This is a genomic window from Pseudanabaena cinerea FACHB-1277, assembly GCF_014696345.1.
Taxonomy (GTDB): Bacteria; Cyanobacteriota; Cyanobacteriia; order Pseudanabaenales; family Pseudanabaenaceae; genus Pseudanabaena; species Pseudanabaena cinerea.
The window spans coordinates 57672-114727 of the sequence record NZ_JACJPY010000004.1 but is presented as its reverse complement, the minus strand read 5'-3'; the positions used below and the strand labels follow the sequence as shown (position 1 = coordinate 114727).

Here is a 57056-nt window from a genome sequence, read left to right as displayed (position 1 = left end):
CAAATCCTAACTATGGTCTTACATATAAGCCTGATGACATTAACCTACGCAAAGACTCTGGCGGATCAGGTCAGAGCAGATTTTGAAATTCTCAATCAAGAAATAAATGGTAAATCGCTCATTTACTTTGACAATGCCGCTAGTTCGCAGAAACCCAAGTCGGTAATTGCGGCTTGGAAATATTATTATGAACATGACAACGCCAATGTGCATCGGGGCGCACATACTCTCAGCGCCAGAGCGACAGATGCCTACGAAGGTGCAAGGGATAAGATTGCCAAGTTTGTGAATGCGAAGTCATCTCAGGAAATAATTTATACCCGCAATGCCAGTGAAGCAATCAATTTAGTCGCCTATACATGGGGTTGGGCAAATTTGAAAGCGGGAGATGAGGTGATTTTGTCGGTAATGGAACATCATAGTAATATTGTGCCTTGGCAACTGATCGCCCAGCGTACAGGTGCAGTTTTGAAGTTTTTGGAGCCAAATCGAGAAGGAGTGCTCACTGTTGAGCAGTTTAAATCTTTGCTGACTTCCCAAACCAAATTGGTTTCCCTTGTCCATGTTTCTAATACTCTTGGCTGCGTGAATCCAGTGGAAGAGATCACTGCCCATGCCCATGCCCAAGGCGCGAAGGTACTGATCGATGCTTGTCAAAGTGTGCCACATATGCCCATTGATGTGCAGAAGCTAGATTGTGATTGGCTGGTTGCATCAGGACATAAAATGTGTGCGCCAACGGGAATTGGCTTTCTCTATGGTAAGCGTGACATTTTGTTGGATATGCCTCCTTTTATGGGTGGTGGCGAAATGATTGCCGATGTGTTTCTCGATCGCTCCACCTATGCTGACCTACCCCATAAATTTGAGGCGGGAACTCCTGCCATTGGTGAGGCGATCGCCCTTGGTGCGGCAGTCGACTATTTGACGGCGATCGGCATGGACAAAATCCACGCCTATGAACAGGAATTAATTAATTACCTCATGGCAGCGTTGATGGAGATTCCTGATATCACGATCTATGGGCCCAAAGGCGATCGCGCTGGGTTGGCGGCTTTTACGATTGATCATGGTATCCATGCCAATGACATTGCCGCAATGCTTGATCAAGATGGTATTGCCATTCGTTCTGGTCATCACTGTACACAACCATTGCACCGTTATTTGGGCATAAATGGCACTGCAAGGGCAAGTGTCTATTTTTACAATACTAAAGCCGAAATTGATAACTTTATCATCGCGCTCAATGAGGCGATCGCTTTCTTTAAACGGGCGATCGCCTAACCATTGCGGTATGCTCTTGATGGCAAAGCAAGGCTGCGCCATCAAGAATATCGAGTTCTAAACTAAATTGTGGAACCTTAACGGGGAATCGCGCTGATTAGCTGTTTGGTGTAGGTTTGTTGAGGATTGGAATAGACTGCTTCGGCACTGTCTAGTTCGACAATATCGCCCTTATTCATCACCATGATGCGATCGCTCATAAATTTGACCACACCGAGATCATGGGAAATGAAAATGTAAGTTAGACCAAATTCTGCTTGTAGTTCTTTAAGTAGATTGAGAACTTGTGCCTGTACTGATACATCTAGGGCTGAGACTGGCTCATCGGCAATAATCAATTTAGGATTGAGCGCCAAGGCTCTGGCAATGCAAATGCGTTGACGCTGACCGCCCGAAAACTCATGGGGATAACGGCGCATTGCGCTCTTAGTTAAACCCACCCGCTCCAAGAGATAGGCAACCCGTTCATTTCTGGCAGCCTTTTGGCGATAGCGTTGAAATCGCTCTTGATGACTATGGATTAATAATGGCTCGGCGATCGCTTCACCAACGGATAAACGGGGATTGAGGGAACCATAGGGATCTTGGAAAATCACTTGCAAATCACTGCGTAATTTTTGCAATGCCGTTCCCTTCAGTTGGGTGACTTCCTGCCCTTCAAACTTCACCGAACCCATCGATGGCTGAATCAGCCCTAAAATAGCGCGACCAGTGCTGGTTTTACCACAGCCAGACTCGCCCACTAAGCCGAGGGTTTCACCAGGATAGACATCAAAACTAATATTATTCACCGCCACAAAATAGCGCTTTTTTAGTCCTAAAATATTGCGAATGGGGAACTCAATGCGGAGATTTTGTACCGATAGAATTGGCTCCTGTGTCTGTAATTCCGCTAAACGTACAGCAATTTCCGTAGGTGAAACCACTTCTAAATAGCGCGGATCACTGGGTTGTTTCGCCACCATGATTCCATTTTGGAGTTCCATGAAGTCGCTGACCGTTGGCAATAGACGCAATTGGCGATCGGGTTGGGGACGACAGGCGATCAGTCCTTTGGTGTAAGGATGTTGGGGATTTTGAAAAATTTCTGCGGTGGTTGCCGATTCCACGACTTCCCCCTGATTCATGACGATCGCCCGATCGGCAATTTGAGCAATTACGCCCAAATCATGGGTGATGAAAATCAGCGACATTCCTCGCGATCGCTGAATCTCCTTTAACAATGCCAAGATCGCCGCTTGTACGGTCACATCAAGGGCAGTGGTGGGTTCATCGGCAATGATTAATTGGGGGTTACAGGAAATAGCCATGGCAATCATGACCCTCTGTAACTGTCCGCCCGATAGCTCATGGGGATAGCGCTCAACCATTTGTTCAGGATTGGGCAACTGCACCTCTCGAAATAGCTGGACTGTGCGCTGTTTTGCCTCTGCAACATCCACGTTTTGATGCAGCTTAATTGCCTCAATCACTTGATAGCCGCAGGTAAATAATGGGTTGAGGGAGGTCATCGGCTCTTGAAAGATCATTGCTATGCGATCGCCGCGATAATGCAACATTTTTTGAGGCGCGACCCGCAAGAGATCCACGATTTCACCACCTTGTTCACGGTCTTGTTCGCGATCTTGTTCACGACGTGGGGGCTGAAACATAATTTCGCCCCTAGTCACCCCTGACTCACCCAACAGTCCCATAATCGCCAACGCTGTTGCCGATTTGCCTGAGCCAGATTCGCCAACAATGCCAAGGGTTTGCCCCTGAAACAAGTCAAAGGAAATGCCTTTCACGGCGCTCACCAAACCTGCATCACCACGAAAATCCACTTGCAGGTTACGCACTGACAGTAATGCGCGATCGTTGAGGCGATCAACAGGGCGATCGGATGATGATAAAGTCATGGGTTGATTGGTAGAGGTTTAAGCATTATTTGAGTTTTATTATAGTGTTGACAGTCTTGTTAAAACACCAAACCAAAAAGGCGGTGCTTCGCGCCGCCTTTTTGGTTTATACGCTAAGTTTTGGTTTGGGCAACTAGATAAATGCGATCGCTGAGTTGCCTTAATAATTGAGCAATGTCGCCATCGGTGGACTGCAACTGTGCCACCTTTTCGCAGCTATACATGACGGTGGTGTGATCCTTACCGCCTACGGCTTCGCCAATTTTGGGCAGACTCAAATTCGTATGCTGACGCATGAGGTACATCACATATTGGCGAGCTTGGCTAATTTCCCGCCGCCGTGAATTGCCCAATAGATCCGCTAGATCGATATTTAAAACTTCTGTAACTACTCGCAAAACCATCTCGGCGGAAACTTCTACAGGCTCCTTTGGCGGGTTAAGAACGGGCGCAACGTTTTCCACCGTCATCGGCAAGCCCGAAATCGAGATATAGGCAACAGTTCGCACCAATGCCCCCTCTAGCTCACGGATATTAGAGGTATAACTAGCAGCGATGTAATGCAGCACATCGGTAGGAATTTTGAGATGATCGTATTCAGCTTTCTTTTGCAAAATCGCCAAGCGCGTTTCCAGGTCTGGCACTTGAATATCGGCGATCAAACCCATCGAAAACCTTGAACATAGCCGTTCCTGCAATCTAGGAATCTGGGCAGGGGGGCGATCGCTTGCCAAGACGATTTGTTTACCCGCCTCATAGAGCGTATTAAAAGTATGGAAAAATTCCTCTTGGGTATATTCCTTACCCTCAATGAACTGAATATCATCCACAATGAGCATATCGATCTCGCGGTACTGCTCCCGAAAGCGCTGCATACTATCCTTGCGAATGGCGGCGATCAGGTCATTGGTAAACTGCTCTGTTGATACATAGGCAATCCGCGCCTTGGGTTCAATTTCTAGGCGATAATGGGCGATCGCCTGCATTAAATGCGTTTTGCCTAAGCCAACACCACCGCACAAAAACAAAGGATTAAACTCACGCCCAGGCGCTTCGGACACCGCCAACGCGGCCGCGTGCGCCATGCGATTGGTGGAGCCAACCACAAAGCGGTTGAAATTATACTTGGGATTGAGGTTGCTAGTACGGGGAGCATGGCTATGACTCTCTGTGCTATTGCCTTGACCATTTTGGGGGATCGCCGCCACCATTGCTTGCACGGCTTCAGCAGCGATCGCTGTTTCTAGCATCCCATCCTGACCCATGCCCGCACCATTACGGGAGCCATTCTTTTGATCGCTTTCGCCATGCTGAGGTATTGTTAGGGGCGTTTTCGGAGACATTTCCGCGTTAGATTCTTTGAGGCGATTAGCCGATGGGCGATCGCCCGCAGCCACAGCGCCATCAAAATCAAGATTTAGCTCAATTTGGGCGGCGGCTGCCTCAATCTGAATTTCTACGGCATAGCCAAGGATTTCGGTGACAGCATCGGTAATATTTTGGAAATAGTACTTATGTAGCCAATTTTTGGCAAAACCTGAAGGCGTGCGGATCGTCAAACGATCTTCGGTCAAATTGACCGCCACCACCGTCTTGATCCAACCTTCGTAGGTTGGACGGCTAAGCTGACTTTCTAGTAGCTCAAGGACTTGGTTCCAGAGGGTTTCTAAGGAAATATCAACTGACATCGTTGGTGGTGATCACGGGCTAAAGGCGGATTACGATCTTATCGCGGACAATAAATTTTTGGAGAATAATCTGTTAATTAATTAACAACCTAAAAAAATGAATAATTGGCACTATCACCCAGATCAATCCCTAGATCACTCTCTGGAGGCTAATTTAGAGGCGCAATCAAGACCGCGCATAGCCATCACTATAGGCGATCCCGCAGGCATTGGTATGGAAATCATTCTTAAATCCCTTGCCGATCGCCGCATCATGAGCCTAGACGCAGAGTTCACGGTTTTTGGCAGTTTCGATCATCTCCACAATGCTGCTCAAGATTTGGCGCAAAAGCTACCATCTCAATCTATTTCTGACCTTGAATCCTTAGCAATATGCGATATTTCTACTTCTAACGAGATTATGGTTGGGCTGGGCAATCAGGCAAGTGGGGCAGCTAGCTTTGCCTACCTAGAGGCAGCGATCGCGGCGACCCTTGCGGGAGAATTTGCGGCGATCGTCACCGCCCCCATCGCCAAGTCTGCTTGGAAACAAGCGGGACATGACTATGCAGGACAAACAGAATTACTCGCCGATCGCAGTCAGGTTGATGACTTCGGGATGCTCTTCGTGGGTAAATCTCCCCATAGCGATTGGGTATTGCGTACCCTGCTGGCAACGGTGCATATCCCCCTTAGTCAAGTTACGCAGACCCTTAGCCCTGCCCTAATTGAACAGAAATTAGAACTACTCAGGCGATCGCTATTACAGGACTTTGCGATCGCCAATCCGCGCATTGCCCTATCGGGGATCAATCCCCATAGCGGCGAACAGGGGCAACTCGGCAATGAAGAACAGGATTGGTTAATACCCCTAATTCAGCGCTATCGCCAACAGCACCCTGATGTCACCCTCAGCGATCCCATCCCTCCCGATACGATGTGGGTCAATCCTGCTAAGGCATGGCAAGATCGTGATCGTCTGTCATTGGGGCATGATGCTTATCTAGCGATGTACCATGATCAGGGCTTGATCCCCGTCAAATTGCTGGCTTTTGATCGCGCCGTCAATACCACCATCGGCTTACCCTTTGTCCGCACCTCCCCCGATCATGGCACTGCTTTTAACATTGCAGGACAGGCGATCGCCGATCCCTCCAGCATGATCGAGGCGATTGTCCTTGCGGTTGAGTTGGCACAAGCTAGAGCAACCAACAAAACGCGGTAAAATTGCCGAACTTATCAAAAACAGACTCAAGGCAAATGGTACAGAAAATCGCATTTCTAGGTTTAGGGGTAATGGGTAGCGCAATGGCGGCGAATTTAGTCAAACGCGGACATTCCGTAATTGGTTGGAATCGCACCAAAAATCGCCCCACGATCGTCCTATTTAGCAGTGCAGGGGGCGTACTTGCCGACTCCTTAGAAGCCGCAGTTAGTGAAGCCGATATCGTATTTTCCTGTTTGGGCGATGTGCCTGATGTCACTGAGGTCTTGATCGGCGAAAAGAGCGCTATGAGCTTTGCCAAGGCCAATACCCTATTTATTGATACCAGTACCATCGGCAGTGATGCCGCCAAATATATCGGTAAAGCCTTGATGAATGATGGCTTGCGGTTCCTAGATGCACCCATATCGGGGGGCGATGTTGGGGCAAGAAATGGCACGTTAACCTTTATGGTTGGTGGTGAATTGGCGGATATGCAGGAATGTTTGCCCTTATTTGAGGCGATGGGCAGTAACATCAAGCATTGTGGGGCGATCGGCAGTGGTCAAGCGGTGAAGCTCTGCAATCAATCCCTTGTTTCTATCTATATGCTTGCCCTCTGCGAAACCATGCAGATCGCCGCCAAAATGGGGATCGATCCGCAGCTAGTGGTTGATGTATGTGGCAGTGGTGCGGCTGGCTCTTGGGCGCTGACCAATTTGGGTATGAAGGTGGCAAAGGGTGATTATGCACCAGGCTTCGCGATTAAGCATATGCTCAAGGATCTGCGACTTGTGCAGGAAATCAGCCAAGAGCTTAATCAAGATCCCGATCAAGATTCTGGAGATTTACCAGCGATCGCCTTGGCAATACAGAATTTCTTCAAGGTAAGTCAATTAGATGACGGTTTGGGTGCAGAACAAGGCACACAGGCAATGATTCGTGCCTATCGGCATTAACACTGATCCCCCCTAGCCTCCCTTACGAAAGCTACGGTGTTACACACAAGTCTCTCTAGCTACGTTTGCAATAGCAAATAACTTGTGTGTACAGGGCGACTTACGAAAGGGGGGAAAGATTTCAAAGTCTCCCTTTGCAAGGGGGATTGAGGGGGATCAAAACTTTTCAAATAGACTCTAATTCCTAAAAATTGTTAAAAATCTAGCAAACACAAGCAAGTATGCTTTGATACAATGCACAACTAATCCCATAAAGCCGCCTCCGCTCCAGAAAAAATGCAACTGGCAAAAAGACTTAGTAATATTCTGCCTTCCTTAACCCTAGCGATCGACGCAAAGGCAAAAGCAATGAAGGCTAGTGGTATAGATATTTGTAGTTTTAGTGCTGGTGAGCCAGACTTTGACACCCCTGACCATATCAAAGCCGCCGCCAAAACTGCCCTCGACCAAGGTAAAACCCGTTATACCGCCGCCGCAGGTATTCCTGAACTCAAACAAGCGATCGCTGACAAGCTCCTGCGCGATAACCAACTCACCTACAAGCCCGAACAGATCATCGTCACCAATGGCGGTAAACATTCCCTGTATAACTTGATGATGGCGATCCTTGATCCTGGGGATGAAGTAATTATTCCTGTACCATTCTGGGTCAGCTATCCCGAAATGGCAAAACTAGCCGCAGCCACGCCCGTATTTGTCATCACCACCGAAGAAAGCGGCTACAAAATTACCCCCGAACAATTAGAAGCCACGATTACACCCCAAACCAAGCTATTTGTACTTAATTCCCCTTCTAATCCCACAGGCATGGTGTACAGCCCTACGGAAATCAAAGCTTTAGCCGATGTGCTGGAGCGTCACCCCCATGTCTATATCGTCTCCGATGAGATTTACGAAAAAATTCTGTACGATGGCGCAGATCATCTCAGCATTGCCGCCGTCAGCCCCGCCATGTACGATCGCACCCTAATCAGCAGTGGTTTTGCCAAAGCTTACTCGATGACAGGCTGGCGCGTGGGTTACTTAGCAGGTGATCCTACGATCATCAAAGCCGCCACCATGATCCAAGGTCATAGCACTTCCAATATCTGTACCTTTGCCCAGCATGGAGCCGTCACCGCCCTCAATGATTCTCAAGAATGTGTGGAGACAATGCGCTTAGCCTTTGCCGAACGCCGCGATGTCATGTATGACTTGCTCACAGCGATGGATGGCATCACCTGCCCCAAGCCCGATGGTGCATTTTATCTATTCCCCAGCATCAAATCCTTCAATATGTCTTCCCTAGAGTTTTGTGAAAAGCTTTTAGAAGAAATGCAGGTGGCAGTAATCCCTGGAATTGCCTTTGGCTTAGATAATTGCATTCGTCTATCCTATGCCACTGACCTCGATACCATCCGCAAAGGCTGCGATCGCATCCATAGGTTTGTCGATAAGCTGCATAACCGCTAATTTCAATTCACGGAAGTGTTGTCACGCTTTCGTGAATTAAAATGGTATTTCATAAGTAGGGGCTAGAACGAACTACAAGAGAAATTTTGAAAGCGTTGCTTTGCAACCTTTTCAAAATTTCTTTTGGTTTGGGTTTGAGCGCAAAGCGTTGTAAGCCGCGATCGCGAAATTTCTTAACTTTAGCTATTTGTTTCTCTCTTTGAGAATCTGGCTTTTCTAATGGAACTTGATTGGGTTTGGGTGATAGGCGATCACGAAAGGTGTAGCACTTAATGCTAATTGAATTGAAGTCGTGCTAAAATGTGAAAATAATGACAATGGTGGGTTATGTCAAATCTTGAATTACTGACTCAAGTTGAGCAATTGTCGCGTACCGAAAAGTTTCAGATGGTACAGTTTTTAATGTCAGAATTAGCCAAGGAAGAAGGGCTAAAGCCATTAGATAATGTTGCAGCTTATCGGCTGTGGTCGCCCTATGACTATGGTGATGCTGCTCAGAAATTGATGAGTTTGTTAGAGCCTGAAGAAGAAAGAAAAAGGGCGCAAACAAATGTCAATTCCTAAGCGATTTCCTTTTATTGAGCGAAGAAATTCAAAGGGTGAAACGAATGTCTTTCCTTGCGTGCCTATTGCTTTGAGTTATGGCGATCGCACTTTGGAAGTTTTTGGATTATTTAGATACGGGAGCGAGCCTAAATGTTATGCCCTATGCTCTTGGCTTAGAATTAGGGGCTGTCTGGGAAGATCAAAAGCTCTCTCAATTCCCCTATCAGGTAATCTTGCGCCAGTGGAAGCAAAGGGGTTAGCTGTGATAGCGCAAATTGATGACTTTCCACCAGTTATTTTGGCTTTTGCTTGGGCTAAATCTAACGATCCACCACTTATTTTAGGTCAGCTAAACTTTTTTATTGAGTTTGATGTGTGCTTTTACCGTTCGCAGTTGGCTTTTGATATATTTCCTAGGCGATCGCGCAATGTGTAACGCATGATGCTAATTGGTTTAAGAACTAAGCCGATTCTTCTAAATTTATAGCTGTAATTGACTCTAAAGGAATCTCTAAAAGTTCGGCAATTTCTTCATCATTTAAACCGCGATCGCGCAGTTTATTGATTTTCGCTATTTGCTTTTCTTGCAGAGTGTCAGTTTTTTCTAATGGAACTTGATTGGGTTTAGGTGATAGGCGATCGCTATTAAAATTCACGCAATTATTGATATGTCCAAAGTTTCCGACATTCCCATCCCCAACATTAACAGTTACATTACTTCTCTGTCTCTCTAAAACAGATTTAAGGTTCCCTTTCTTAACTGGTTCTTCAAAAATCTCTGAAAGTATTTGTAGAAGCTCATAACCAGTATCTTTAACATGACCTTCGCTTTTCTCAAAAGATTCCGCAATATCCACATATTTCCGATGATTCAGCGCTCCCTCAATCACCTGACGCTGCAAATCATTAAGTCTTTTCCCCGTCTTCGCAAACATACTCTCATCAACAAATTTCAACAATTCTTTAACATCCATACTTACAAAGCCATAAATCCACAAACCCGATTATAACCGTCTTTTCCTGTCTTTTTCCGTATTTAGCTAAATTTAATCTTGTAGTGATTGTAAAATGGTTAAGTTAGAAGCGATTGCTCACTCAAACAACTTAAAGCAAGCGGTAATTAAGTCATGACTGTAAAAGAGTTGCTCATTGATGAACTTAATCGGATGTCTGAATCTGAGCTAGAAAAGACCTTGAAGCTATTGCAAGTATTTGGCTTGACCCACCATACGCCATCTACAACTAAAAAATATCCCCTGCGCGGCTTACCAATCGAATACATCGATCCTATGGAACCTGTAGCAATGTCCGATTGGGAAGTCATAGTATGATTATTTTAGACACACATATCTGGATTTGGTGGGTACATGGCGATCCAAGACTTAGCCAAACTGCCAAAATAGCCATTGAAGACCACGAGTCTTTAACTATTGGCATTAGCGTCATTTCCTGTTGGGAAATTGCAAAATTAGTCGAATACAATCGCTTGACGCTTCCTTGTGAAATTTCAGAGTGGTTTGAAAAAGCTTTGTCCTACCCAGCCGTACAATTACTAGACCTAACCCCTCAAATTGCCATTGCATCCACTCAGTTGGTAAATTTCCATCGTGATCCTGCTGATCAAATTATCATAGCGACAGCTAAAGTTTACAACTGCCCTTTAGTAACTATGGATACAAAAATTTTAGGCTATGCAGATATAGCAACAATTCCATGATTCAGGTTTTATTCACTGATCAGCTCGCTGTCTAGCTAACTCATATCGCTCCGACTATAACCGTATTTTTTGCCTTTTTCCGACTTAAATTAAATTTTCGCTCATATGGGTAAGCAGGTGAAGCCAATTAAACGATCTGGCTTAAACCGTTGCGGCGACAAAGTGTGACTTTTTAATAAAGTAGGTCTTTCACCCAAATTCCTATATGAGCGTAAATTTTTAGCATTCCGTCTTTTTCCGCTTTTAAATCTCAATAAATTCATTTAATATACTTTATACAAACAAATAAAAAATACACAGACTTAAACAGTGAAAAAAATTATAGGCTACATCTTTTTACTCACTAACTTATCTTTTTCGTTGCCAATTGAGACCAATGCCCAAAACAATGTATGTCCTAAGATTGACTTTGTTACAGCTAAAGTTGATTCATTTCATCAAGAACGTAATATGTGTTACTACATAAACATTCTTGATGTACAAAAAATAAGCAATTTAGATAATCGAGAGTTCCGAGTACCTATTTATGGTGAATCTCTTGACAGAATTCGTGCTGAATACAATGTCTATCAAGTTAATTGTAATCAAAACGAGTACCGACTTATTAAGTCTACGATTTGGCAACGTGGGCAAGTAATACAAAATATAGAAAAAGTAAGTAGCAGTTTTACCCGACCATCTACATCACTTTTTCAAAATGCACTTTATTACACATGTACACTCATGAGATAACTTAACCTAAAGCGTTATGAACTTAGACGATATATATGAATATATTAACGGAGATTTCTCAGACCGTAATGATGATGAGAGAAAAAAGATTTGTTCTCAGATTAGGGTAGTAGCTGGTGCTGCTGGTGCAACCCTAGCATTAGCTCCTGTTCCATTTGCTGATATTGTTACAATTACGCCCGTTCAGTATCTTATGGTTAGAGCTATTGGAAATGTTTATGGCTACAAAATTAGCGAAAAATCTGTAGGTGAAATCGTAGCAGTAATAGGCGGTGGTATTATTGGACAGCAGACAATTCTAGCTTTATTCAAAATTGGTTTGCCAGGAGCAGGAGGATTAGTCGGCTCTAGTTTTGTTTATGGCTGGACATACGGTATGGGGAAAGCAGCAGAACTTTATTTTTCCAGTGGAATGACTGCAACAAAAGAAGACTTAAGAAAAGCTAGAGAAAGCGGAGTCAAGGAAGGAGAGAAGTCTTATCAAGAAAATGATTCTACAAGTACAGACCTAAAAAAGAAAATCAGATTCTTTGAAGCGAAGGGATTTAACGAAGAAGAAATTATTTTTTCTATTTGGAATATTACTCCTAGTCATACTGATTACATCTTTCGTAGGGATGAGTACAGAAAATTCAAAAAATAAACTCTTATATTTCAACATTATAAAAGCTCCAAAATCAAGAATTTGTTTGGTGTTAGGCACATTTAACATTTAAAATATATGAAAATACATAAAAAACTGTCTTTTTTTTCTTTGCTTTCTAGCTTTTTCTTGCTTGTAGATAATTCTTTTGCTGAATCACCTTTACTAATCTATGGTTCTTTAGAAAATGGAAGGCGAGGTATTGTTTTTCTTGGATGTATTAATTGCAACAAATTTGATGATAACTCTTTGTCTAATAGATTCGGTGACTTTGGAAGCCGATTTTCTGATACAAGTATATATAACAGATTTGGAAACTGGGGAAGTAAGTTTTCAGATGTTAGTGCCTGCAACCCTAGGGCAACAAATCCTCCAATTATTGTTGATGAAGAAGGTAACTTCCAAGGTTATCTTACTTTAAATAGGCGTATTAGTGGAATAGTTATTGATCCAAGAATTATAGGTGCTTGTCAGTAACCGCCGATCTTGTAGGGTGCGTTAATGAAATGTAACGCACCTTATTTTTCTGAATAAAATTGAATGAGTTACCGAATAGTAAATTTGATGATGAGGGGGCAATTTAGATTTAGATTGATAACTTAGCAACCCTCTTACTCGACAACCCCTATGCCCTTGATCGCATCCGCCAAAAGCGGACTAACCATTCGCCTAACTGAAGAAAGATGGCAACACATAACCGAAGGGCATCCCGAACTTCTGCACCTTCAGCCCGAAATCATCCAAACCATAGAAAATCCTGATAGAATTTTAGAAGGCAATGATGGTGAGCTTTTAGCGATCAAGTTGCTAAGTGATAATAAGCATTTGGTTACAATTTATAAAGAAGCACAAGAAGACGGGTTTGTCATCACCGCCTATATTACTAAACGTATCAATTCTCTCAACAAACGTAAAGAAGTATGGTCACAACCCCTTTAACTCCCCTCAAAATTCCTAGCTATCTTAACTTAGCTAATGCAATTAAAACTCTACCCAAGAAGAATACTTGGACATTTTATGATGTCGAAGCTGATGTGTTATACATCAATTTTCATCAACCCGCCCTTGCTGCCGATGATAGTGAACTCACCGATGAAAATATTTTAATCCGCTATCAAAATGATGAAATTATTGGTCTGACTATTTTAAATGTTAATAATCGACTTTAAAAAAGAATCTAACTAACTATAAATGCGATCGCCGATCTTGTAGGGTGCGTTAATGAAATGTAACGCACCTTATTTAATGCTAATTACTTGTGCGTTACGCTCTGCTAACTCACGCTACTAGATAAAATCTGTGCGACCTTCGCCAATCATGTACGGTGTATTAATGAAATAGAATGTACCCAATAGTTGACGATAACTAGTTGTTTTGGCGCATGGTAAACTTATTGATGATAGGGTGACTAGATATTGACGGTCAAATTGATATCAGCTAATGTTTAGCTATAAACCTATATCCTCAAATGCCAACATTATTAAGAGTCGGTGCTTACCGCTTTTTCTGCTATGCAGGCGATCGCGATGAACCACCGCACATACATATTGAGCGAGATCAAGACCAAGCTAAATTTTGGCTTACCCCAATCCGCCTACAGAAAAACAAAGGATTTAGCCGCACAGAAATTAATCATATTCAAAAACTAATTCAAGAACATCAAGAGCAACTGCTGGCAGGATGGAATGACTTCTTTAACGATTGAACTCCTTGAAATACCAACAATTCAAGACGTAACCATCACAGACGATACTTTATCAGTCGATCTATCAGATGGACGGACAATTTCTGTTCCACTGGCATGGTATCCAAGACTGCTTAATGCTTCCCAAGAAGAACGTAATGACTGGCGTACTATTAGTCAAGGTGAAGGAATTCACTGGGAGCAACTAGATGAAGATATCAGCACTAAAAATTTGATTTTAGGTCAACCTTCGGGAGAGAGTCAAAAGTCATTTCAAAAATGGCTAAATGCTCGCATTAATCCAGTCAGAAAGATATCTGTGATCAGCGCTTCTGTAGCTGACCTGATTGACCTTCAAAAGTCTAATAACATTACTGCTGAATGATTATAGTGCGATCGCCAATTCAGTAGGGTGCGTTAATACAATATAACGCACCTGACTTTTCTGAATAAAATTCGGTGCTTTGACAAAAAACACATAAAATATTCTCAGAGGTTTTAATATAGTAAATCAACCTATAGCCCCCGCTTTTACCCTTCTGAATATCGCTATTTTTGATGCGAACCTTAAATACTGTAAAGCCAGTACCTTGGATCTGATCGCCAACTAAGTCACCACTCTGAAGTTGATCTAAAACTGGTTGAATATCTAATTTAATCCTTTTATAGCGCTTTGCCAAACCTCGAACTTGACGCTTAAAAACATCTGTAAACTGAATCTTCAATTTATGATTATCGCTAGACATCAATCCCATCCCAAAGTTCAGAAATATCGTGAACTCTACCTGCTTTAGCATCTTCTAAGGAATGCCTCAGATCTTCTAAGATTTTCTCCTTGGAATCATCATAATCTTCTACTAATTCAACAACATCTGTATGTTTAGCTCTAATAAACAAAAGGAAGTCTAGAACTTCGCTTAAAAGAGCCTCTGAAGTCTGATCGATTTCTTGAATCAATGTCTGTTTAACATTTATCTTTGTAGAAGGTTCTGTAGCTAACATGGCTTAATCTTAGTTATAGTTGTAGGGTGTGTTAGCGTCAGCGTAACGCACGAATCTTGAACATTAGATAAGGTGCGTTACATTTCATTAACGCACCCTACAAGATCGGCGATCGCTCTGACAAGTCTGTAATTATTACCAATCCGCCCTCAATTGTATCTACTTGCAGTCGATACCCACGGAGCATACTCATCCCAATCAATGGATCTGTTTCTGCTGAATTTACTTCAATCTCTTTAGCTTTGCCATCCCAAATAGCTACTGCGTCATAGATATCAAACAAAACCTCACTACCGTCTCCTAATGTTCCGCGATCGCGATAACTCCATGGCAAACCCAGTTCAGTAATGATGTTGTTCGGGAGGCTTAGGAAACCAGTAAATCCTGTATCAATGACAGTGTTAATAGATTTTAGTTTGGCATTGTTACGAACGACTACAAGAATCGTGGCTTCACAATTCTTATTGACGTATCCTTGCATCATATCTTTTCTTTCAGGCTCCGCGCACCGAAACGATGAACTGCACGATAGCCGATTCGGATTACCCAAGTTTGGGAGTCGGGCAAACGTTCTCGAAGGCGGCGAGTGGCGGTCATTGTATCATTGGCTATCTCAAAATCTCCAGTCTCAATATCAATAGCAACTATTTTGCCGTGATTACCTGATTCGACCTGTGGACGTATCTGCGTTTGATAAATTAGATCGCCACGTTGGGCAAATTCTTCTTTGCTATAGCGGGGTTGACGCACTGCCATGATTATAAGTTTTCCTAGATCATTGCCTTGTCCAGTATTATAGCCGACTAGGAAATGTAGGGTGTGTTAGCGTCAGCGTAACGCACGCATTTTGACCATTAGATAAGGCGCGTTACATTTCATTAACGCACCCTATAAGATCGGCGATCGCATTTTTTAGACTAACTTTCGGTAGTCGGTTCCAACGCTGTGTTAGGCTGCGTTGTGAGGATGGGTGGCTGATTTTGCCGCGTCACTTTGATCAAAAATCTTAGGGCTTCATTAACTGCATCTGCACTAGAAAATATTTCTGCTACATCAGGATCTAGACGTACCATTGCAGTGCCAAAACTCTTTCGCCCTGAGCCTAGCCTTCTCACGCGCAATTTTTTTAGATCATATTCATCTAGAAGATCGTCTTCCATCTCTAACTCAACCTTCTTCATATGCTTCACGCTCCGATCTTGTGACTTCTCTTGTACTAATAATGCGAATTGAGTTTCTTCTCTCAGTATACGAAACAATCAGCAAACGTCCTTGACTAGATTCACCAACAATAAGGAATCGATCTTCTTTGTCCGAGTGGCGTGAATCGTAAAAGTCAACATAAAGGGGATCATCGAAGACGGTTTTTGCCTCATCGAAGGAAACTCCGTGCTTTGAAAAGTTACGATCCGCTTTGTTCTTATCCCACTCAAATTTCATGTAGCTATTGTATCAAATTTTGCTGTGATTCAGTTCCAATAAGTAGCCTTAAGAACTTATCCCGTTTAAGGTACAACAAATGTAGGGTGTGTTAGCGTCAGCGTAACGCACGAATTTTGACCATTAGATGAGGTGCGTTACATTTCATTAACGCACCCTACAAGATCGGCGTATATTAACTATGTCAGTTATCTTCAGACGCAAATGTCTAACTATCGAAGATCTCATGTATTGGGAGGTACTTTTTTCATTACTCAGGTTACTTATCAGCGTGAACCTTGGTTATGTTGTGATGTGGCTCGTAAAGCACTTAGGGAATCGATTGAAAAGGTGAGGGTGAAGTATCCTTTGACTATTGATGCTTTTGTTCTATTGCCCGATCATTTCCATTGTTTGTGGACTTTACCGCCTGATGATCGTGATTTATCAGTACGATTAAGATTAATCAAAACTTACGTCACAAAACATTATGGAAAGCTATTAGAAGTAAATCGTGATATTTCCCAGTCAAGAGAGAAGCGTGGGGAAAGCAATCTTTGGCAACGCCGATTTTGGGAACATTTAATTCGTGATGAGAAAGATTTTGCGATTCACTGCGATTATATTCATGATAATCCAGTGAGGCATGGTTTATGTGAGAATCCTCAAGATTGGCAATATTCGAGTATTCATCGGTTCATTACTCAAGGTGTCTATCCCAAGGATTGGGGTAGTGGTGAACGTATAGCCAAACCTCAAGGCTCTTGGGATGATTAATCATCGGAAATATAGAAATGTTGTAGGGTGTGTTAGCGTCAGCGTAACGCACGCATTTTGAATATCAGATGAGGTGCGTTACATTTCATTAACGCACCCTACAAGATCGGCGATCGTACTTGCAAGAAGGCGATCGCGCAAATCTTGAGAATTAAACCGTAGTTGATTCTCTTCTCGAATTCCTTTAGCTATGCGCTGACGTTGTTTTAGGTATTCTTCAACCTCTAGTTGATAGCTTAGATAAAAAGCAATAGTGCTATAAACATCTGATAGATTAAGTGATGAGTAGCGAGATACAATTTCTTCAGGTGACAATCCTTGCTTGTAATTTCCTACAACTGTATCAATGGTTACACGAGTGTTGCCAACCAAAATCACACCATCGGCATTAGTAGATAAGGGAACTGACACGGTACGAGAGGCAGTGAGCATAGCAGCAGTAAATTTTAAACATTAACTTTATTTTAACGCCCAAATGGGTTTTCAAGAAATCCATTAACAATTTGTCCTTCAATCTCTGAAAATCTTTCTATTGAGTTACCCATATCGCGGCGAAAACTGCTAACAATCTGGATAATGAAATGGCGTTTAGTTTTTGAATCTTCCATATGAAGAACTCGTCTACAAAAATTTGCGGTAGATCTTGCACGAAAATCAGATCCTGCATTGAATAGGCGAATATACTGATTAAAATCTTTGAATGTTTCTTTGAAATCGACTTCTTGAGATCGATACAATCCAGCCTCGTTGCTAAGGTAGCAAGTAAAACCAGTAATCCAATTGCTAACTGCCTTGACAGATAAAACTATTTCTGAGTTTTCAGAAATTTGTCGTAGAGCATGAGTCACAATATTTCCAGCGTCATCTGGCTCATACTTCACAATATCATTGGGCATCAGTTTTTTTGCTCCGTTACCTAGACTTGTAGCCTAACGGCTCCGTTCACCCGCCGCTAGTAACCTTTCGGATTTGACCGACTAAATTGATACGGTCGGCGTGCAACGGGATTGTTATACGGCATGGTCGCCAGAAGATGGATATATTTCTGAAGACAATAACTTATCTTTTAACTGCTGTAGTATTTCTGATTTATTTTCTTTTTGAATCTCCAACACTATGTCAATTTCTTGAACAACTTTGTCAGTCTCAAATTTCTTCAAGGATTCAACAGTAAGGCTATCAAAATTTTGATAGGAAAGGCTCAAATTTATTAAATCTCTTAACCTGCCAGCATGAATCAATATGCCAGCAGCAGCGGAGTACATCCACGCAGCCAGAGATGCAACATTTGAATACATCGCAATATCTCTTATGGCATCAATTGCCGTATCAATTGCCAACTTCTCCAAAGCTGAAATACAATAACTCACGCCTATTTCATCGCACTGACTATCCCATTCCCACATTTGATCAACAATCTTCTTTGCAACTTCAATCTTTAATGGAGTAATCAATTCTGAACCAAAATATTGCTCAATTGCAGATAGCGAGTCTGCACCTGAAGGAGCATAGTTTTCTGAGAACCGAATAACCAATTGCCTCAAATCAGTAAAAGGGAATTCTTTAACCTTAGTTAAGATATACTCTTGAACTAGAGGTAATAAACTAAATTGACCACCTTTCTTATTAATTAGCGATAAGCGTTCTAGGATCACTAACCCCTCATCTTGATCAAGCTCGGACAAATCAGCAACAGTTCCTACTTCTTGTCGGCTCATCGATCTTGGAGATAAAGCCAGACTAGCTAATATTTTATAAGCAGGTTTATCTTGAATGTGATGAACAGCGTTTTCAAAGCAGAAACGGGCTATATCGCCTTTTGCATCACCCAAGCGTTTTAATACCTGATCTACTCCAAAGCCGTGATAACTTATTTGAGCAATACTCCAAACTACAGCTAAGGGAACTCCTGCCGTCCTTTTATACAGAAGCTCAATTTGCGAATTATCTAATCGAACATTTTTCTTGTCGCATTCTTGCTGAATTAGTGAGAGTGCATCTTTTCGAGGCATTGCAGACAGTCGAATAGGATCTGCTACATCAATACGATGACGGGTAGTAACAATACATTTTGTGGGATTAGGAAGTTCTCGAACAAAAGCATTAACGCGATCATCATCAACTGTCTCAAGATTATCAATGATTAGAAGAGTTCTTCTTGCCCCCAATGCACGATTGATTAAAAAACCTTGTTCCTTAAAGTTATGGCGGCTAATTTCTTGTTCTCCTAAAACCACAGAAATCTGACTATAAATGTCATTAAGGGTGTTGGTTACCTGAAAACGCTTTTTGATCCCGTCAGCAGTTAAAATTGAATCTTTTGCTGAAATCCAAATAATTGACTGAAATCGCTCTTCTTCAGGAATAAAATTGTATTCGTTTAAGTATCGATGTGCTATTTCCAAAGCTAAAGCAGATTTACCGATCCCACCTATTCCATCAATAACAATTGTCCATATACGATCTCTGGGATTAAGCAAATTCCGAAGCTTCTCAAGCTCATCTTGTCTACCAATAAAGTTTACATAATCGGGTTGTGGTAAATTATGCACCATTCGTTGAGTTTGAATCCAAGTATCCTGATACCCTTTTCTTAAGTTATTTATCTCTGCTGGATCAGCCACACTAACGTCTTGCCCAACACGAATTAGAACAGTGCCCTTTTTAAATCTCATTCCTCTGGTGTTTAAATCACGATCGAGTTTGACAGCATCAACTGGAGGCGGAACTTCAATAATAAGCAGATGCTTACCTTCTACTTCGACAAAACTCAGATCGATGTCAGCAGGAGATGGGCTACAAGTTTCACGAAGTTTCCGAAGTGTTGTTTCACGTAGCTTTTGCAGATTAGACAACATTCCATTTCTAGCTACATTAGAGATTCCCCGTTGCTGTCCAATTCTGGGATCTTCATCAGATGCACCGATTATTAAATATCCAGTTTGACCTACAAAACCTGAATTTCCATTTGCAAGTGTAATTAAATCCTTTAGAAACTCTCCCCAGCCCTTATCGTCAAGCTGATCTGTATTGCAATACCATTGACTCTTAAATTCTAATTTGGGGTTCTCTGAATCTGCCAGTAGAGTCTTGAGTTGACTAATTTCCATCCTTTTTCCTCAGAGAACTGTCAATAATTTTACACATTTAGATTTACATTGCTGCCTTTTGGAAAAAGAGAATTTCAGATAGGGGATTTAATGCCGTATAACTACATATTATCTTGTAAATTACAGGATATATACTTGTATGACCCTAATATCTCACAACTTGCTAGATAAAGCAATTAAAAAGTGTAATATTCAGTTTTTTGCGGGGTAATATCCCTCTATGGAGTTTTATCGTGCAAAATGTTGAGTAACATACCCAAGCCTATACTAAAAAATCAGATATCTGTATTTACCCCAAATGGGCAGACTGAGCCACCGCCTCGCAAATTACTTGATCGCGTTAGGGATGCTATTCGAGTTAAGCATTACTCCTATCAAACTGAAAAGTCCTATGTGCAATGGGTTCGGCGATTTATTTTATTTCATAACAAGCGCCATCCTAGCGAAATGGGCGGCGATGAAGTTAATGCTTTTTTAACTTTTAGCAATCGATGAAAATGTGGCGGCATCAACACAAAATCAGGCTTTGAGCGCGATTTTGTTTTTGTATCAAGAGGTATTAGAGCTAGAGCTTAATCTTGATGCAGTGAGGGCAAAGCGTCCTCGCAACTTACCGACAGTCTTAACTGTTGCCTAAACTTTAGAAATCCTAAATAATCTTAGTAAAGCGTGAATTTTGAATATCAGATGAGGTGCGTTAATGAAATGTAACGCACCCTACAGGATCGGCGATCGCACTTAAAATTCGGCACTTTGAGGAAAGCGCGGAAACGGAATGACATCGCGGATATTGCCCATGCCTGTGATGAACTGCACCAGACGCTCAAAACCAAGTCCAAAGCCAGCATGGGGAACCGTACCATAGCGGCGTAGATCTAGATACCACCAGTAATCTTCAGGATTTAGCCCCACACTGCGGATTCGGGCTTCTAGCAGATCTAGACGCTCCTCACGCTGTGAACCACCAATAATTTCACCCACACCAGGGGCAAGGATATCCATCGCCCTTACCGTTTGTCGATCGCTGGCTGTATCATCATTCACCCGCATATAAAAAGCCTTGATCCCCAAGGGATAATCCATCACGATTACAGGCTTACGGAAATATTCTTCGGCTAGAAATCTTTCATGCTCCGATTGCAGATCCAGCCCCCATGAAACAGGGAACTCAAACTTTTTATCGCATTTCTCAAGGATGGCGATCGCCTCAGTATAAGAGATGCGTTCAAACTGCTCATCGATAATCTTCCGCGCATTGACCATCACCTGATCATTGACCCGTTCTTGGAAAAATTCCATATCTTCGGGGCAAGTTTTTAAAACATAATTGAAGATGTATTTAAGAAAATCTTCCGCTAGATCAGCATCGCCTTCGAGGTCACAAAAAGCCACCTCTGGCTCAATCATCCAAAACTCGGCAAGATGGCGGGAAGTATTGGAATTTTCAGCGCGAAAGGTGGGACCAAAGGTATAGACATTAGAAAAGGCAGTTGCCATAATTTCTGCCTCTAGCTGACCACTAACGGTCAAAAAAGCAGGCTTACCAAAAAAGTCTTGGCTGTAATCCACAGGTTTACCCGCCAACCCTAATTTTTGGAGATCGAGGGTCGTTACGCCAAACATCTCGCCTGCCCCCTCACAGTCACTAGCCGTGATGATTGGCGTATGTACCCACAAAAAGCCGCGCTCTTGAAAAAATTGATGCACGGCAAAAGCACAGGCATTGCGTACCCGAAAAACAGCCCCAAACATATTGGTACGAGGTCTTAAGTGGGCGATCGTGCGTAAAAACTCAATAGAGTGACGTTTCTTTTGTAAAGGATAGGTTTCAGGATCGGCAGTACCAAAAACCGTGATTTCCCTTGCTTGCATCTCCACCTTCTGCCCCTTGCCCGTAGATGCAACTAGCTTGCCAGTGGCTGCGATCGATACCCCCGTATTGATCTGTTTGATTAAAGCTTCATAGTCGTCAAGGGTGGGAGACAAAACTATCTGCAAACCCTGTAACGATGATCCATCATTGACTTCTAAAAATGCGATTTCCTTTCCTTCCCGTTTGGTGCGAACCCAACCCCGCACGGTGCAAAGATGATCGGGATTTTGATCAGGATCAATGGTTAAATCACCGCGTAACAAATCAATAATTCTTGTAGATGCCATATGCTAAAGATATTCGTGAGCAATCACTAACGATACTAATGATCGTATGCCATTTCTCTGATTAAGGGTAAGCGATCGCTGATGTAATGACTAAGATCATTCTGTTGATGCGGGTCGAGGCTAGAGCGTTGTTTCACTTGGTCGACCAACCAACTCATTAAGCAATCATCATCAAGGTTTAATAGCAGATTGGGCTGAGCTTGATTCACAGAATCCCAAAAAAGTCGCATTATAGCAGGTGTCATGGTTGTTTACCTTAACCTTAATATTTCCCTAACAATTTATAGGGTAATACATTTACTAGTTAGTATTGTCAAAATTCACACAAAATGCAATAAATGACACCTCCCATTGGTCTTATTGATAAATATCTATACAAAAAGTGGCATTAGTTAACTAACGGATATTGTGGTGGTGGGCAAAGCCCGCCACCACAATATTTAGTTTTAGAAAAAATCAAATTAGGTAAATATAACTATGGCTAGACAGGTAGAAATTTGGAACGATCGCTCAGAAATTGCGGCGAGAGCGCTGTTATTGACGCAAATTGCCTATGAGCAGGCGATCGCTAAGTCAGGCAGGTTTACAATCGTTGCCGCAGGGGGCAGCACACCCAAGGTGTTATACGAATTGTTTGCCACTAAAAATTGGGACTGGTCGAAGGTGCATATATTTTGGGGTGATGAGCGCTATGTGCCTGTGACCGACCCGCAGAGCAATGAAGGCATGACCCGCAAAGCTTGGCTCGATCATGTGGATATCCCTGCGGCAAATATTCATGGCATTCCCACCGATGCCGATGATCCTGCGATCGCCGCCGAAGAGTATGAGCAGCATATTCAAGAATTTTTTGCAGTAGCAGCAGGGGTATTCCCGCAGTTTGATTTGATTTTGCTGGGCATGGGTGATGATGGACATACGGCTTCGCTATTTCCCCATACTGCCGCGCTAAAGGTAAGCGATCGCCTAATTACTGTAGGCAGTAAGGATGGACAGCCCCGCATCACCATGACCGTGCCATTGATCAATCAAGCACAGGAAATTTTATTTATGGTCGAGGGGGCTGCCAAGGCCAAGGCTCTCCATGCCGTGCTTGCGCCCAAGGGTGATGTCAATCAATATCCATCGCGGTTGATCACAGGTAACACCATTTGGTTATGCGATCGCACCGCCATGAATCAAAAATAACCCCAAATTTATGATCAAAAACAAAGATCCTGAACTCTATGCCCGTTTGCGGCGTGAAGCTAAAACCCCCTATCGCAGTCTGAGACTGTTTATATACCTGTGTTTAGGGGGATCGGGCTTTATTGGTGCGGTCATATTTTTTGCCAAACTGATTGCAGGGAACGGCGAAATTGCTACTAATTTGCCCAATTTTGCCCTCCAACTTGGCGCGATCGCATTGATGGTATGGTTATATCGCATTGATCGCGGTTCCCAAAAATAAGTGCTTCTAGGTTTAGAATATTTATTTCAATATTGGGTTGCAAAATGCTTGATATGCAAAGTTGCAAAAATGCTATAGAGGAGCTGGTAATTGATGAGATCGAACTTCAGATTTCCCACTTGCCAGAATATCGCCGCAGTCAGATGAATTTAAGTGAGGTAGCAGCCTATGCCCTCAATCGGTTGCCGCCAATGTACGCCACATCTAAGGCGGGATGGCTCAGGCAGCGCAAAAAAGCGGCGATCGAAATGCGAATGCAGATTGAGTCAGCCGTGCGCCGTGCTTTGGTCGGGGTCAAACCTGACGCATTGCGTGATTCTAGCCCTCTGCCCTATCAAGAGGTCGCCAGCCATGCGCGATCGCTAGCGGCGTTGCAACAACTGCTTGGCGCAGAACATGCCTCATGGCAAGATATTCCCAATGCCCTAGAAAATGCCTTAACCACCGTCAAGCTCAAAGGCGCAGTTAGCAATACTTACAAGGTCGTAGGCAGCCCCAATGCTAGGCAAAAAGCTGGCAAGGAATCGTCTGAGCAGGGAAGATCAGAATCGGGACGCACTGAAATTTCGTGGAAAGGTCGATCTGTTAAATCTTCAGCCGCTCCAGATCTAGATCCCAAAAAGTCACAGGACTTTCATACTTACATGGTTGATGTTAACTATCAATTTAGTAATGTCCTCGAAAAGTTAGTTTTATCCCTTGCTTACCATCAAATCCAAAAACTACACCCAGCGATCGCGGATACTGTCGATCTTGGTGAGACTACCGCCTATGTCCTCAACCGACTCCCGCCGATGTATGCCACCACCGAAAAAGGCTATAAAGCTTTGCGGTTAAGGGCGCGTGAGGTCTATGGTAAGGAGGTCGTAGCTGTACTTAAGCAGGCGATCGCCGTATGTGTTGATTCCCCTAGCATCGAACGAGCGCCCTTACCCCTTGCCCGTTTTGAGGCAGAACTAGAAGATGCCCTAGATCAGGTTAATTGGATTTTGTACCGAGATGATATCAACTGGCGTAATGCGCCTTTTATCATCGAAGAATGTTTATTCAAAGCCGTAGATAGTGATTTGGTATGGCGCAAGCGTAGTGATCATAACTATCCCAATGTGCATCCTAATTAACAACAAGTAAATTAATGGCGTGGCCATTGATTTACTTGTTAGACTTACGCAAACCAGCCAGAAGTAGGGACAATTCATGAATTGCCCCTACGCTGCAATAACGGTTTCAAGTATTTTTGCGTAAGAGATTGTTGGAAAAGTCTGGACATTCGCTAAAAATACTGATTGATCCCCACTAGCTCCCCTTACGAAAGGGGGAAAGATTAAAAAAGCCCCCATTTTTAAGGGGGATTTAGGGGGATCAAAACTTTTCAATTCAAACAGGCTCTAAGTCCTGACTTGAATATCTTCATTGGATTCGGGTTTTAATTTCCAAAAGTGTAGTCACACCTTTGGAAATCGGTATAAGGCATTAATTTGAAAGCGTTGCGAAGCGCCGTTTTCAAAAATTTTTCTGAGTTTTAAGTCAGCGCCAATGGCTATGGAAATTTATTTGTTAGTGCAACAGAGTTTCTAGACTACAAAGTTTTTGGTCAAACTCAAGCATAATAGTTAAAGAAATAATAAGTTTTCCAAATAATTCGATACATCACCCATGTCCCTCCCCATTCGCAACGTCGCCATCATCGCCCACGTCGATCACGGCAAAACCACCCTAGTTGATGCACTCCTCAAACAGTCTGGCGCTTTCCGAGAAGGAGAGGCAATTATAGACTGTGTGATGGACTCCAACGATCTTGAGCGTGAACGGGGTATCACCATCCTTTCCAAAAATACTGCGGTCAAATACAAAAGTACCTTAATCAACATCGTTGATACCCCAGGACACGCTGACTTTGGCGGTGAAGTGGAACGGGTATTAGGAATGGTTGAAGGCTGTCTATTGATTGTCGATGCTAACGAAGGTCCCATGCCTCAAACCCGATTTGTATTGAAGAAAGCTTTAGAAAAGGGCTTGCGCCCCATTGTTGTCATCAATAAAATCGATCGCGAATTTGCCGATCCCCATGTTGCTGTTAGCAAAGTGCTAGACCTGTTCATCGAGCTTGGAGCAGATGATGATCAGTGCGACTTCCCTTACATTTTTGCCTCTGGCATGGCTGGCTTTGCTAAGGAAACCTTAGAAGAAGAAGGCATTGATATGAAGCCTTTGTTTGAGTCAATTCTTCACCATGTGTCTCCTCCCGTTGGCAACCCTGAGAAGCCCTTGCAACTGCAAGTAACCACCCTTGACTATTCTGAATATCTGGGACGCATTGTGATTGGCAAAATTCATAATGGGACGATTACCTCTGGTCAGCAAGCGGCTCTAATTGCCGAAGATGGCTCCATTACCAAGAGCAAAATCACTAAGCTTTTGGGCTTTGATGGCCTGAAGCGAGTGGAATTGCAAACCTCATCGGCGGGCAATATCGTGGCAGTATCAGGTTTTGCTAATGCCAATATCGGTGAAACGATTACCTGCCCCAATGAGCCTCTGGCTCTGCCCATGATCAAGGTTGATGAACCCACCCTACAGATGACCTTCTGCGTCAATGATTCGCCATTTGTGGGTCAAGAAGGCAAACTAGTAACCACCCGTCAAGTGCGCGATCGCCTCATGCGTGAGCTAGAAACCAACGTGGCGCTGCGTGTACAAGAAGATCCTGAATCGCCAGATCGCTTTGCGGTATCAGGGCGTGGTGAATTGCACCTTGGTATCTTGATCGAAACCATGCGTCGCGAAGGTTACGAATTTCAAGTTACCCAGCCACAGGTAATTTATCGTGAGATCAATGGTCAAAAGTGCGAACCCTATGAGTGCTTGGTCATTGATGTACCCGAAGATGCCGTTGGCGGCTGCATTGAGCGCCTCGGACAGCGCCGTGCCGAAATGGTAGATATGCAGGTGTCTGGTGGAGGGCGATCGCAGCTAGAGTTTACGGTTCCTGCCCGTGGACTGATTGGTTTCCGTGGTGACTTTATGCGTGCAACACGCGGTGCAGGGATCATGAACCATAGCTTCCTTGATTATCGACCTGTGGCGGGTGAAATTAGCGCCCGTCGTAATGGTGTTTTAATATCCTTTGAGGAAGGCGTTGCCACTGAATATTCCCTTAAGAATGCTGAAGATCGCGGTATCTTCTTCATTAAACCTGGCACAAAGGTTTACAAGGGTATGATTATCGGTGAAAACAATCGCCCCCAAGATTTGGAACTGAATGTATGCAAGAGTAAGCAGCTTACTAACATGAGAGCCGCAGGAGCCGATGACATTGTGCAGTTGCAAGCTCCTGTAGAAATGAGTCTCGAAAGGGCTTTGGAATACATTGGTTCTGATGAAATGCTAGAGGTGACACCTGAGTCAATTCGGCTTCGCAAGATGAACAAAAAGTTTGCCAAGCGCTAGCACATAGGGCTTACGCAAAAGACCTTGAAATTCTGATTCCTAGCGTAGGGGCAATTCATGAATTGCCTCTACGCTAGTTCATTTTGTATAAGTCCTAAGGAATAAAGGCAGCCCATCATTACAACAAAATATTGCAGGTAGCAATTTGTCAAGGATAGCTTGCTACCTGCGATGGTAATTGCTGTAAGGGTTCTTTATTTTCTTGCGTAGCCCTAACTAGATTGGCTATGGCTATAATTGCTAGAAAATTATCAGAAAACACATGAGAATTTTACTAGTTGAGGATGAAGAAGATCTTGGTAAGGCTTTACAAAAAAGATTGAAACAAGAAAAATATATTGTTGACTGGGTGCAAGATGGAGCAGAAGCTTGGAGATATCTTACGAGTCTTGACGTTGAATATGTGTTAGCGATTGTTGATTGGATGTTGCCAAGTTTGTCAGGACTGGAAATATGTAAACGCTTACGATCGCAGGCTAGTTCGCTGCCAGTGTTAATGCTGACGGCAAAGGATCAGATTGAAGATCGGGTGATGGGACTAGATTCGGGAGCAGATGATTATTTAGTTAAACCCTTTGGCATGGTTGAATTAATGGCGCGACTGAGAGCATTGCTACGGCGACCAACTCAAGTGCAGCCAACAATTTTACGGGTAGGGAATTTGATCCTTGATTATGGCAACTCAACTGCGGCGATCGCGAACCAAAATCAAGATCAAAAAGCGATCGCCGCAGATCTTACGCTCACAGCTAAAGAATTTCAACTGCTAGAATACTTTATGCAACATCCCAACCAAATCCTTACTCGCGATCAGATTATGAATCGTCTATGGGAATTTCAATCAGAACCCATTAGCAATGTTGTAGCAGCACAAATTCGTCTATTGAGAAAGAAATTAGCAGAACATAATTGTGATATCGAAATTGAAACGATTTACGGTTTAGGATATCGCTTAAATCCATGAATAGCAACAAAATCTTTTGGGGAGCGCGTTTACAACTTGCGGGTTGGTATGCAGGAGTGATGAGTATCATTTTAACTGTGTCAGGGGTCAGTATCTATCAGGTGATGGCTCATGCTCACTGGCAAGCAGTTGATCGCGAATTAGAGTCGGTCGCTGGCACATTGCATGATAGCTTAGAACCTCTACTGACAGAAAGCGATCGCATTGCTATCAATGTCCAACAAATCCTGCCGAATCTTTGTATTATTGGTGAAGAATGTCAGCCAGAATCTCCCGCAAGGCATATTCTGGGAGCGATTCAACAGGATAGTTTTTACGCATTATTTTTAACTCGTTCAGGTAGATTGATTGCCACAGTCGGCAAACCACCAATAGGGATGATTCCTAAAATTGGACAAGATCCTTGGCAAACAATTGAAGATCGAAAAGGCAACCGCTATCATCAAATCTCTCTTTTACTTAAAAATAATCGTGGAGAGTCATGGGGATATTTGCAAGTAGGGCGATCGCTAGCGGACTATGAACAGCATCTGCAACAATCAAAACTAACCTTGATTATCAGTTTACCGATCGCTTTTTTGATGGTGAGCGTCGCAAGCTGGTATTTGGCAGGTATTGCGATTAAACCAGTTTATTCTTCCTATCGACAAATTCAGCAATTCACTGCTGATGCTGCCCATGAGTTGCGAACTCCCTTGGCTGCTATCCGTGCCACTGTTGAATCTACGCTCAATAGTGATGCTATTTCCGAAGCAGAATCAAGGGATATTCTCCAAACAATCAATCGGCAAACGGTACGTCTTTCAGAACTGGTGCAGGACTTACTTCTACTCTCACGGATGGATCTCCAACTAATTACCCTCCAAAAGCAGACCTGTTGCCTCAATGAAATTGTGGGCGATTTAGTGGAAGAAGTATCATCACTGGCTATCCAGTCAAATATCGATCTCAAGCTAAAAATTCTCCATCATTCTCCAATCTATATCAATGGCAACGAAGATCAACTCTATCGTCTGATTCTCAACGTTTTAATCAATGCGATCGATTACACCCCTGAATATGGCACGGTTGAATTGCTCCTTGATCACATGGATCATCATGCCATGATCCAAATTCAGGATAATGGCATTGGCATAAGTGCCGTTGATTTACCAAATATCTTCGATCGCTTCTATCGAGTAAGTAGCGATCGCTCTCGCAAAAAAGGGGGATCGGGATTAGGGTTGGCGATCGCACAGGCGATCGCTAAAGTTCACAATGGTAATATTCAAGTCAAAAGCGAACTCGGTAAAGGTAGTATTTTCACAATTCAATTAGCTCATAATCCATAAAATTAGGGGGTACAAAGTGATGCAACGTTAATTCTTCAATTCTTCACGGGGAAGACAGTAGGACTTAGTTTTTCATGCTCATTTCATTTTCTTATGAAATACTACACCTTAACAATTCTATGTACTGCTCAAGATATGACTATGTTATCTACTCTATTATTCACTGCACGGGGGCGATTTGTCTCGGCTTTACTGATTTTAGCGGCGACCAGTGCTAACTTGGCGGCTTGCACAGCCAGCAATACTCAAATATCAGCAGAAACCCCTAATCCTGTGGCAATAAAGATCGAAAACCAAGCAGGCAAATCAACACCCATAAACCATTCAGGTGGCATGATGTCCCATGATTCGATGGATTTGGGAGTGGCTGATGCCGAATATGATTTACGATTTATTGATGGCATGACACCCCATCATCAAGGCGCGATCGCCATGGCACAGGATGTCTTAAAAAATTCTCAACGTCCCGAATTACGGAAGTTAGCTAACGAGATTATTGCCGCGCAGGAAAAAGAGATTGCCCAGATGGGGGAATGGCGCAAAGCATGGTATCCCAAGGCTGGAGATAAGTTAGTAATGTGGCATGAAGACATGAAGCACTCCATGGAAATGTCTCCCGAATTTCGGAAGAACATGATGATGACTATGGATTTGGGAAGTGCCGATGCTCAATTTGATTTGCGATTTATCGAAGCGATGATTCCTCACCACGAAGGGGCTTTAGTAATGGCAAAGGATGCGATCGCCAAGTCAAAACGTCCTGAAATTCAGAAACTCGCTCAAGAGATTCTCGACTCTCAAAAGGCTGAAATTGAACAGATGCAAGCATGGCGCAAAGCTTGGTATGGCAAGTAAAAATGTATTAAAGGCAATTTATGAAAAGAATTTATGGCACTTGCCTGAGCTTAGTTTTGTTTGTCAATCCCTTGCTTAATCCTGTGGCAATCCTTGCCCATGCAGGACATGGCGATGAGTTTGGACATGGTGATGCGATCGCTAATCCATCGGCGATTGAAATTGATCAGAGTACAGCTCAAAAAGTGGGCATCAAAGTTGAACCTGTCAGCAAGAAAGCTATGGCGATCGCTATCAAAGCGACGGGGCAGATTGAACCTTTACCCGATGGCAAGGTGAAAGTAACCTCACCGATTAAGGGAACTTTGATTTCTTTGCTAGTGCAACCTGGAGATAAGGTGGAAGCGGGGCAAGTGGTCGCTGTGCTATCTAGCCCTGAACTGACGGATTTGCGGGTGAATGCCCTAGAGAAACAAACTGATGCTGTGGCAAGTGTGCAGGAGGCGATCGCGAATTTACAATTTGCGAAACAGAACTATGGCAATCAACAGCAGATTGTGGAAGCGGAACTGCGTCAAGCGGAAACTGAGCTGAAGATTGATCAGGAACGCTATGATCGCGATCGCGAATTATTGGCAAGTGGGGCGATTTCGCGGCGACAATTCCAAGAATCGGAAAGCCGATTTCTCGCTGCTAAGTCTAGTTTGTCTAAAGCATCAGGTCGTTTGCCATTGCTAGAAGCGGCGGCTCAAGTCACCAAAGCCGAAGCAATGCTAGAAGCAGCCCAATCGAAGGTTGAGTTAAGTGGTTCGGCATATGCCGCCCGTTTACGACAGTTAGATTCTAAGGCTGATGCTGACGGTACGGTAACAATTGTTGCGCCGATTTCAGGTGTGGTTAGCGATCGCGAAGCTACCATTGGCGAAGGTTTTGAAGAGGCAGGTAAACCGATTATGTCGATTGTGAACGATCGCCGCGTTTTTGCCACCGCAAATATTTTTGAAAAGGATATCAATCGCATCAAGATTGGACAAAAGATCAATGTCACTGTCGCAGGAATATCAACCAATTCCCCAACTAATCCAAAGCTTCAAGGCACAATTACCACCATTGGCTCGGTAATTGCAGGGGAACAGCGCGTGATTCCTGTCAAGGCAGAAATCAACAATGCTAATGGACAGCTAAAGGCGGGGATGTTTGCAGAATTAGAACTTCTCACCAGTCAAGCCTTAAATCCTGTCATCGCTATTCCTGCGATCGCAGTAGTAGATATGCAGGGTAAAAAATTAGTCTATGTCCAGAATGGTAAATCCTTTGAACCAACAGAAGTTACTTTGGGTCAAGCATCCGATGGCTTTGTGGAAGTAAAAAGTGGTTTATTTGAGGGCGATCGCATCGTGACTGAGGGAGCGCCTTTGCTTTATGCTCAATCTCTGCGCGGTAATCCTAATAAGGCTACGGTTGCAGAGACTAAAGCAGATAGTACCAGATTGCTATCTCTGCCTTGGTGGAGTTTCCTGATTGCCACAGGTATAGTCGGTATTGCGGTTTATGGGGGCTATTGGCTGGGTAAGCGCAAGAATTTGAGAGTGTAAAGTAAACCTTGTAAAGGCTGGGATGTAAGCTTAGAGATATTCAAGACACACAATTACTAACACCCAAACCAGTGAATATAGGCAAACCACTGCTAAACGAAACCGCACTATTCTAGTCAACGAAGCAAAAACAAAACGCTTCCAAAAAATTTCTTGTGGCTCGTTTCATCGGTAATTACTGTGACTTCGCCTACTCCCTTCCCACCCAAGAAATAGACATATATCGCGGTTTTTACCTTGGTACGGACAGGGTGAAAACCGAAAATAAGAAATATGGATTTGATGGTTTGCAAGCAGTCCTTGATAACTTGCAAACTACAATAAAACCAAGAATTAGCGTTGTGGCGCGAAGCGCCGCAACATCTAGTTTTTCACTGGGAAGGAAATATTCATACAAACAAAAGTTAAGTAAAGTATTGTAAAGTAAAGTATTGTAAAGAAAGTCAAATATAAATACCCTACTTAATAAGATGCAAAATAAAGTTGTTGTCGTTGTCGGTGCAACAGGTGGCATTGGCTCGGCATTGGTTCCGAAGTTGGCAGAATCTGGCGCAAGGCTGGTACTTGTGGCAAGGGATCGCGATAAATTGACGGAACTAGCCCATAGCCTTGAAGATGATTATGATATTGAGGCGATCGCTGTTCCCACAGACATTACCCAATATGCTCAGGTGGAAGCGATGGTGAAAGAGGCGATCGGCAAATTTGGGCAGATAGATATTTTGGTCAATACCGCAGGGGCGGGCGTGATGAAGCAGTTCAATCGCATTGAGCCAGAGGATCTAGAGCGAATGCTGGATCTCAATCTCAAGGGTAACTTTTATACCAGTCAATTGGTAGCCAATGCGATGAAGGATCGTAAGGTTGGACATATTTGTAATGTGATTGGCATTTTGGGTCAGCATCCGATGGCGATGGCATCTGCCTATTGTGCTTCTAAATTTGGGGCGGTAGGTTTTAGTAAATGTATGGCGGATGAAGTGCGGCGCTTTGGCATTAAGGTAACGCTCTTTTATTTTGGTGGCATTGATTCACCATTTTGGGATCAGGTCAGTCTCAAGGTCGATCGCAGCAAGATGTTAACCACTGCATCTGCCGCCAATGCAATTATGTTTGCTCTCACCGCCGATCCGCAGGCAGTACCGATGGAAATCAATATTCAACCTGAGAGCCATCTGTTCATTTAATATTCAGCGCAAAGCACTGAGTTAACCATTTTTCCATCCTGCAAAATAAGAGCCATAAAACAAATAAGCTTAAGGGCAGTTCATGAACTGCCCCTACGTTAGCAGCAGAGTTTTAAGTCAGCGCCAAGCATTTCATATTTTGTTGCGAATTACTGAGAATTGATTTAGATAGCCCAAAATCAAGTTTAATTATTAAATTATTAAAGCACTTTCATCAACTAAGATACCCAAGTACTTTATAGAAGATATTGCTAAAAGGCATACTCTGTAAAGTATTGGAATTTGTGGTTTGGTTTGCAGTTTCACCATCGTTTCCTGTAGAACATCGCCAATACTAAGCAGGAAGGCTTAATTATTTGTAGGATGCGTTAGTGCAACGTAACGCATCAATCGCTTAAAGGAGATGCGTTACGCTATCGCTAACACATCCTACGTTTAATTCCAACAACCTACTTAGGGGAAAAAAATGTCAAAACACTATCTATATATATTGTCACTGTCCCTCACTCTCTTTACCTCAGCGATCGCCCTGAGAGCGACAGAAGTAATTCAATCCCGCACAGTCAAAATACCTAGTCCTGCGGAACTGGCAAAACGTGCTGAGTTCTTAAGTCCCGAAGAAATTTCCCAATTAGAAATTGATGATGTGCTGCGCGATCGCCTTCGTGCCGATCCGCAATGGCGAGAGATTGCGGATGCAGTGCGACAGGAAATAATTATCAAAAAATGGGGAGATTCTGCGCCAGCCAATCCAGTGTGGCAGCGCTATGGCGCAAAGGCTTATCCCCTCTTGAGTTATTATGCTCGCTCCCGCGATCGGGTGCGTCAAGAATATGGGATTGAAGGTATCCGCAGTCTTGGTAAACCCTACACAACCCTCTGGCTGCGGGGGCATATTACCAAAGGGCTGAACTATCCCCAAATCTATGACATTATTCCTTACACATCCTCTAGCGACAAAAGTTGGGAAAAAGAGTTTGGACTGGATGATCCTAAAGTCCGTAGGGAAATTATCGCCCTAGCAAAGGCGAACCTCAAGCCCAAGAGCGATCCGCAATATTATGAGCAGTTCAATTTAGGATTTCTGTCTCAGTTGCTAGGCTATGAGGCGGTCTATGGTAAATCTACATCTCAACCTGATCTATCCCTTGCGGGGTTGCCTAAATGGGTAGAGTTGGAAAAGTTGAATCAACCGACAGCCCCACAGGTAAAAGCAGCGATCGCCTTCTATCGCCAACTGTCCAAGGAGGCGCGATCGCATATTTTGGTGCAGCGTTTGGGCGCAATCAAGGCTGGTCAAATCCATCCCTTTGGGCTAGCCTTTTTCCGAGCGCTTGCCCAAGAAGCGACAATCACTAATAGTGCTGATCCTTTTGAAAAAATTTGGGCGATCGCCGAATTAGAACGTCATGGCGATGCGATCGGCACAAATTTACTCACAGATATCCTCAATGATGATCTTTCGCAACTACATCCCCTCGCCAAAATCGTTAGTTACGAAAATTACGATGAGACAGGCAGCCATGCCTATTACCTGCTATTGGGCATGGTGGAAAAGTATCCCCAATCCAAATTTGCGCGAGCTTGTCGGGAATATGGCGACCTCACAGGACGTTCTTACTTTGATGCTCAAGAGCGCAGCCCAGAGATTCTCACCCGCAATGCTAGGCGATCGCCACAAGACAAGCTGAAGGCTTGGCAAGAATGGCTAGAGCGCTATGACAGTCACTCAGGAGCCGATGATGCCCATTACTTCTTAGGGATTAGCTTGCAGCAAAATAATGACCCTATGGCGGCAATGCGAGTTTGGATCAAGATGATGACTTCACCAATGGGCGATCGCGATGCCATTTATCTCGCCTTCCCCCATGTGCGAACTTTGTTAGATGTGGGATTGTCCATTGAGCAGATGCAATTACTCTTGACAGAAATCAATCAAACAACAATCAATCAAAATCCTGCATCTCCATCTAATGCCAAAGTGCTGGCTCCATTTTTTAACTACGCGATCGCCGTGAACTATGCCCGTAAACACAACTATGAACAGGCGCTCATATTTGCTAACCAAGTCCAAATAGAGGCAATTCCCGATCGCATCCTTGAAGACTATTACCACCCACAGGGCAAATCTTGGGCAGAGGATAATCGGGTGGCGGAGTTTAAACGAGAATCTCAAGCTCTCCTGCAAGAGCAGAAAGGACGGTGGCAACAACTAAGGCAATGGCAATTAGAAAACACACCAACTGCCCAATATCAAATTGCCGCCAGTTGGGCTGGCATTGGTGGCTGGAAAAATGGTTATCTGCCAATCTGGGGTGGTATCCGTGCCTATCTGTTACCCACAGACTGGAATTGTCAACGATGGTGGGTTTGCGATCGCAACCTTCGCCGTAATAGCGACATCCTAGCCGCCTATCAGGGGGGCAGCCAAAATGCGATCGCCCTTTCCCTCTATCAAAATTTGCTAGACAGCAACCAATTCCCTCCCGATCTGCGCGAAAAATCCCTTTATATGGTAGCGATGATCCTCCTAGAGCAGTGGGAAAGTCACACCTTCTCAGAAACTACTAGTATCCATCCCCCCGCAGGCGTGCAATCTAGTTCAAGCTTTCGTCAAACCTTGAAGCCGATTTTTTCTTACCTCGATTATCAAAATCTAGAAACCAACATTGCTCAAGACTATCAAAGACGCATTGACAGCATCATCACCGAACTGCAACTCAAGTTTCCCCAAAGTATTTATACCGATGACCTGCTGTTTTCCAGTTTCTTTCTCAGCGATCGCCGCACCTATCTAGAGCGACTATTAGCCAGCTATCCAAAGAGCGATCGGGCTGCCGAAGCAAAATTTCTCCTAAATCTCAAAAAGGCTCGATAAAAAATTGAGGGACTTTTGAAAGGCTTATTTTACAAGGTTTTCAAAAATCTCTCATATTCTGCTTGGCACCAACGGATGATCAGCGAGAATTCTTTCTAAACTATTGCGAGTTCTCTCAAAACGTGATAGAACGGAATCATGAGTTTATTTCCATCATAAGCAAAACCATGAGGAAAAAACTAATCAAAATCACAAACTATTATTAGCTTTTGGAATTTCCCAATATGACCATAGATTTACCTGTCGCACTACAGCCAGAGAGCTTTAGTGCTTCCTTGATTGCTTTGCAGACCCATTTGCAAGGTTTTCTCGCCGAATATGAAGACAAAGTGGCTCAGGCACGTACCCAACTGGCTCATGTCGAAGCATTGCTAGGAAGCTTGCCTAGTGGCGAACCTGCCCCCAAAGCCAAAAAGAAGGAAGTTGTCGTTCCCGTTGCCGCACCCGTTGCCGCACCCGTTGCCACACCCGTTACAGCACCCGTTGCCGCACCCATTGTTGCCATCCCTCCAGTGGTATCAGCAGAGGTGGCTCCCACTAGAGGTCGCAAACCAAAAGCTGTGGCCACTCCCTCCTTCGTTGCTGCTCCTGAGCCTGTCACTACTGGCAAAGGTAGAGGAAGAGGTCATCGCCGTGGTTCTTTGGCAATGCGTCCAGCCTATGAGGGGCTAACCCTAACAGAAGCGATCGAAAAGGTTTTGAAGGAAAGGCTTGGACAGGCGGTTAATGCTGATGATGTGGTTAATATCCTGTATGGAGAAGTTACTGAGCCAGTGTTTCGGATCGCAAAGGAAAGGGTGACAAAAAACCTTTCTAAGGGCAAGGGTGAAGGTATATGGAATCGTGTTCCTAGTCAATTGGGTTACTACACAATCTCCCTTGCAGATCTCAAGATTATTCCCACTTCAACGATCAAGCGTGGCAGGGCAGCTTCTGTAAAGACAGAAGCTAATAAGGCAGTCAAAGAGCCTAAAGCCCCCAAGGCTCCTAAAACTCCTAAGGCACTCAAGACTCCCAAGGAACCAAAGGTAACGGCTTCAGCACCTAAATATGTAACCGAACCTAAACCAACTAAAGCCTCTAAGGTGAATGCCCGTAAAGCTGAAGATGCCCCCAAATCTGAACAACCTAAGCGCTCTGGTCGGATGAGTTCATTGGTGATGCGCCCACTTTATCATGGTAATACGCTCACCGATGCGATCGAAAAAGTCCTGCAAGAACGCAAAGGTGAATTTGTGAATGCCGATAGTGTGGTCAAGGCTCTGTATGGCGATCTATCGATGGAAAACTTCCGTCAAGCTAAGGATCGCGTGACCAAGAATCTTTCCAAGGGCAAGCTAGATGGCAAGTGGGAGAGAGTTCCTAATCAGCTTGGCTATTACACTTTGTCGATGTCGGCAGTTAAAGCTTAGAAATCATCGCAGAGTACAAAGCGACCAAGCTATTTTATACTCTGCGATTGCAGTACTTTCTTAAAAAAGAGGGGCAGTGCGAAGCGCTGCCCCTCTTTTGGGGGAATTGAAAACCCAACTTTGCAAGGTTTTTTTAATCAAGAAATGGTTATGTCATTTATTAATTTGGTGTAATCTTGTGTATAATCATGATCGCAATATTTGGAGAGATGGCAGAGTGGTCGAATGCGTTCGACTTGAAATCGAATGTTGTGAAAGCAACCGAGGGTTCGAATCCCTCTCTCTCCGTAAAAAGCTTTAAAAGCGTGGCGCAAGCCACGCTTTTAAGGTTTTTGGATATTTATCTTTTTAGCTCACAAGCGTATCCTCACATTCTTGTGCATTGGTATGTGAAGGCGACTGTAAGCAATCATGGGCGGCAACGGGTATGGGGTTAGCAGAGATGGTATGTTGCTGCGGTGAGAGGTCATTATGAATTGGATATTTTTGCTTGAGCCATAGAAAGGCGCGGGGAACGACAAACCATAGTCCTACTAGTATCAAAGCGATGGTGCTTATCTTGACCACCCCTGAGACTAGGGACTCTAGGGGAATAAGTTTACCTGCATAGTAAGCAACACCAGTGGTGGCTAGTCCCCAGACTAATGCCCCTGAAGCATTAAAAAATAAGAATCTTGGGTAAGGCATTCCCGATAAACCTGCCATTGGTCCTGCAAAAATACGAAGGATGGCGACAAATCTGCCAAAAAAAACTGCGCGATCGCCACTTCCGCGAAATTTCTCCCTTGCCAGTTCAATCTCATCGCTGGGCATTCGGAATAGTTTACCAATTTTCTCTAAGGCAGCTAAACCACCCCAACGCCCTAGCCAGTAACCAAGGCTATCGCCCAAGATTGCCCCCGCAACTGCACATAGTAAAACCAGTGAATAGCGTAATTCGTCATTGCCAGCGAGAAAACCGCCAACTAGGGTGATGGTTTCACCTGGTAATGGGATGCCAGCATTTTCCAGCATAATGCCCAAAAATACGATCCAGTATCCATATTGCTGAATCCACTCTTGGATAGTGTCTAGTGAAAAGAACTCAAAGTTCATGAGTTATAGCTCAAAGTTTAATTGGTTAAACGATTTGTGAAAAATTGTTACTTTTTGTATCATTACATTATATAGCGTTTTTCGTTTTGTCTACGGCAAAATGAAAACTCAAAACCCCTGGACCAAGTTAAGGAATGACGTAGCCATTTTTAGTATGCAGTCATTTACAAGTTGACCGCGATCGCATTGACGGGGCAGGCGGTGACACATTGCTCACATACGACACAGCGCGATCGCAAAAAATTGAGTTGAAAGGTTTTAGGATCGAGGGTAAGGGATTCGGTGGGACATACTCCTGTGCATAAGCCACAGTCAACGCAGACCATATCATCAATGACAATTTCGCGACCATGTTGTGAAACCTCAATATCTTGCGATCGCATCCATTCCATCGCCTCTTCCAGTTGATCGATATCTCCTGATAGTTCTAGTACCATTTTGCCGACTTTATTGGGGGCGACTTGGGCGCGAATGATATTGGCGGCAATATTAAAATCCTTGGCGAGTCGATAGGTGATGGGGATACTAATTGCCCGTTTGGGAAAGGTGAGATTAATTCTTTTTTTCATGAGATAGGGGCTTCACAACAGGATGTCACCATAATGGGAGCGGCGGCAAATTATTTGGTTCTTAAAATTGTATCGCCATTACTGACCATTGAAGCGGGGGGAGGATAAAGAGCATTTTTGGAAAGCTGGGCTTTGCTAGGACTGCAAGAAGTCTTCCTCTCATTTCTTGGGTTAGATTTTAATTCAGGGCAAAAAGCTGTTAGACTGTCGATGAATTTTTACTGGCTGCACTGCATTTATCTACACATATGGGCAAGATATTTATTTCCGCAGGTCACAGTGGTTTTGAAGGAGTCTTTCGTGACCTGAACGATGGGGCAGGGGCAATGATGGAAGTTGCGGAGCTGATGGCAACAAGGGATTTGCTGATTGCGGAGTTGCGATCGCGGGGAATAGCGATCGCTGCACCTAGTGATGATTTAAATTTGCAGGAGGCGATCGACTGGATTAATCTGAGGGCAGGTCGCCAAGACATTGCGATTTTGCTTAATGTGGATGTGGTGAAAGTGCCAGAATTGCGCGGGGCAACTGCCTATTACATTACCCACAATGCTTTACGCAAACGTCAGGCAGAAATCATTACCAACGCCCTTACAAAACGGGTTCCCGAAATTGCCAATCGTGGGGCTAAGGCGGATACGATCGCCTGTCTGGGTAGCCTGAGTTTTTGTCGACAGGTTTCGATTCCTTCGGTTGTTTTGGAGCTAAATTTTGCGAATAGTGCATCTGAACGTTTATTAATGCAAACGCGGCGCAGAGACTATGTGATTGGGATTGCCGATGGTTTGCAATCATGGCTCCATGAAACTGCCACAACAATTCCTGTCTTCAGCCCCATGACTCAAGGCAATAAAATAATTACCTATCCAGAGACAAATATTAATCTCAATGGGCAGGGCTATCCTGAACGGGGGATTTTAGTTTCGGGTAATGTATTTGTGCCTGTGGATTTGGTTGATCGTTTGGGCTTCGATCCTAGCCAGATTCCTTTATCTTGTCGAATGCAATATCAAGGTATTGTCTATGTGCAGGCGATCGCTTTGCGTGAGTTAAATACTGCTGTTTCTTGGGATAGCGCCACCCGCACCCTCTATCTCAAAACGCTTTTTAAGGTTTTTGCGGGACAGATCGATCAGATTATGGGTTTGGGCAATGCGTCGGAAGTGCAACTGATGATGTTTCTCAAAAATAATAATGAGGTGTCCTTGATTAATTATGGCGAATTGCCGCTTTTATATCGTGAAGAGGCAGAAATTGAGGGGGTAAATCACGATGTGGCATTCTGTCAAATGTGTGTGGAAACTGACTTTTTGCGGTTTGGGAAGGGGATTGATCCCGCGCAAAACAATTTTGCAAACCTAGGAACAGCGATCGCGATCGCTAATGTGCTGGGGGCAAGCTTTGATAATCAACGCACGGGGGTGAGGGCGCATATCCAGCAACTCAAAGCCTATGCCTGTGCCGCGCCATTGTTTCAACCTGTGGTTGCACCGAGGTTTAATTTGATTGCGCGGGGAACTGCTCCCTATTTAAATCAGTTAACAGGACGGTGGGCGATCGATCCGCTTTATGATCGCAAAATTATCGCTCTCATCCGCCGCCTTTATGAATCCGCAGGTATTTTTTGATTTTTGCAGTCCAAGGGTCTATGCCGCCCACTAAGGGGACGGCATAAGCTTTTGATTTAAACAAAATCTGCGGTCTGTTGCCAATCGCCTGTGAAGACAAAACTGGATAGGGGCTGACGCACACGGGGCGTGGTTTCCTTTTCTTGCAGGTCAATGGGGAGATTACTAACTTCCCCTGCATAGCCGATCGCGATCGCTGCCATTGGTTTCGCCGTATCGGGAATATGGAAGGTGGCGATCGCTTTATCAGCATCAAAACCGCCCATTTGGTGCGCGAATAATCCAAGGGCGGTGGCTTGGCATACTAAATTTGCGGTGGCTTGCCCTGCATCATATTCGCCCCAAGCATTGGGCTTGCCATTGTGCTTAAAGTGCTTTTGGGCGATCGCCAAGATCAATACAGGAGCAGCCTGCGCCCAAGCCACGTTAAAGGGAACTAGGCAATCCAACATTTTTTGATAGTTGATCGTATCGTCTTTGGTTGCCACTATAAATACCCAAGGTTGATCATTAAAACAGGATGCTGACCATCGGGCGGCCTCAAATAATTGGGCTAGTTTTTCAGGTGCAACTAACTTGCTGTCAAAGGCGCGAGGACTCCAGCGATTTGCAAGTAGAGGATGGATGTCATGATCGGTGACTGCTGGCTTTTCCATATTTCTGAATTATTGAACTCGTGGTTTGTAAATGGCGAAATCATTGCTATTTTAACTAAGTTCCTGCTGCAAATATTCCACCACATTGGCGATCGCCACCAAGGTCGCTACTTTAGTTGCCCGATTGACGATTTCCACTTTGCCATCAGCGATCGCCTTGCCTGTGACCACGCGATAGGGAATACCAACCAAGTCAGCATCTTTGAACTTAACGCCAGCGCGTTCATCGCGATCATCTAGCAACACTTCAATTTTGGCAACTTGCAGAGCATGGTAAAGGCTTTCGGCAACTTCTATTTGCTTGGTGTCGGCGATATTGGGAACTGTCACGATCACATGGTAAGGGGCGATCGCCTTATTCCAAATGATGCCATCCTTATCATGGGACTGTTCCACTGCCGCTTGAGCAAGACGGGACACACCTAAGCCATAGCAACCCATTACCAAAGGAAGTTCTTCACCCTGTTCATTGGTGAAAGTGGCTTTCATTGCTTGGGAATATTTGGTTCCCAATTGGAAGATGTGACCAACTTCGATGCCTCTGGCGGTTTGCAGGATTTGCGTGGGATCGTGAAGAGCGCGATCGCCTGCCTGAGCTTTATCGAGATTGACCACCGTTGGCAATGGGAATTCCTTAGCCCAATTTGCACCGACAACGTGATAATCCGCTTCATTGGCTCCAGTTACGAAATTATGTAATTCGGCAACGGTGCGATCGGCTAGGCGTAAAAACTTGGGCGCAAAGTCCTTGACTTGATCGATATAACTATCGGCAAGATCGGGTGCAATGTAACCGAGAGGCAGTTGGGAATGCGCCCATTTTTGTTGCGATTCAGCATCGGCAACTTGCAGGTTAATCACCGCTTTGCCACCATAATTTGCCGCGACTTTAACCAATTCATTCTGCAACTTCACTTCATTGACATCGCGATCGCCACGAATGCTCACCAACACCAACACCGCCATCCCGTTGTCATAGGTGACTTGATAAAGAACCTGCTTCACAACTTGAGTGGGACTGCATTTCAGCATTTTGCACACCGACTCAATCGTATTAGCTTTGGGTGTATGCAATTTCTCAAATTTATCAAAATGGGAAGCAACGGCTTCAGGGGGAATTGATACCGCCTTTTCCACATTGGCGGCATATCTACCATCTTCAGTAAAGAGAATATCATCCTCTCCCGCTTCCGCTAGTACCATAAACTCTTGAGAACCCGAACCACCGATCGCCCCTGAATCTGCTTCCACTGCTCGAAATTTCAAACCGCAGCGATCGAACATTTTGCGATAGGCGCGATCCATGGCGTAGTAAGTTTCCTTAAGACTCTCTTCATTGACATGGAAAGAATAGCCATCCTTCATGATAAATTCGCGACCGCGCATCAATCCAAACCTTGGGCGAATTTCGTCACGGAACTTCGTTTGAATTTGATAGAGATGTTGGGGCAGTTGACGATAGGAACGGATTGCATCCCTCGCGATCGCCGTAATTACTTCCTCATGGGTGGGACCCAAACCCACCTCCCGATTAGCGCGATCGGTCATGGCAAACATGATCCCTTCGGCTTTGGTGTAAGTATCCCAACGTCCCGATTCTTGCCATAGCTCCGCAGGTTGCAACTGCGTCAATAGACATTCCTGCGCCCCCGTTGCATCCATCTCTTCACGCACGATCGCCGAAATCTTTTGCAAGACTCGCCACATCAAGGGCAAATAGGCATACAGACCTGAACCAATACGTCTGATATAACCCGCACGCAAAAGCAATTTGTGGCTTGGCAATTCGGCTTCGGCAGGATCTTCCCGCAGCGTAACCCAGAGCATTTGAGATAGGCGCATATTTCCGAGACGTTCTTTATTACATAGATAAATTCTGTATGTTGATTGTATCAGGTGATTGATGCAAACCTAAAAACCACAAGGCTAACCAAACAGGCAAAAACAGGCAAATGTAGACAAAAGCAGAGCTAGAGCGTAAATCTCCGCAGCGATCGCCAACCCCTATCTTTTAGTTTGGGACTGGGGTGGAGATTGAGGGATTATTCGGTGCATTGGGTTGCTTTTTGACTTTCATGTATGCCTCAACGGTTTGTACCGCTAATGGCGCAGCGATCGCGCTACCACCTCCACCTCCAGCATTTTCGGCAAAGGCTGTCACCACTATCTCAGGCTTCTCATATGGAGCATAGAGGGTAAACCAAGCATGGTTAGGACGTGGTGGATCTTCGGCTGTCCCCGATTTGCCCGCCATCGTGACATCTGCCACACTTAGAGATGAAGCTGTACCAAACTCAAAAACGGCTCTGAGGGATTTTTGGAGTGCAGCTAAATTTGTGGGCGAAATATTTAATGACTGTCGCCATTCCTTCGCATCATTATCCTCTAGCATGAGATGCGGTCTGATCTTAAAACCACCATTGGCGACACTGGCGGTCATCATCCCCACTTGCAACAAATTTGCCTGCACATCTCCCTGACCGATGGACATATTTACCGTATTGCCAATATACCAAGGTTCGCCGATCACCTTTTGTTTCCACGCAGGATCTGGCACAGTGCCTTTAGTTTCCTCAGCCTTTAACTCAATTCCTGAATATTCGCCATAGCCAAACTTATGAGACCATTCGGCTATGTTTTTTTCTCCGATCCGCATTCCCACCTGCCCAAAAAAGGTGTTGCTGCTATAGGCCATTGCTTCATAAAAGCCAATTGTGCCGAAGCCTGCTTTATTGTGATCCCAAAATTGGAAGCCGCCTAGATCTAAGTATGGATAGGTGGGCAGAACATCGTTAGGACTATAGGATTTGCTTTCCAGAGCCGCCGCCATGGTGACAACTTTGAAAGTACTGGCAGGCGGATAAACTTGCAGGACACGGTTCACAAAGGGGTGATCCTTTTCTTGCAACCGTTGCCATGCCGCTTCAGAAATTTTGCCTGAGAAGAGGTTGGGATCAAAGGCAGGATGGCTAACCATTGCCAAGATTTCGCCATTATTAGGGTTCATGGCGACAACTCCCCCTTGGCGATCGCCGAGAATATTTTCCACAGCTTTTTGCAGATCAAGGTCGATGGTAAGCTTCACGGCATTTCCTGCTAAGGGCGGTTTCTGACCTAGAATTCGCAACACCTTCCCAAAGGCATCCACCTCTACCTGCTGCCCTCCCCATTCGCCACGCAGCATTTTTTCAAAGGCATATTCTAGCCCTGCCTTGCCTAGTACATCGCCAGGACGATAGCCTTTTTCGCGCAGTTCTGGCAATTCTTCGGCGGTAATTTCGCCTGTATAGCCCAGTACATGGGCGGCGATGTCCCCATTGGGATAGTATCGGACTGCTTCTGGCTCTACCTGTACACCCGATAGCTCACGGCTATGCTCTAATAGTGCGGTCACGATCTTGGGACTAATGGCTGAGGAAACACGCACGAGATTTGGCGAGTTATAGCCTTCCTGCTCTAGTTTGGCAAGGATCGTTTGTGCGGGGATACCGATGACCTCGGATAGGCGTTGAATAATTGGCTGCCATTTTTCTTTGGGCTGGGCGATCGGCCAGAGATATACCACATGGGCAAGGCGGCTAGAGGCGAGAATATTGCCCTTGCGATCAAATAGGCGACCACGCTCTGGGGGTTTGGCAATCAGCCTGATGCGATTATTTTCGGCTAACTGTTGGTTGCGATCGCCCTCAATTAGTTGCAAGTAAAATAGTCTGCCCCCCAAAAGTCCTAGCAACACCACAACGCTTAGCAAAAATAAAATGGCTGCCCGCATTCCTTTGCCCATCGTGCGGGTGTTTTCTGTGGGATTAAAGGGGGAAGTTTGTCTTTGCGTAAAGGTCATGGCGCTAGGGGAAAGTTATATAAAGTTATTTAGTCGAGATTTTTCGCTAGAATGATATGGAATCCATTGTATGGCGATCATGAGTCTAGTTGATTTCATTGAGTGGCGGGCAAAGATGCAGACGATGGTAGAGCAGTTACCCAAAGGAGTTAAGAGGGCGTGATTGTGACACCTGTTCGTCCAATGGGGCGTAAGTGGAGAAATCTTAGTTTTAGTTCAACGCTCTATCTTGCCCCAGTACTAGATCTATTGGTAAGTGAAGCACCTTTGCTATGGCAGCCAGAGTTGCGTTTGGGGTTGCAAGAGGCTTTGGTGAATGCGGTAAAGCATGGCAACTCTCTAGATCCTTGTAAGCAGATTAACGTCAGTTTTACGAAACTCCACCAAGATTCTACCCAAATATATTGGTGGATCATTCAGGATCAGGGCAGCGATCGCCAAGACGATAGCCCTGAGCATCGCAAGAATGGTGATCCTACGCCTTGTCATGATCTGGAATGTGGTAGAGGTTTTTATATATTACGCAAAATTTTTGAGCAAGTCACTTGGGATTATGAGCGCCATCAATTGACCCTATGCAAGCGCATTGATCCTAAAGCCAAGCCACTCATAGATTAATATAAGAGATTAATATAAAAAATGGCTAAGCCATTTTTTTATTTGGTGTTACTTGATCTTGCTCATTGCTTCGGTGAGGTGAGTGGCGGCGGCTTGGACTGAGGCGATCGCCTTAGTATAGCCAAGACGGGTGGGACCAAGGACAGCGACAGTACCGATGGGCTGGCGATCGCAATGATAGCGACTGGAGATAAAGGTACAGTTTTGCATTGGCTCGATGGAGATCTCAGAACCGATGCTAATGCTGACAGCATGATCGGGGTTGTGGGACTGATCGGCAATCAATGACATCAGGGAGGCGCGATCAGCCTCTAGTAACTGCACAATATTTTGCACCTGTTGGAGATTAGAAAATTCAGGTTGACGCAATAGCTCCGTTAGCCCACTGATAAACATCTGCCCAAGGGCGGTGCGATCGCATAGTCCCATGAGTTGGTTTAAGGATTTCTGAAGTAGCAGAGCATATTGCTGAAATTGGCGATCAAGATCATCCCACTGTAAAGGACTACCAAGGGCAGTCCAATTGCGATCGCGCAGATGGGTATTTAAAAAGTTATTTAAGATGTTTAGCTCCCCTTCTAGAATTTCGGGCTTAATTTCGTGAGGTAGATCTATCGATAGTGATGCAGTGTAGTATGTGTCGCTGACAGCGATCGCCATGATCGTCTGGCAGTCTAGCATCACCAATTGCAGATGTTTGATCCGCATCATTTGCATATTTGGAGCCGTAATCACCGCAATGCAACCACTGAGGGTTGCCAAAAGCTGCGCCACATCACGAAAGATGCGATCGAGGTTGGATGGATTGAGGCGATCGCCCTGCAAAAAACAATGGGCATAGCGGTGAGCTTCACTGGCAGGGTCGATTAGCTCATCGACATAGACGCGGTAGCCTGAGTCAGAGGGAACGCGCCCTGCGGAGGTGTGGGGCTGATAGAGTAACCCACTGCGATCGAGAGTATGCAGCACTTGGCGGATCGTGGCAGGACTGATCCCGAAATCATATTCTGACACCAAAACTTTAGAGCCAACAGGTTCGGCAGTTTGGATATAGTGGTCAATGGTTGCCCAAAGGACTTTTTGTTCTCGATGGGTGAGTTGGGGTTTCATGGGGAAAGTAATCTAAAGTAAAAAGTAAAAAGTAAAAAGTAAAAAGTAAAAAGTGAAAAGTGAAAAGTAAAAAGTAAAAAGTAAAAGGTGAAAGATGAAAGGTGAAAAAAGGTGAAAAGTGAAAATGTATTAATTAAAGGAGTGGAAGAATAAATTGAAGTTAATATACTGAATTTATATATTGCTAAATTTAGTTGCTAAATGTTAAAAGCATAACTACTAGGATACTTAAATCTTGGGATAACATCTTGCCGCTTGATCTAGCTTGATCTAGATTTACGGGGTAATATGTCACGCTGGTATTGTTTCAAGGTTGTTGGTGAACAAATAAGACTCCGAAGTTAGGATCAATAGCCGGCTTGTTTTTGCAATTTTTATCCGATTTTTCGATTCAACAACTTTGAAACAGTACCATGTCTAGTTGTTCACCCAATAAATTTGTTAGGGGCTAGTATATTTTTAAGGCTTATGCAAAATAGCTGCAAAACAGCAAAAACTAGGGGCGGCTCATGAATTGCCCCTAGTCTAGAATCAGGTGAGTCCTATTTGCTAGAAGCTAGCTTGCAAACCAATCCTATAGGTTAAGCCTGGTTGATAAATGCGATTAGTCTTTTCATAGCTATTGTCAGTCAGATTTTCTAGATTCACAGTCAAGGCTAAATTTTTAGACAATGGAACCTTAGCACTAAAATCTAGGCTCAGATAGGCTGGCGAAAAGTCAGTAGCTCTCTGTCCTGCTGTGCCTTGAGCGAAAATAGCCCGTCGAGAGCCACTGTAATAGTTGAAAAATAGATTTGCCTGCCAGCCATTGGACTCATAGCTAACTCCTAACTTACCAACAGAGTAGGGAACTGTAGCTAGTTGTAATCCAACTTCAGAGGCAGTCCTACTGCTAGCAATCTTGGCATCGGTGTAAGTGTAATTGACAAATGATGAGAACTCTGGAGAGATTTTCCATTTAATTCCAGCCTCAACTCCGTTGGTGTTTACCTGTCCCACATTCTCCCATCGTCCTGCGATGATGCCAATGCGATCGCTTAGGCTACTACCAAAATAGGTTAACTGAGCCACCACTGCATCTGCCACACTCAAATCGAAGCCAGCAGTATAGGCAACACCGCGCTCAGGTATGAGGTTGGGATTCGCCAGCCAGTTGTGGACTGTATCGAACACAAAAAGCTGATCTAACCCTGGATTGCGCTGAAGTACAGCAAAGCTATTGCGAAAAGCGAGTTCGGGCGTGATGTTCCATCTTGTGCCGATCGTGGGGTTGAGATAGCTGCCATAGTCGCTGGTGAAATTCTGGCGTAACCCTAGTTCCAATTGGAAATCATCGGTAATTTTCCATGCGTTTAGAGCAAAGAGTGCGACAAGGGAGCGATCGCGATTGACAGTGCCATTAAATCCCACAAGAGCAGGCAGGGAGCTAAGCACATCACCACGGATGGAGTCAGTTTTAACGTCAAATCCCCATGTGAGCTTGTTATTGGCAGCAAGTTGCCATTGATGCTCGACACGACCGCTTAAAGCCCTTGAGTCCAAAGCTCCACTCCGAAAAGCTGTTGCTCCTGTGGGACCGTAGGTGTTGAAAAAGTCCTGATTGAAAGCGATCGTGGTTTTTAAGATGGAATCATCACCTTCGCCCAATTTACTAGTTAAAGTTGCACCAATATTTAACAAATCATGATCGAGGCGATCGCGTTGGAGTGGGAACCCAAAGTAAAGCAATCCACGCCGACTTGCTGACTTATAAGCATCAATGCTAAAGGAATTACGGGCATTAATGGGAGCTTCGACACTGCCATAAAAATTATCAATGCGCGAGTCGCCATTGAAGAGTCTGCCATCAGTAGGATTGCGATTAGCTGCCCCAATCGGCACAGGATAATTATTGTCCGTTGAGAAGCGCTCGTAACCCAAGCGGAAGTTGACACCATCTAGAGTCCCGCCATAGCCAACACGATAGCGTTGATAGCCGTAAGAGCCTAATTCGACATTGGTAGTAGCTTTGAGTGGTTGTGGATCTTTTTTGGTAATTAAATTAATGACACCGCCAAAGGCTTCAGAACCGTAGAGGGTGGCGCTAGTGCCGCCCGTTAATTCCACGCGCTCGATCGCATCAACGGGGATACTATTGAGATCGGTTCCACCGTGATAGGTGCTAACATTGCTACCAAAGGATCTGCCATTAATTTGAAATGTGGATTGGTTAATGGAAAAACCACGCAAAAAAGTCCCTGTATGAATATCTGCACCAAAGCCATAGTCATTGATCGCAAAGCCTGGTAAGCTTCGCAACAGTTCCGCCGCAGTACTAGGATTTTGCTTCTGGATCTCTTCTTTAGGAACGACATATGCGGGGGCAGAGGTGGGGATAAAAGGAGACTTCTTTCCTGTTACTTCAATTTCAATTTCATCACTATCAGGTTCAATTTGAGCAACAGTTTCGGGCTTTGTCGTATGACTAGAGTTTAAGTTGGGTTGCAATAAACTAGCACTTTGTTGGGAAGCCTGCGATCTCAATTCGCCAACGGTCAAAATATGATTGTTATCTGCTTCTAAAGTTGGATCTGCTTTCGCAAGTTCCGCTAGACTAAAAACAGACAGAGCAAAGCTAGGTGCTAAAAATAGCAACTTTATAGATTTCATAGCGATCTCAACTCCTCACAAATTTAGCTACTAGGATCAAAAGCCCTAGAGAGCTGCAAATTAAAAACCCTATTGTTTGATATTGGCAATAGAAATGTCAAAAGACAGGGTGTCAAATAAGTGCATTTTGACTCAGGGCAGCTATTTTTTAGTAGCGATCGCCATTTTTACGCCCTCAATGTTACGAATGCGATCCATGACCGCGATCGCTTTGCCGTGGGAAACATTTTCATCGGCATTAATCACCACAATATTTTGTTTCTCTTTACTCATTAGCGATCGCACCTGCGCCTCTAATTGCTCTAAAGCGATCGATTGACGATTTAAAAAGAGATTGCCTTGAGCATCTAAGGTTACGACAACTTTATTTTGAGTTTGGGTTTTGGTAGTTGCAGCTTGAGGCAAGCTGACGGGTAAACCTTCAGTGCGATTGAGAACGAGGGTTGCGGTAATAAAAAAAGTCAGAATCGCAAACACCACATCGATCATGGGAATGATGTTAATTTGAAAAGGAACTTCAGGTTCTTCAGGGAGTTGCATAATCTTCTTTTAATCTTCTTTTAATCTTATTTTTGCAAACGATGTTCTGGCTCATAATAATAACGGCGGTAGAGTAGTTCCAACTGACCGCCATATTCTTGAATGAGTGCAATTTCCTGCTGATAAAATCCGCGAAATGTGTTAGCAAAAACCAATGTAAAAATTGCAACCACTAGTCCTGCTGCGGTGGAAACTAAAGCTTCACTAATTCCTGCTGTAACGTTGGTGGTACGACTACCGCCAACATCCCCCAAAGTCAGTGAAGCAAAGGAAGTAATTAATCCCAGCACTGTACCTAGTAATCCTAGCAGGGGTGCAAGACTAATAATTGTTTCAAAGGCAGTATTAAAGCGTTTGAGAATTGGTACTTCTGCCTGCGCTTCACTTTCTAGAGCCAGCCGAAACTCTTCGGGATTGGGATACTCTAGTTCCATTGCTGCTAAAAAAATACGAGCGATCGGAAAGTGCAAATTATTTCTTAGTCTGAATAGAGCCGTTTGACGATCGCTTGTATAGATATTCAGAATATCCCTCACCAAACGTCTTTGCTTATGTTTAATTGACCACCAAAATTTGATGCGTTCAGACGCAAGGGCTGCTGCTACAATCGAAAAGGCGCTTAGAGGATACATGACAATCCCCCCCGCAACAAAAATTTTTCCAATATCCATACGTTAAGACTAATAAAAGTGCGCTCAGTTGTAAACTTTGGTTTTTATTGCAATGTAAAGCATTGAAGCTATACCAATTCCCAAAAGTGTGATGACTTTTTTGGGCATTAATCACCATATCGCTTTTTTTGACGCAAAGAAAGTTTGACAGCCTGTCAAACTTGACAGTCTCTAAGCAAAACCCTACATTACAAGCATCACTAGTTTTTCATTATGAATGTCAACAAAGAAAAGCCAGAAATGTCTAACTGCTCTGCCAATAATCTTGCAAATCAACAGCGCGATCGCGAATGGAAAGCACTTCAGATCTTCTTAGCAGTAAGTATCCCTTGTTCCATTGCTTTTCATGTTGTCACATTATCCGCACTACCACAGTTAGGGAGACTTATTGGTGGCTCTTCCAATGGGCAAATAGAGGAATCGCTAGATTGGCAAATTGTTGAAATTGAGGATACTAATGAGCCTGTAGAGACTGATCTACAAACTAAGCAGGAGACATCGCCAGAGGTTGCTGATAGCCTGCGGGAAGCGATCGCCTATGCACCTGTTGCTAATCTTGATCATCCTAGTCAATCTTCGCAAAATGTAGGTAATCTTGCATCTACAGATATCGATCAATCGTTAGACAGCAAAAATCTTGCTGAAGCAGCAAAAGATATTGTCACCGATCCGAGCAAGGTTTTGTCTAGCGCTAATTCTAGTCCGATCAAAGTTGCACCTAATATGCAAAATTTATTTACAGGCCAAGGTTTGGGCAGCTTGACTCCCAATGGCAATAGCAAAAAAAACACAGGAACAGGGCTAGGTAAAACAGGCGATCGCACTGATGGAAGTGCTTCTAGCAATACTTTAGGCAAAATCGGCGCTCCCTTTGGTTTACCAACAGGAAATCCCAACTCCACTAACACAACTAATACGACTAACACAACTAATACTGCTCCTAACCCTGCAAACCCCACTCATAACTCGTCTGGCAAGCAAAGAATTCGTTGTCAAAGCTGTGCAAAGCCTGAATATCCAGTTAATGCCAAAGAGCGTGGTCTAGAAGGTGAAGCCAAGGTTGCTGTTGATGTTGATGCCAACGGCAATGTTATTAATGTGCGTTTAATTAACTCTAGCGGACATCCTGAACTAGATGAAGCAGCAAAACAAGCTGCTAGGAACTGGAAATTTGATCCTTCCCAAAGTGGCAAAGCCGCAATCCCTGCCAAAATCAATTTTCAAATTGAAAACTCAGATTATGCAAGGAGAAATCAGGAGCAAAGAAGGGTGGAACAAGAGCAAGCCGAGCAGAGACGATCTGAACAGCAGGAAAATAAGCCCAATAATTCCAGTAATACTGCCCCAATCAATAATCCTGTAGACTCTGTACAAGATGCAGCCACTCAGACATCTCAGCCGCCAAAAGCTCCTAACCCTGAAGTTGTCGGAGATCCGATCGCTTCGCCTGAACTGATTAAACCTGTGACCATTCCAAATAACTCTCCCAATACTGTTCCTCAAGAATCTTTACAGAATGCCCCCATAGTTAATCCACCAGTTTCCCCAGCACCAGTTGAAACCCCGACAGTAATTCCTAGAACTCCATCTATCCCAGCTACTGAGCCAACTGACTTACAAAGTCAGTAAACTAAAAACTGTCAAAGTCGAGTAAAAATTAGCAAGCTTCAGATTCTAAAACATAGCGCAAGGTTGATAGCCCCTTTTTAATTTGGCGAGAAATCGTTACCGCGCTTACGCCAAACATCTTGGCAACTTCCACCTGTGGCAGGTCTTCGATAAATACGAACTCGACAATTTCCCTAGTGCGCTGCTCTAATTTGCCTAGAGCCTGTTGCAACCTTAATTTATCATCCTGATGCAAAACTTGATTGCTCTTAGGATCAGCAACCAAGTCACCAATGGATGCAGAATCTAATTCCTCAGCACGAACGGGAGCATCTAGACTCAAGGGGGCGCGATTTTGGCAAGCTAGTTTTGTCTCTTGCCATTCCTCAAGGGTGACACCTAATGCCTGCGCTACTTCCCTCGCAGATGGTTCTCGCTGTAAGGTGTTACGGAGTTTTTGCATCACCTTGATTGATTGCTGTTGCAGTTCAAGGCATCGACGGGGAATGCGTACCGATGTACTCTTGTCTCTCATGTAATGTTGAATTTCGCCGCGAATGTAGCGCACGGCAAAGGAGCTAAAGGCATAACCACGATTTAGTTCAAAGCGATCAACCGCGCCAATTAGCCCGATCGCCCCCACTTGCAATAGATCCTCATAAAGTTCTGATTGGCGATCTGCCCAAAAGCGGACTTCTTTTTTAATCAGTCCAATATTCAATTTGACAATGCGATCGCGTAGATAGACTGACCGCATTGGCGAAGGGGACTGATGATATTGCTTGAGTAGTTCGAGGGTTGTGGTTTTATCGGCAACCGAAAACTCGCGCACTTTCAACTCTTGTACTTTAGAAGTCTCGCTAATCTCTGAGAAATGGGTTGCCGTAGTCATGGTTCTGCCCTGAACTAATCAAGTTATTTGTTAGGTTTAGTTAATGATTTGCATGGCTTTTGCATTCAATGTAATTAGATTAGGCGTTTAGGCAGCGATCGTCACCTTTTAGTCTGTTAGGAATTGTCTGGGTTTGGATATGCCTAACAATAAAAAACACCTAACAGGCTGTTAGGTGTTTTCGGTTTAGAGAGAGTCTGCGCTTAGTGCGGACTATTTCTAAGCGGATTGTTCTTCAAGCTGCTCTTTGTGCAGCCAGATCACAGGGGTAGGGACTTTGCCAAACTTGATCTGTACATATTCGCCGCGCAGGTCAGTTACTTCTCCCCATGTTTCAAAAATATAGGATGACCAGCGCGTATCATTTGCCATTGCTTCAGGACTATTTTCTAGCTTCTCCCGAATTGCCTTGACCATTGTGCCTTTTTTGAGTGCCATAGTTTTAATGCCAAATTAATGCCAAATATTGAGTGCTAGTAAGAATTGTAAAGGATTAGCAGACCGATTGATATTTCTGTAGCGCGGTCATCCTGACCGCTTTCGGGGAAATGAACTCTTTGCCTAATAAATTTACCTATAATTTGCCTAATAAATTTACCTAATAAATCGGTAAGGTAAATCGGAAACAACTGCCTTCTTTGCCGATCGCATCATCGACCCAGATGTGACCATAATGGGCGGTGATAATACGGCGACAGAGGGATAAGCCAATGCCATAGCCATCGGCTTGGTGATCCCGCTCAAGGCGATAGCGCTCATCAAAAATGCGATCGCGTAACTCCGCAGGAATGCCAGGACCATTGTCGGTAATGCTCACCTCAATTTTTTGGGAGGTGCGGTGCATGACTGTCACCTCAATTTTGCCGCCTTCGGGGGTGTATTTGGTGGCATTGCTCAAAAGATTGATTAAAACCTGCCGAATTTTTTCTTGATCGATATAAACGGCGGGTAAATCGGTGGGAATATCCCTAATTAATTTTTGATGCTTGCTTTCTAAACATTTATTTAGATAAAAATCACTAATTACGCTGTGGCAAAGCTGATCGAATTGAATTTTTTGACGCTGAGTCCGAAATTGTGCGTTTGCCCCGCGCCCCGCTTCGAGGATGTCGGTAATCATGCTATCTGCCTCCTTTGCCTTAGTACGGGCGTGTTTTAGGAGCCTTGCTGCTATTTGGGGATCGATCTTATCGGCACTTTTTTCGATGGTATCGATCGCCAACAAAATTGCGGTAAGCGGGTTGCGTAAGTCATGGGCAAGCATGGCTAACACCCGATCTTTAAAGCGGATCTGTTCCTCTATTTCTGACTTTTCTTGAGTCAGTCGAAATACCTCATCGGCAAGGTGGGCAACCGCATTCATATATTCGATATTTTGAGCAAGCTCTGGCGGATGGCTATGGGTTTGCTCAAGTACCTGTTGCTTCCATGTATCCCAGCAAGTTTCTAGCTGCTTCAGGATATTCTTGCCAGCGATGGTTTGACGGGGCAAGGGCGATAGTTTGAGTAAGGCAGGGGACATGACCACTTTAAAAAGTTCAGCTAATTGCGGTTGACTAGCCACATTGATGATTTGCAGCTCAGAACGACAGTCTTTTTCTTGCTGCAAAAATGCCTCTACCTCCTTGACAAGATCTTTAGCTTTGGGGCGATCGTCAATGAAGAGTAAAAGTTGTAAGGTTGATTCAGGTAATGTTGGAATAGTCCTCATGGGTTTGCGGACTCGCAACGATTTTGGCTAGACAGTGTTTGAGAAATTTTTTAAGACATTCTTAATAATTATATAAGTGTTCCTATGAATTTACCGCAACAGCGTTGGCAGATTTGCACCGCGCAACCTGAATTAGCACAGGAAATCGCTGATGTAACAGGTCTTTCCCCTATAATGGCACAGGTTTTGCTTAATCGCGGTATTAATACCCCTGAAGCCGCCCATATCTTCCTTGATCCTGAGTTAGAGGAGTTTCCCTCTGCTATTCAAGCTTTTCCTGATTTATTAAAAAGTGTCGATCGCATCGAAATGGCGATCAAAAATGGCGATCGCATAACGATTTGCGGTGATTATGATGTGGATGGCATGACTAGCACCGCTTTGTTGATTCGCACCCTACGATTGCTAGGGGCAAGGGTCGAATATGAAATTCCTAGTCGGATGACGGAGGGTTATGGCATTAATCCGCGCATTGTCCAAGATTGTCATGAGCGTGATGTGAAATTAATTATCACGGTGGATAATGGCATCGCGGCATATGAGGCGATCGCCCTTGCCGAATCCTTAAGTATTTCCGTAATTGTCACCGATCACCACGAAGTCCCCGAAGACCTTAGCAAGCTGCCCCCTGCCACAGCCATCCTCAATCCTAAATACCAAGTCGATCCCGATTCCCCTTACTTCACGATCGCGGGTGTTGGCGTTGCCTATATTTTGGCTTTGGAGCTAAGCGATCGCTTTGGCAAACGGGCAGAATTAGAGCAACCGCTTTTAGAATTATTCACACTCGGTACAATTGCCGATCTGGCATCCTTAACGGGCATTAACCGCCGCTTAGTTAAAAAAGGCTTGCGGTTACTCTCGCAGTCCAAAGTAATTGGGATTATTGCGCTGATTAATGAATCGGGCATTAGCAAGGATAAACAAGTGGGGATGAAACCAGAGGCGATCGGCTTTGGTTTGGGACCAAGAATTAATGCGATCGGGCGCATTGGCAATCCTCAAACCATTATTGATCTATTAACCTGTGATGAAATGGGAGAGGCGATCGCCTTGGCGCAGGAATGTGAGTCTACAAATAAAAAGCGGCAGGAGCTTTGCAAAGATATTGAACAAGAGGCGATCGCCTATATGACTAAAAGAAAGTCTGAGGGGTTTGATATTAAACAAGAACGGGTTTTGGTAATCGTGGATCGGGAAGTGCAGGATACTCTCTATCCTTGAAGTGTTTTAGAGGCTGTTTGAAAAGTTTTGATCCCCCTAAATCCCCATAAAAAAGGGGGACTTTTTTAATATGTACCCATCCTTTCGTAAGGGGCTGGGGGGAGCAATCGACATTTTTAGCGAATGTCTAGATTTCTCAAACAGACTCTAAACGATCGCTTACAAAAAAAGCTCGTGAAACAAGCTAATGGCTAGAATCGTGAATTTTTCTTGCTTGTTAATCAAGAAGAAAGCGAATATTGGTAAACTTGTGTATATAGAAATACATACCCATATCAAGCCCATATATAGCCTAGCTCCAGAGTCTTCTTGTTATGGCCCTTAAATGGCTAACTCAGCGATCGCGTATAGATGACATCCCATTGCAATGGTTGGTAGTGATGCCATTGGGGGTGCAAATTATTGGGTCGGTGGGACTGCTAAATCCTTTATGCAACTATTTCTGGACGGTTTGCATTTGTGGGATCATGCTAATTTTATCGATAGTTTTTGCAATTGTCGCAACCCGTTGGATTAATGAGACAATCAAGCATATTGAAATTTCCCTCAAAAAATCAGAGCAGAAGTACAAGCTTCTTTTTGAAAGTTTGCCCATCGGTATTTCTGTAACTGATTCTGAAGGGAACCTGATTGAAGGCAATACCGCTTCTGAGGCGATCCTCACAGTACCGAATCAAGAACTAATAGAGCGCACCTATGATTCCCCTGCATGGCAAATTATTCGCTTTGATGGTTCGCCTATGCCCACCAGCGAATATGCCAGCGTCAGGGCTTTAAAGGAAAATCGAGAGATCGATAATGTCAAGATGGGACTGCTTGATGTTAGTGGCAATGTGCGATGGTTGAGTGTTAGTGCGGCTCCTATTCCTTTAAAAGGATATGGAGTGGCGATCGCCTATGTGGATATCAGCGATCTTAAACATACTGA

The 57056-nt window shown here is 44.1% G+C and carries 55 protein-coding genes, 1 tRNA gene and 4 pseudogenes (1 of these 60 only partly in view); 34 read left to right on the top strand and 26 right to left on the bottom strand.

Annotated features, from left to right (window positions below; genetic code table 11):
* The first annotated feature begins 33 nt into the window (after positions 1-33).
* The gene (locus H6F44_RS02550) at positions 34-1284 is read left to right on the top strand and encodes a SufS family cysteine desulfurase (protein WP_190349357.1); all 1251 of its coding nucleotides are present in this window, start codon (positions 34-36) and stop codon (positions 1282-1284) included.
* 77 nt (positions 1285-1361) lie between these two features.
* Here the strand turns inward: H6F44_RS02550 and H6F44_RS02545 are convergent, their stop codons facing one another.
* Together H6F44_RS02545 and dnaA are read right to left on the bottom strand one after the other, a co-directional pair.
* Positions 1362-3182, bottom strand: coding sequence for an ABC transporter ATP-binding protein (locus H6F44_RS02545; protein WP_190349349.1), 1821 nt, complete (start codon positions 3180-3182; stop codon positions 1362-1364).
* A gap of 113 nt (positions 3183-3295) precedes the next feature.
* A pseudogene (gene dnaA, locus H6F44_RS02540) lies at positions 3296-4789 on the bottom strand (chromosomal replication initiator protein DnaA); the annotation flags it as partial.
* Between the two features lie 178 nt (positions 4790-4967).
* Between dnaA and pdxA the strand changes: the two are divergent.
* The 5 genes and pseudogenes from pdxA to H6F44_RS23875 all read left to right on the top strand — a co-directional run bounded on the left by pdxA (position 4968) and on the right by H6F44_RS23875 (position 9446).
* The gene (pdxA, locus tag H6F44_RS02535) at positions 4968-6074 is read left to right on the top strand and encodes a 4-hydroxythreonine-4-phosphate dehydrogenase PdxA (protein ID WP_190349347.1); all 1107 of its coding nucleotides are present in this window, start codon (positions 4968-4970) and stop codon (positions 6072-6074) included.
* A gap of 35 nt (positions 6075-6109) precedes the next feature.
* Positions 6110-7012: an NAD(P)-dependent oxidoreductase gene (locus H6F44_RS02530; RefSeq protein ID WP_190349346.1), complete on the top strand. Its 903-nt coding sequence runs from the start codon at positions 6110-6112 to the stop codon at positions 7010-7012.
* Between the two features lie 276 nt (positions 7013-7288).
* Positions 7289-8464 (top strand): pyridoxal phosphate-dependent aminotransferase, encoded by a 1176-nt coding sequence (locus H6F44_RS02525; RefSeq protein ID WP_190349345.1) that lies wholly within the window; start codon positions 7289-7291, stop codon positions 8462-8464.
* 327 nt (positions 8465-8791) lie between these two features.
* Positions 8792-9028, top strand: coding sequence for a hypothetical protein (locus tag H6F44_RS02520; RefSeq protein WP_190349344.1), 237 nt, complete (start codon positions 8792-8794; stop codon positions 9026-9028).
* Positions 9015-9446, top strand: a pseudogene (locus H6F44_RS23875) (retroviral-like aspartic protease). Before H6F44_RS02520 ends, H6F44_RS23875 begins: the two are co-directional and overlap by 14 nt.
* A gap of 25 nt (positions 9447-9471) precedes the next feature.
* On the opposite strand, the gene H6F44_RS02510 reads toward H6F44_RS23875, so the two are convergent.
* Positions 9472-9984, bottom strand: coding sequence for a hypothetical protein (locus tag H6F44_RS02510; RefSeq protein ID WP_190349343.1), 513 nt, complete (start codon positions 9982-9984; stop codon positions 9472-9474).
* A 153-nt stretch (positions 9985-10137) separates the two neighbouring features.
* Between H6F44_RS02510 and H6F44_RS02505 the strand changes: the two genes are divergently transcribed.
* The 8 genes and pseudogenes from H6F44_RS02505 to H6F44_RS02470 all read left to right on the top strand — a co-directional run.
* On the top strand, positions 10138-10341 hold the full coding sequence (locus H6F44_RS02505) for a hypothetical protein (RefSeq protein ID WP_190349342.1): 204 nt from the start codon (positions 10138-10140) through the stop codon (positions 10339-10341).
* Positions 10338-10727 carry a type II toxin-antitoxin system VapC family toxin gene (locus tag H6F44_RS02500; protein WP_190349341.1) on the top strand — a complete coding sequence of 130 codons (390 nt, stop codon included), beginning with the start codon at positions 10338-10340 and terminating at the stop codon, positions 10725-10727. Before H6F44_RS02505 ends, H6F44_RS02500 begins: the two co-directional genes overlap by 4 nt.
* A 748-nt stretch (positions 10728-11475) precedes the next feature.
* Positions 11476-12102 carry a YcjF family protein gene (locus H6F44_RS02495; RefSeq protein ID WP_190349340.1) on the top strand — a complete coding sequence of 209 codons (627 nt, stop codon included), beginning with the start codon at positions 11476-11478 and terminating at the stop codon, positions 12100-12102.
* Between the two features lie 78 nt (positions 12103-12180).
* Positions 12181-12579, top strand: coding sequence for a hypothetical protein (locus tag H6F44_RS02490; protein ID WP_190349339.1), 399 nt, complete (start codon positions 12181-12183; stop codon positions 12577-12579).
* A gap of 150 nt (positions 12580-12729) precedes the next feature.
* On the top strand, positions 12730-13041 hold the full coding sequence (locus H6F44_RS02485; RefSeq protein WP_190349338.1) for a PBECR2 nuclease fold domain-containing protein: 312 nt from the start codon (positions 12730-12732) through the stop codon (positions 13039-13041).
* Complete coding sequence (locus H6F44_RS02480) at positions 13023-13271, top strand: DUF2283 domain-containing protein (RefSeq protein WP_190349337.1); 249 nt, start codon at positions 13023-13025, stop codon at positions 13269-13271. Before H6F44_RS02485 ends, H6F44_RS02480 begins: the two co-directional genes overlap by 19 nt.
* A 299-nt stretch (positions 13272-13570) precedes the next feature.
* A complete protein-coding gene (locus H6F44_RS02475) occupies positions 13571-13807 on the top strand; it encodes a DUF4160 domain-containing protein (RefSeq protein WP_190349336.1) in 237 nt (78 codons plus the stop codon).
* A pseudogene (locus tag H6F44_RS02470) lies at positions 13788-14084 on the top strand (DUF2442 domain-containing protein); the annotation flags it as partial. The gene H6F44_RS02475 and the pseudogene H6F44_RS02470, both read left to right, overlap by 20 nt.
* Positions 14085-14190: 106 nt before the next feature.
* Here the strand turns inward: H6F44_RS02470 and H6F44_RS02465 are convergent.
* From H6F44_RS02465 to H6F44_RS02440, 6 genes are all read right to left on the bottom strand, one after another.
* Positions 14191-14532, bottom strand: a complete 342-nt coding sequence (locus H6F44_RS02465) for a type II toxin-antitoxin system RelE family toxin (protein ID WP_190349334.1) — start codon at positions 14530-14532, stop codon at positions 14191-14193.
* On the bottom strand, positions 14525-14788 hold the full coding sequence (locus H6F44_RS02460) for a hypothetical protein (RefSeq protein ID WP_199301952.1): 264 nt from the start codon (positions 14786-14788) through the stop codon (positions 14525-14527). Before H6F44_RS02460 ends, H6F44_RS02465 begins: the two co-directional genes overlap by 8 nt.
* A 97-nt stretch (positions 14789-14885) precedes the next feature.
* A complete protein-coding gene (locus H6F44_RS02455) occupies positions 14886-15272 on the bottom strand; it encodes a clan AA aspartic protease (RefSeq protein ID WP_190349333.1) in 387 nt (128 codons plus the stop codon).
* Entirely contained in the window at positions 15269-15544 is a 276-nt protein-coding gene (locus H6F44_RS02450; RefSeq protein WP_190349332.1) for a hypothetical protein, read from the bottom strand. Before H6F44_RS02450 ends, H6F44_RS02455 begins: the two co-directional genes overlap by 4 nt.
* Positions 15545-15705: 161 nt before the next feature.
* Positions 15706-15969 (bottom strand): hypothetical protein, encoded by a 264-nt coding sequence (locus H6F44_RS02445; RefSeq protein ID WP_190349331.1) that lies wholly within the window; start codon positions 15967-15969, stop codon positions 15706-15708.
* On the bottom strand, positions 15956-16228 hold the full coding sequence (locus H6F44_RS02440; protein ID WP_190349330.1) for a BrnT family toxin: 273 nt from the start codon (positions 16226-16228) through the stop codon (positions 15956-15958). Before H6F44_RS02440 ends, H6F44_RS02445 begins: the two co-directional genes overlap by 14 nt.
* Before the next feature lie 204 nt (positions 16229-16432).
* Between H6F44_RS02440 and H6F44_RS02435 the strand changes: the two genes are divergently transcribed.
* A complete protein-coding gene (locus tag H6F44_RS02435) occupies positions 16433-16984 on the top strand; it encodes an REP-associated tyrosine transposase (protein ID WP_190349329.1) in 552 nt (183 codons plus the stop codon).
* 78 nt (positions 16985-17062) lie between these two features.
* On the opposite strand, the gene H6F44_RS02430 is transcribed toward H6F44_RS02435, so the two are convergent.
* The 3 genes from H6F44_RS02430 to H6F44_RS02420 form a co-directional block, all read right to left on the bottom strand.
* Positions 17063-17416, bottom strand: a complete 354-nt coding sequence (locus tag H6F44_RS02430; protein WP_190349328.1) for a DUF433 domain-containing protein — start codon at positions 17414-17416, stop codon at positions 17063-17065.
* Positions 17417-17448: 32 nt separating this feature from the next.
* Entirely contained in the window at positions 17449-17880 is a 432-nt protein-coding gene (locus H6F44_RS02425) for a hypothetical protein (protein WP_190349327.1), read from the bottom strand.
* 114 nt (positions 17881-17994) lie between these two features.
* Positions 17995-20094 (bottom strand): ATP-binding protein, encoded by a 2100-nt coding sequence (locus H6F44_RS02420; RefSeq protein WP_190349326.1) that lies wholly within the window; start codon positions 20092-20094, stop codon positions 17995-17997.
* Between the two features lie 210 nt (positions 20095-20304).
* Between H6F44_RS02420 and H6F44_RS23870 the strand changes: the two are divergent.
* Positions 20305-20722: pseudogene (locus tag H6F44_RS23870) on the top strand (phage integrase N-terminal SAM-like domain-containing protein); the annotation flags it as partial.
* A 110-nt stretch (positions 20723-20832) separates the two neighbouring features.
* On the opposite strand, the gene asnS reads toward H6F44_RS23870, so the two are convergent.
* Positions 20833-22254, bottom strand: coding sequence for an asparagine--tRNA ligase (asnS, locus tag H6F44_RS02410; protein ID WP_190349325.1), 1422 nt, complete (start codon positions 22252-22254; stop codon positions 20833-20835).
* Between the two features lie 35 nt (positions 22255-22289).
* Entirely contained in the window at positions 22290-22499 is a 210-nt protein-coding gene (locus tag H6F44_RS02405; protein WP_190349324.1) for a hypothetical protein, read from the bottom strand.
* A gap of 232 nt (positions 22500-22731) precedes the next feature.
* On the opposite strand from H6F44_RS02405, the gene pgl reads away from it, so the two are divergent.
* From pgl to H6F44_RS02340, 13 genes are all read left to right on the top strand, one after another.
* A complete protein-coding gene (pgl, locus tag H6F44_RS02400; protein WP_190349323.1) occupies positions 22732-23442 on the top strand; it encodes a 6-phosphogluconolactonase in 711 nt (236 codons plus the stop codon).
* A 10-nt stretch (positions 23443-23452) separates the two neighbouring features.
* On the top strand, positions 23453-23704 hold the full coding sequence (locus tag H6F44_RS02395; RefSeq protein ID WP_190349322.1) for a DUF3493 domain-containing protein: 252 nt from the start codon (positions 23453-23455) through the stop codon (positions 23702-23704).
* Between the two features lie 53 nt (positions 23705-23757).
* Complete coding sequence (locus tag H6F44_RS02390) at positions 23758-24825, top strand: late competence development ComFB family protein (protein ID WP_190349321.1); 1068 nt, start codon at positions 23758-23760, stop codon at positions 24823-24825.
* Between the two features lie 535 nt (positions 24826-25360).
* Positions 25361-27154 (top strand): translational GTPase TypA, encoded by a 1794-nt coding sequence (gene typA / locus H6F44_RS02385; protein ID WP_190349320.1) that lies wholly within the window; start codon positions 25361-25363, stop codon positions 27152-27154.
* Positions 27155-27416: 262 nt separating this feature from the next.
* The gene (rppA, locus tag H6F44_RS02380; protein ID WP_190349319.1) at positions 27417-28118 is read left to right on the top strand and encodes a two-component system response regulator RppA; all 702 of its coding nucleotides are present in this window, start codon (positions 27417-27419) and stop codon (positions 28116-28118) included.
* Positions 28115-29449, top strand: coding sequence for a two-component system sensor histidine kinase RppB (rppB, locus tag H6F44_RS02375; RefSeq protein ID WP_190349318.1), 1335 nt, complete (start codon positions 28115-28117; stop codon positions 29447-29449). Before rppA ends, rppB begins: the two co-directional genes overlap by 4 nt.
* A gap of 141 nt (positions 29450-29590) precedes the next feature.
* Entirely contained in the window at positions 29591-30304 is a 714-nt protein-coding gene (locus H6F44_RS02370; RefSeq protein WP_190349317.1) for a DUF305 domain-containing protein, read from the top strand.
* A gap of 20 nt (positions 30305-30324) precedes the next feature.
* Complete coding sequence (locus H6F44_RS02365) at positions 30325-31839, top strand: efflux RND transporter periplasmic adaptor subunit (protein WP_190349316.1); 1515 nt, start codon at positions 30325-30327, stop codon at positions 31837-31839.
* 155 nt (positions 31840-31994) lie between these two features.
* A complete protein-coding gene (locus H6F44_RS02360) occupies positions 31995-32261 on the top strand; it encodes a hypothetical protein (RefSeq protein WP_190349315.1) in 267 nt (88 codons plus the stop codon).
* A 48-nt stretch (positions 32262-32309) separates the two neighbouring features.
* Positions 32310-33026 (top strand): SDR family oxidoreductase, encoded by a 717-nt coding sequence (locus H6F44_RS02355; protein WP_190349314.1) that lies wholly within the window; start codon positions 32310-32312, stop codon positions 33024-33026.
* A gap of 466 nt (positions 33027-33492) precedes the next feature.
* Positions 33493-35904 (top strand): hypothetical protein, encoded by a 2412-nt coding sequence (locus tag H6F44_RS02350; RefSeq protein WP_190349313.1) that lies wholly within the window; start codon positions 33493-33495, stop codon positions 35902-35904.
* 224 nt (positions 35905-36128) lie between these two features.
* A complete protein-coding gene (locus H6F44_RS02345) occupies positions 36129-37316 on the top strand; it encodes a hypothetical protein (RefSeq protein WP_190349312.1) in 1188 nt (395 codons plus the stop codon).
* Positions 37317-37519: 203 nt separating this feature from the next.
* Positions 37520-37604, top strand: a tRNA-Ser gene (locus H6F44_RS02340).
* 60 nt (positions 37605-37664) lie between these two features.
* Here H6F44_RS02340 and H6F44_RS02335 read toward each other — a convergent pair.
* Both H6F44_RS02335 and H6F44_RS02330 read right to left on the bottom strand, forming a co-directional pair.
* The gene (locus tag H6F44_RS02335) at positions 37665-38411 is read right to left on the bottom strand and encodes a DedA family protein (protein WP_190349311.1); all 747 of its coding nucleotides are present in this window, start codon (positions 38409-38411) and stop codon (positions 37665-37667) included.
* Between the two features lie 164 nt (positions 38412-38575).
* Positions 38576-38980 carry an NIL domain-containing protein gene (locus tag H6F44_RS02330; RefSeq protein WP_190349310.1) on the bottom strand — a complete coding sequence of 135 codons (405 nt, stop codon included), beginning with the start codon at positions 38978-38980 and terminating at the stop codon, positions 38576-38578.
* Positions 38981-39228: 248 nt separating this feature from the next.
* Between H6F44_RS02330 and tftA the strand changes: the two genes are divergently transcribed.
* The gene (gene tftA, locus H6F44_RS02325; RefSeq protein ID WP_190349309.1) at positions 39229-40608 is read left to right on the top strand and encodes a hormogonium tapered terminus morphoprotein TftA; all 1380 of its coding nucleotides are present in this window, start codon (positions 39229-39231) and stop codon (positions 40606-40608) included.
* Between the two features lie 56 nt (positions 40609-40664).
* Here the strand turns inward: tftA and H6F44_RS02320 are convergent, their stop codons facing one another.
* The 3 genes from H6F44_RS02320 to mrdA form a co-directional block, all read right to left on the bottom strand.
* Entirely contained in the window at positions 40665-41264 is a 600-nt protein-coding gene (locus H6F44_RS02320) for a nitroreductase family protein (RefSeq protein ID WP_190349308.1), read from the bottom strand.
* Between the two features lie 51 nt (positions 41265-41315).
* Positions 41316-43106 (bottom strand): proline--tRNA ligase, encoded by a 1791-nt coding sequence (locus H6F44_RS02315; RefSeq protein ID WP_190349307.1) that lies wholly within the window; start codon positions 43104-43106, stop codon positions 41316-41318.
* 169 nt (positions 43107-43275) lie between these two features.
* Positions 43276-45105 (bottom strand): penicillin-binding protein 2, encoded by a 1830-nt coding sequence (gene mrdA, locus H6F44_RS02310; protein ID WP_190349306.1) that lies wholly within the window; start codon positions 45103-45105, stop codon positions 43276-43278.
* Between the two features lie 159 nt (positions 45106-45264).
* Between mrdA and H6F44_RS02305 the strand changes: the two genes are divergently transcribed.
* Complete coding sequence (locus H6F44_RS02305; protein WP_190349305.1) at positions 45265-45723, top strand: ATP-binding protein; 459 nt, start codon at positions 45265-45267, stop codon at positions 45721-45723.
* A 48-nt stretch (positions 45724-45771) separates the two neighbouring features.
* On the opposite strand, the gene hrcA is transcribed toward H6F44_RS02305, so the two are convergent.
* The 4 genes from hrcA to H6F44_RS02285 form a co-directional block, all read right to left on the bottom strand.
* A complete protein-coding gene (hrcA, locus tag H6F44_RS02300; RefSeq protein ID WP_190349304.1) occupies positions 45772-46833 on the bottom strand; it encodes a heat-inducible transcriptional repressor HrcA in 1062 nt (353 codons plus the stop codon).
* 549 nt (positions 46834-47382) lie between these two features.
* Complete coding sequence (locus H6F44_RS02295; RefSeq protein ID WP_190349303.1) at positions 47383-49482, bottom strand: TonB-dependent receptor plug domain-containing protein; 2100 nt, start codon at positions 49480-49482, stop codon at positions 47383-47385.
* A gap of 141 nt (positions 49483-49623) precedes the next feature.
* Positions 49624-50022: an ExbD/TolR family protein gene (locus tag H6F44_RS02290; protein ID WP_190349302.1), complete on the bottom strand. Its 399-nt coding sequence runs from the start codon at positions 50020-50022 to the stop codon at positions 49624-49626.
* A 26-nt stretch (positions 50023-50048) separates the two neighbouring features.
* On the bottom strand, positions 50049-50693 hold the full coding sequence (locus H6F44_RS02285) for a MotA/TolQ/ExbB proton channel family protein (RefSeq protein ID WP_190349301.1): 645 nt from the start codon (positions 50691-50693) through the stop codon (positions 50049-50051).
* A 213-nt stretch (positions 50694-50906) separates the two neighbouring features.
* Here H6F44_RS02285 and H6F44_RS02280 point away from each other — a divergent pair, with 213 nt between their 5' ends.
* Positions 50907-52322, top strand: a complete 1416-nt coding sequence (locus H6F44_RS02280) for a TonB family protein (protein ID WP_190349300.1) — start codon at positions 50907-50909, stop codon at positions 52320-52322.
* 28 nt (positions 52323-52350) lie between these two features.
* Here H6F44_RS02280 and H6F44_RS02275 read toward each other — a convergent pair whose 3' ends face one another.
* The 3 genes from H6F44_RS02275 to H6F44_RS02265 all read right to left on the bottom strand — a co-directional run bounded on the left by H6F44_RS02275 (position 52351) and on the right by H6F44_RS02265 (position 54904).
* Positions 52351-53193 carry a sigma-70 family RNA polymerase sigma factor gene (locus tag H6F44_RS02275; RefSeq protein ID WP_190349299.1) on the bottom strand — a complete coding sequence of 281 codons (843 nt, stop codon included), beginning with the start codon at positions 53191-53193 and terminating at the stop codon, positions 52351-52353.
* A 219-nt stretch (positions 53194-53412) separates the two neighbouring features.
* Entirely contained in the window at positions 53413-53631 is a 219-nt protein-coding gene (gene ndhO, locus H6F44_RS02270) for an NAD(P)H-quinone oxidoreductase subunit O (protein WP_190349298.1), read from the bottom strand.
* 160 nt (positions 53632-53791) lie between these two features.
* Positions 53792-54904: a histidine kinase gene (locus H6F44_RS02265; RefSeq protein WP_190349297.1), complete on the bottom strand. Its 1113-nt coding sequence runs from the start codon at positions 54902-54904 to the stop codon at positions 53792-53794.
* A gap of 84 nt (positions 54905-54988) precedes the next feature.
* On the opposite strand from H6F44_RS02265, the gene H6F44_RS02260 reads away from it, so the two are divergent.
* Both H6F44_RS02260 and H6F44_RS02255 read left to right on the top strand, forming a co-directional pair.
* On the top strand, positions 54989-56128 hold the full coding sequence (locus H6F44_RS02260) for a single-stranded-DNA-specific exonuclease RecJ (protein ID WP_242016403.1): 1140 nt from the start codon (positions 54989-54991) through the stop codon (positions 56126-56128).
* Between the two features lie 314 nt (positions 56129-56442).
* Positions 56443-57056, top strand: partial view of a GGDEF domain-containing protein gene (locus H6F44_RS02255; RefSeq protein WP_190349296.1) — the 5' portion only. The gene runs 1321 nt beyond the window's last position; only the first 614 of its 1935 coding nucleotides appear in the window; it begins with the start codon at positions 56443-56445; the stop codon falls past the right edge of the window.

What these genes read in the sequence shown, in the direction of transcription:
- H6F44_RS02370 (WP_190349317.1), top strand. Translation starts at nt 29,591, where the DNA reads ATGTTATCTACTCTATTATTCACTGCACGGGGGCGATTTGTCTCGGCT.
- H6F44_RS02550 (WP_190349357.1), top strand. Translation starts at nt 34, where the DNA reads ATGACATTAACCTACGCAAAGACTCTGGCGGATCAGGTCAGAGCAGAT.
- H6F44_RS02335 (WP_190349311.1), bottom strand. Translation starts at nt 38,411, where the DNA reads ATGAACTTTGAGTTCTTTTCACTAGACACTATCCAAGAGTGGATTCAG.
- H6F44_RS02290 (WP_190349302.1), bottom strand. Translation starts at nt 50,022, where the DNA reads ATGCAACTCCCTGAAGAACCTGAAGTTCCTTTTCAAATTAACATCATT.
- asnS (WP_190349325.1), bottom strand. Translation starts at nt 22,254, where the DNA reads ATGGCATCTACAAGAATTATTGATTTGTTACGCGGTGATTTAACCATT.
- H6F44_RS02450 (WP_190349332.1), bottom strand. Translation starts at nt 15,544, where the DNA reads ATGGCAGTGCGTCAACCCCGCTATAGCAAAGAAGAATTTGCCCAACGT.
- H6F44_RS02315 (WP_190349307.1), bottom strand. Translation starts at nt 43,106, where the DNA reads ATGCGCCTATCTCAAATGCTCTGGGTTACGCTGCGGGAAGATCCTGCC.
- H6F44_RS02440 (WP_190349330.1), bottom strand. Translation starts at nt 16,228, where the DNA reads ATGAAATTTGAGTGGGATAAGAACAAAGCGGATCGTAACTTTTCAAAG.
- rppA (WP_190349319.1), top strand. Translation starts at nt 27,417, where the DNA reads ATGAGAATTTTACTAGTTGAGGATGAAGAAGATCTTGGTAAGGCTTTA.
- H6F44_RS02490 (WP_190349339.1), top strand. Translation starts at nt 12,181, where the DNA reads ATGAAAATACATAAAAAACTGTCTTTTTTTTCTTTGCTTTCTAGCTTT.
- H6F44_RS02505 (WP_190349342.1), top strand. Translation starts at nt 10,138, where the DNA reads ATGACTGTAAAAGAGTTGCTCATTGATGAACTTAATCGGATGTCTGAA.
- H6F44_RS02265 (WP_190349297.1), bottom strand. Translation starts at nt 54,904, where the DNA reads ATGAGGACTATTCCAACATTACCTGAATCAACCTTACAACTTTTACTC.
- H6F44_RS02390 (WP_190349321.1), top strand. Translation starts at nt 23,758, where the DNA reads ATGCAAAGTTGCAAAAATGCTATAGAGGAGCTGGTAATTGATGAGATC.
- H6F44_RS02405 (WP_190349324.1), bottom strand. Translation starts at nt 22,499, where the DNA reads ATGACACCTGCTATAATGCGACTTTTTTGGGATTCTGTGAATCAAGCT.
- H6F44_RS02280 (WP_190349300.1), top strand. Translation starts at nt 50,907, where the DNA reads ATGAATGTCAACAAAGAAAAGCCAGAAATGTCTAACTGCTCTGCCAAT.
- H6F44_RS02260 (WP_242016403.1), top strand. Translation starts at nt 54,989, where the DNA reads ATGAATTTACCGCAACAGCGTTGGCAGATTTGCACCGCGCAACCTGAA.
- H6F44_RS02480 (WP_190349337.1), top strand. Translation starts at nt 13,023, where the DNA reads ATGGTCACAACCCCTTTAACTCCCCTCAAAATTCCTAGCTATCTTAAC.
- H6F44_RS02345 (WP_190349312.1), top strand. Translation starts at nt 36,129, where the DNA reads ATGACCATAGATTTACCTGTCGCACTACAGCCAGAGAGCTTTAGTGCT.
- H6F44_RS02420 (WP_190349326.1), bottom strand. Translation starts at nt 20,094, where the DNA reads ATGGAAATTAGTCAACTCAAGACTCTACTGGCAGATTCAGAGAACCCC.
- H6F44_RS02425 (WP_190349327.1), bottom strand. Translation starts at nt 17,880, where the DNA reads ATGCCCAATGATATTGTGAAGTATGAGCCAGATGACGCTGGAAATATT.
- pdxA (WP_190349347.1), top strand. Translation starts at nt 4,968, where the DNA reads ATGAATAATTGGCACTATCACCCAGATCAATCCCTAGATCACTCTCTG.
- H6F44_RS02295 (WP_190349303.1), bottom strand. Translation starts at nt 49,482, where the DNA reads ATGAAATCTATAAAGTTGCTATTTTTAGCACCTAGCTTTGCTCTGTCT.
- H6F44_RS02350 (WP_190349313.1), top strand. Translation starts at nt 33,493, where the DNA reads ATGTCAAAACACTATCTATATATATTGTCACTGTCCCTCACTCTCTTT.
- H6F44_RS02545 (WP_190349349.1), bottom strand. Translation starts at nt 3,182, where the DNA reads ATGACTTTATCATCATCCGATCGCCCTGTTGATCGCCTCAACGATCGC.
- H6F44_RS02355 (WP_190349314.1), top strand. Translation starts at nt 32,310, where the DNA reads ATGCAAAATAAAGTTGTTGTCGTTGTCGGTGCAACAGGTGGCATTGGC.
- typA (WP_190349320.1), top strand. Translation starts at nt 25,361, where the DNA reads ATGTCCCTCCCCATTCGCAACGTCGCCATCATCGCCCACGTCGATCAC.
- rppB (WP_190349318.1), top strand. Translation starts at nt 28,115, where the DNA reads ATGAATAGCAACAAAATCTTTTGGGGAGCGCGTTTACAACTTGCGGGT.
- mrdA (WP_190349306.1), bottom strand. Translation starts at nt 45,105, where the DNA reads ATGACCTTTACGCAAAGACAAACTTCCCCCTTTAATCCCACAGAAAAC.
- H6F44_RS02445 (WP_190349331.1), bottom strand. Translation starts at nt 15,969, where the DNA reads ATGAAGAAGGTTGAGTTAGAGATGGAAGACGATCTTCTAGATGAATAT.
- H6F44_RS02530 (WP_190349346.1), top strand. Translation starts at nt 6,110, where the DNA reads ATGGTACAGAAAATCGCATTTCTAGGTTTAGGGGTAATGGGTAGCGCA.
- H6F44_RS02475 (WP_190349336.1), top strand. Translation starts at nt 13,571, where the DNA reads ATGCCAACATTATTAAGAGTCGGTGCTTACCGCTTTTTCTGCTATGCA.
- H6F44_RS02495 (WP_190349340.1), top strand. Translation starts at nt 11,476, where the DNA reads ATGAACTTAGACGATATATATGAATATATTAACGGAGATTTCTCAGAC.
- pgl (WP_190349323.1), top strand. Translation starts at nt 22,732, where the DNA reads ATGGCTAGACAGGTAGAAATTTGGAACGATCGCTCAGAAATTGCGGCG.
- H6F44_RS02510 (WP_190349343.1), bottom strand. Translation starts at nt 9,984, where the DNA reads ATGGATGTTAAAGAATTGTTGAAATTTGTTGATGAGAGTATGTTTGCG.
- H6F44_RS02395 (WP_190349322.1), top strand. Translation starts at nt 23,453, where the DNA reads ATGATCAAAAACAAAGATCCTGAACTCTATGCCCGTTTGCGGCGTGAA.
- H6F44_RS02430 (WP_190349328.1), bottom strand. Translation starts at nt 17,416, where the DNA reads ATGCTCACTGCCTCTCGTACCGTGTCAGTTCCCTTATCTACTAATGCC.
- H6F44_RS02365 (WP_190349316.1), top strand. Translation starts at nt 30,325, where the DNA reads ATGAAAAGAATTTATGGCACTTGCCTGAGCTTAGTTTTGTTTGTCAAT.
- H6F44_RS02320 (WP_190349308.1), bottom strand. Translation starts at nt 41,264, where the DNA reads ATGGAAAAGCCAGCAGTCACCGATCATGACATCCATCCTCTACTTGCA.
- H6F44_RS02500 (WP_190349341.1), top strand. Translation starts at nt 10,338, where the DNA reads ATGATTATTTTAGACACACATATCTGGATTTGGTGGGTACATGGCGAT.
- ndhO (WP_190349298.1), bottom strand. Translation starts at nt 53,631, where the DNA reads ATGGCACTCAAAAAAGGCACAATGGTCAAGGCAATTCGGGAGAAGCTA.
- H6F44_RS02460 (WP_199301952.1), bottom strand. Translation starts at nt 14,788, where the DNA reads ATGTTAGCTACAGAACCTTCTACAAAGATAAATGTTAAACAGACATTG.
- H6F44_RS02285 (WP_190349301.1), bottom strand. Translation starts at nt 50,693, where the DNA reads ATGGATATTGGAAAAATTTTTGTTGCGGGGGGGATTGTCATGTATCCT.
- H6F44_RS02455 (WP_190349333.1), bottom strand. Translation starts at nt 15,272, where the DNA reads ATGATGCAAGGATACGTCAATAAGAATTGTGAAGCCACGATTCTTGTA.
- tftA (WP_190349309.1), top strand. Translation starts at nt 39,229, where the DNA reads ATGGGCAAGATATTTATTTCCGCAGGTCACAGTGGTTTTGAAGGAGTC.
- H6F44_RS02485 (WP_190349338.1), top strand. Translation starts at nt 12,730, where the DNA reads ATGCCCTTGATCGCATCCGCCAAAAGCGGACTAACCATTCGCCTAACT.
- H6F44_RS02465 (WP_190349334.1), bottom strand. Translation starts at nt 14,532, where the DNA reads ATGTCTAGCGATAATCATAAATTGAAGATTCAGTTTACAGATGTTTTT.
- H6F44_RS02520 (WP_190349344.1), top strand. Translation starts at nt 8,792, where the DNA reads ATGTCAAATCTTGAATTACTGACTCAAGTTGAGCAATTGTCGCGTACC.
- H6F44_RS02525 (WP_190349345.1), top strand. Translation starts at nt 7,289, where the DNA reads ATGCAACTGGCAAAAAGACTTAGTAATATTCTGCCTTCCTTAACCCTA.
- H6F44_RS02330 (WP_190349310.1), bottom strand. Translation starts at nt 38,980, where the DNA reads ATGAAAAAAAGAATTAATCTCACCTTTCCCAAACGGGCAATTAGTATC.
- H6F44_RS02435 (WP_190349329.1), top strand. Translation starts at nt 16,433, where the DNA reads ATGTCTAACTATCGAAGATCTCATGTATTGGGAGGTACTTTTTTCATT.
- hrcA (WP_190349304.1), bottom strand. Translation starts at nt 46,833, where the DNA reads ATGAAACCCCAACTCACCCATCGAGAACAAAAAGTCCTTTGGGCAACC.
- H6F44_RS02275 (WP_190349299.1), bottom strand. Translation starts at nt 53,193, where the DNA reads ATGACTACGGCAACCCATTTCTCAGAGATTAGCGAGACTTCTAAAGTA.